This is a genomic window from Escherichia sp. E4736 (assembly GCF_005781225.1).
Lineage (GTDB): Bacteria > Pseudomonadota > Gammaproteobacteria > Enterobacterales > Enterobacteriaceae > Escherichia.
In genome coordinates this window covers 1-57,311 of record NZ_VATT01000002.1, presented here as the reverse complement: position 1 = coordinate 57,311, position 57,311 = coordinate 1, and the positions used below count along the sequence as shown (strand labels likewise).

Genomic DNA, 57,311 nt, shown 5'->3' with positions numbered 1-57,311 from the left:
CCGGCGATATCCCGATGTTTGCTGTTGGGTTTATCACTGCCTTCGTAGTGGCGCTGATAGCGATTAAAACCTTCCTGCAATTAATTAAGCGGATTTCGTTTATCCCATTCGCCATTTATCGCTTTATTGTGGCGGCTGCGGTGTACGTCGTGTTCTTTTGATGTGAAGAATAGTGTCGGATGCCTGGAATTGTCCACGATTGCGTAGATTGCGTAGGCCGGATAAGGCGTTTACGCCGCATCCGGCAATCAACGCCTGATGCGACGCTTGCGCGTCTTATCTGGCCTACAACCGTCGTTGACATGTAGCCGGATAAGGCGTTCACGTCGCATCCGGCAAAATTCCCAACACTCACTCAGGCTTTGGGCAACGTTGTTCCTTCCAGCTGGCTACCGCCGCAATCCGCCGTCGGGTTAGCTCTTCACGAATCTCTACACCTTTAAATCCTGCTTCAACGACGGCTTTTGTCGGCACTGACTGCGCCACTTCCCAGGCTTCGCGCAACCAGCGGCCTTGCGGGTAGTCCGCCGATTCAAAACCGGTTCTGCCGCGCACGTCTGCTTCGCTGGTCAGCGCCAGTTGCTCTACACGTTGCGGCTTACGCCAGGCGTCAATGGAATCAAACAATTTAACAATGGTTTTCGGGTTCAGCATGGGGAAGGTGTGGATGAGATCGTGAAACTCAGCCACCAGTTTGGCTAAATCGCGAATTTCATTTGGCACGCGCAGACGCTGACATAGTTGTTCCACCAACTTAACACCTGCCGGGCCATGTCCATGATGACGTGGCCAAAGTTCTGGCGGCGTCAGTCCTTTACCGAGATCGTGGCATAACGTTGCGAAACGGACATCGACCTGCGGACTTAGCATCGCCGCCATGGAGAGCGTCATTAAGGTATGAATCCCGGTGTCGATTTCCGGATGCCATTTGGCGGGGGCCGGAACACCGAACAGGGCGTCAATTTCCGGGAATAAAACGCGCAGTGCGCCGCAATCGCGTAGCACCTGGAAGAACACTTGTGGATTGCGGGTGGTGAGGGCGCTTTCCGTCTCTTTCCACACCCGTTCAGGCGTAAGATGTTCCAGTTCGCCCGCGTGGGTCATCTCGCGCATCAGCGCCAGGGTTTCATCAGCAATACGAAAACTGAGGTGGGCATAACGCGCAGCAAAACGCGCCACGCGCAGCACGCGTAGCGGATCCTCGCCAAAAGCGGGGGAAACATGGCGTAACAGACGATTTTGCAGATCGCCCAGACCGTTGTACGGGTCGATAATCTCGCCGTCATCGTCCTGGGCCAGCGCATTAATGGTCAGATCGCGACGCTTAAGATCATCTTCCAGCGTGACATCCGGTGCGGCATAGCAGGTAAAACCGGTGTAACCGGAGCCGGATTTCCGTTCGGTACGTGCCAGCGCATACTCTTCATGCGTCTGCGGATGCAGAAAAACAGGAAAATCGCGGCCTACCTGCTGGTAGCCCGCGTCGAGCATCTCCTGTGGCGTACTGCCGACCACCACCCAATCTCTGTCTTTGACCGGTAGCCCTAACAATGCATCCCGTACCGCACCACCGACCAGATAAATCTTCACGCCATCTTCCCTTCGTCAAATACACAATTCCTAATAATAAGACAGTGCAACGAAGAAGGCGATTTAGTTCATCCAGCGATCTTTGCGTTTGCGCGTTGGGATCAGGTGCGGTAATACCAGTCCGAGCAGCAAGCCAAGACCCAGTACACCGCCGCCATACATAAACCATTGCATGATGATGGTGCGCTGTTTGTCATCTAACTGCACGCTGGCGGCATCGACCTTTTTCTGAGCGACAATCAGTTCGTTTTTCAGCTTCTGATTTTCTTCTTTTAACCCGTTGATCACGCTGTCGCTCTGCGCCACTTTTTGCTGCATTTCAGCAGTGCGCTGATTCCAGGTGTTATCAATATTGGTGAGCTTATCGGTCAGCGTTTTGACCTGATTTTCCAGCACCGGTACACGAGTGCGCAGGCTTGGCTCGGTATTAAGTTCTTTTAACGGGATCCAGGCGGTACGGCCGGAGCTGTCTTTCACCTGGGCATAATTGGTGTTGGCGTCAGTTTGTAATAAGGTTACTTCCTCGCCCGCGTTAACTGTGCCCACGAGGCGATAATTATCCCCCGGACCACTGCGGACCCAAGTGTTCAGTTCGTCAGAAACATAGCGCTTTTCTTCGGCGTGCGAGACGGCAGTGGCGCTAAGTGCAAGTATAGTTAATCCGATCAGGCGTAATTTTGGCATCAGGCTGTCGTTATTGTCTGGGAAAAGTGGAACGATAGTAGTGGCATCAGTGTCGCTACGCAAAGCATTCGCTATCAATCGGAATCCTCTGTGTCAGGTCTTGCCACAGCTTCAATCTTTTACGCCCGTCAAATTGCCCGTTGCATGGCAATTTGGCGCAAAATACTATCTACTGACAAAAAAGATCGCATTAAGTTCGCCGTTCATCGTCACTAATGTGACATAACCGGATAAGTAAAGGCCATGGCTCAGGAAATCGAATTAAAGTTTATTGTTAATCACAGTGCCGTTGAGGCGTTGCGTGACCATCTCAATACGCTGGGCGGCGAGCACCATGACCCCGTGCAGTTGCTGAATATTTACTACGAAACGTCGGATAACTGGCTGCGTGGGCACGATATGGGCTTGCGTATTCGTGGCGAAAATGGTCGCTATGAAATGACGATGAAAGTCGCCGGGCGAGTGACTGGCGGTTTACACCAGCGCCCGGAATATAATGTGGCGTTGAGCGAACCAACGCTCGACCTGGCGCAGTTTCCGACGGAAGTCTGGCCGAACGGCGTGTTACCTGCCGATCTCGCTTCCCGCGTACAACCGCTGTTCAGCACCGATTTTTATCGCGAAAAATGGCTGGTGGAGATCGATGGCAGTCAGATTGAAATCGCACTCGATCAGGGCGAGGTGAAAGCCGGAGAATTTGCTGAACCTATCTGCGAGCTGGAACTGGAACTACTTAGCGGCGAAACGCGCGCGGTGCTGAAACTGGCAAACCAACTGGTATCGCAAACTGGTTTACGCCAGGGCAGCCTGAGCAAGGCGGCGCGTGGCTATCATCTGGCGCAGGGAAATCCCGCGCGTGAAATCAAACCCACCACCATTTTGCATGTTGCGGCAAAAGCCGATGTGGAACAGGGGCTGGAAGCGGCGCTCGAGCTGGCGTTAGCACAATGGCAGTACCATGAAGAGTTGTGGATACGCGGCAACGAGGCGGCGAAAGAGCAGGTTCTGGCAGCAATCGGCCTGCTTCGCCATACTCTGATGCTGTTCGGCGGTATCGTGCCGCGTAAAGCGAGCACTCACTTACGTGATCTGTTGACTCAATGCGAGGCGACCATTGCTTCTGCGGTTTCTGCTGTGACGGCGGTCTATTCTACCGAAACGGCAATGGCGAAACTGGCGTTGACCGAATGGCTGGTAAGCAAAGCCTGGCAGCCGTTTTTAGATGCCAAAGCGCAGGGCAAAATCAGCGATTCCTTCAAACGCTTTGCCGATATCCATCTTTCCCGCCATGCCGCTGAACTGAAAAGCGTTTTTTGCCAGCCGTTGGGCGATCGCTACCGTGACCAGTTGCCACGCCTGACACGTGACATTGACTCAATACTGTTGCTGGCGGGTTACTACGATCCTGTCGTCGCGCAAGCCTGGCTGGAGAACTGGCAGGGGCTGCATCACGCTATTGCGACCGGGCAACGCATTGAAATTGAACATTTCCGTAATGAAGCAAACAATCAGGAACCGTTCTGGTTGCACAGCGGAAAACGTTAATCAGGCAAGGATAAAATCGCTTATGAAGCTGCTCTCTTCACCGTTACAGCAGTACTGGCAGACCGTTGTTGAGCGGCTGCCAGCGCCTTTAGCCGAGGAATCACTTAGCGCACAGGCGAAGTCAGTACTTACTTTTAGTGATTTTGTGCAGGACAGTGTAATTGCGCATCCAGAGTGGCTGACGGAGCTGGAAAACGAGCCGCCACAAGCCGATGAATGGCAGTATTACGGCGAGTGGTTACAGGAGGCGCTCAGTAACGTGAGTGACGAGGCTGGGTTAATGCGTGAACTGCGGCTGTTCCGGCGGCGCATTATGGTACGTATCGCCTGGGCGCAAACGCTGGCACTGGTTACTGAAGAGAGCATATTGCAGCAGCTCAGCCATCTGGCGGAGACGCTGATTGTTGCGGCGCGTGACTGGCTGTATGACGCCTGCTGCCGTGAGTGGGGAACGCCGTGCAATGCGCAGGGCGAAGCGCAACCGCTGCTGATTTTAGGCATGGGTAAGCTGGGCGGTGGGGAACTGAATTTCTCCTCAGATATCGATCTGATTTTTGCCTGGCCTGAACATGGTTGTACGCAGGGCGGACGCCGGGAACTGGATAATGCTCAGTTCTTTACCCGTATGGGGCAGCGGTTGATTAAAGTGCTGGATCAACCAACGCAAGATGGCTTTGTCTATCGCGTAGATATGCGGCTGCGTCCGTTTGGCGAAAGTGGCCCGCTGGTGCTGAGCTTTGTGGCGCTGGAAGATTATTACCAGGAGCAGGGGCGTGACTGGGAGCGTTACGCGATGGTCAAGGCGCGGATTATGGGCGATAGCGACGGCGCTTATGCTAACGAATTGCGTTCGATGCTGCGCCCGTTTGTTTTTCGTCGTTACATCGATTTCAGTGTGATTCAGTCTCTGCGCAACATGAAAGGGATGATTGCCCGTGAAGTGCGTCGCCGCGGTTTGACCGACAACATTAAACTGGGCGCGGGCGGTATTCGCGAAATTGAATTTATCGTCCAGGTGTTCCAGCTTATTCGCGGCGGGCGCGAACCGTCGCTGCAATCGCGCTCTTTACTGCCAACGCTCAGCGCCATTGCCGCGCTGCATCTGCTTTCTGAGAATGATGCCGAACAATTGCGAGTGGCGTATCTGTTTCTGCGGCGCCTGGAAAACCTGCTGCAAAGCATTAATGACGAACAAACCCAGACGCTTCCTTCTGATGAGCTTAACCGTGCGCGGCTGGCGTGGGGGATGGAGTTCGCTGACTGGCAGCAACTGACCGGAGCGCTGGGCGGACATATGGCTAATGTGCGTCGGGTATTTAACGATCTGATTGGTGACGACGAAAGCGAAACCCAGGAAGAGACTCTGTCGGAGCAGTGGCGTGAGCTGTGGCAGGATGCATTGCAGGAAGATGACACCACGCCAGTGCTGGCGCATCTTAGAGAAGATGATCGCAAACAGGTGCTGACGCTGATTGCCGATTTCCGCAAAGAGCTGGATAAGCGCACTATTGGGCCGCGCGGACGTCAGGTGCTCGACCATCTCATGCCGCATTTGTTAAGTGACGTATGCGCGCGTGAAGACGCTGCTGTCACGCTGTCGCGCATCACCGCCTTGCTGGTGGGGATTGTTACCCGCACCACCTATTTAGAATTGCTCAGTGAATTCCCCGCGGCGCTTAAGCATTTGATTTCTCTGTGTGCCGCATCGCCGATGATTGCCAGTCAACTGGCGCGCTATCCATTATTGCTGGATGAACTGCTCGATCCGAACACCCTCTACCAGCCGACAGCGACGGATGCCTATCGCGACGAATTGCGCCAGTATTTGCTGCGCGTGCCAGAAGATGACGAAGAACAACAGCTTGAGGCGTTGCGTCAGTTCAAACAGGCGCAGCTGTTACGCATCGCCGCAGCGGATATTGCCGGTACGCTACCGGTAATGAAAGTGAGCGATCACTTAACCTGGTTGGCAGAAGCCATGATAGATGCCGTCGTTCAGCAGGCATGGGTTCAAATGGTCGCCCGTTACGGAAAACCGACCCACCTGAACGAACGTGAAGGTCGAGGCTTTGCGGTGGTTGGCTACGGTAAGCTGGGCGGTTGGGAGTTAGGCTACAGTTCCGATCTTGACCTGATCTTCCTCCATGATTGCCCGATGGATGTAATGACGGACGGCGAGCGGGAAATCGACGGGCGGCAGTTTTACCTGCGTCTGGCGCAACGCATTATGCACTTGTTCAGCACGCGCACGTCTTCCGGTATTTTGTACGAAGTGGATGCACGGCTACGCCCGTCCGGGGCGGCGGGAATGCTGGTTACTTCCGCAGAAGCGTTTGCCGATTATCAGAGAAACGAGGCCTGGACGTGGGAACATCAGGCGCTGGTACGTGCTCGCGTGGTATATGGTGATCCACAATTGACCGCTCAATTTGACGCAGTACGCCGGGAGATTATGACGCTGCCGCGTGAAGGCAAAACTTTACAGACAGAAGTGCGGGAAATGCGCGAGAAAATGCGCGCCCATCTCGGCAATAAACATCGCGATCGCTTTGATATCAAAGCCGATGAAGGCGGAATTACCGATATCGAATTTATTACCCAATATCTGGTGTTGCGCTACGCCCATGAAAAACCGAAGTTAACGCGCTGGTCAGACAACGTGCGCATTCTGGAACTACTGGCGCAAAACGACATTATGGAAGAGCAGGAAGCGATGGCCCTGACCCGTGCTTACACTACGCTGCGCGATGAACTTCATCATCTGGCATTACAAGAGTTGCCGGGCCATGTGCCGGAGGATTACTTCACCGCAGAGCGTGAACTGGTGCGGGCAAGCTGGCAGAAGTGGCTGGTGGAGGAATGAAATATGGTATTATCGCGCGCAAATTTTGAATCTCTCAGGAGACAGGAATGAAAGTAACGCTGCCAGAGTTTGAACGTGCAGGAGTGATGGTGGTTGGTGATGTAATGCTGGATCGTTACTGGTACGGTCCCACCAGCCGTATCTCGCCGGAAGCGCCAGTACCCGTGGTTAAAGTGAATACCATCGAAGAACGTCCGGGCGGCGCGGCCAACGTGGCGATGAACATCGCTTCTCTCGGTGCAAACGCACGCCTGGTGGGACTGACAGGTATTGATGATGCGGCGCGCGCGCTCAGTAAATCGCTGGCGGACGTGAACGTAAAATGCGACTTCGTTTCTGTGCCGACGCATCCGACCATCACCAAACTGCGGGTGCTTTCTCGTAACCAACAGTTGATCCGCCTGGATTTCGAAGAAGGTTTCGAAGCTGTTGATCCGCAGCCGCTGCATGAGCGGATTAATCAGGCTCTCGGTACGATTGGCGCGCTGGTGCTTTCTGACTATGCGAAAGGTGCGTTGGCAAGCGTACAGCAGATGATCCAACTGGCGCGTAAAGCGGGCGTTCCGGTGTTGATTGATCCAAAAGGCACCGATTTTGAACGCTACCGCGGCGCTACGCTTTTAACGCCTAATCTCTCGGAATTTGAAGCTGTTGTTGGTAAATGTAAAACCGAAGAAGAGATTGTTGAACGCGGCATGAAACTGATTGCCGACTACGAACTCTCTGCGCTGCTGGTAACCCGTTCCGAGCAGGGGATGACGCTGCTGCAACCGGGTAAAGAGCCGCTGCATATGCCAACTCAGGCGCAAGAAGTCTATGACGTTACCGGTGCAGGCGACACGGTGATTGGCGTGCTTGCGGCAACGCTGGCGGCTGGTAATTCGCTGGAAGAAGCCTGCTTCTTTGCCAATGCGGCGGCTGGTGTGGTGGTCGGCAAACTGGGGACATCCACGGTTTCGCCGATCGAGCTGGAAAACGCAGTACGTGGACGTGCAGACACTGGTTTTGGCGTGATGACCGAAGATGAGCTGAAGCTGGCTGTAGCGGCGGCGCGTAAACGTGGCGAAAAAGTAGTGATGACCAACGGCGTCTTCGACATTCTCCACGCCGGGCATGTCTCTTATCTGGCAAATGCCCGCAAGCTGGGTGACCGCTTGATTGTCGCCGTGAACAGCGATGCCTCCACCAAACGCCTGAAAGGGGATTCTCGCCCGGTTAACCCGCTCGAACAGCGTATGATTGTGCTGGGCGCACTGGAAGCGGTCGACTGGGTGGTGTCGTTTGAAGAGGACACGCCGCAGCGCCTGATCGCCGGGATCCTGCCAGATCTGCTGGTAAAAGGAGGCGACTATAAACCAGAAGAGATTGCCGGGAGTAAAGAAGTCTGGGCCAACGGCGGCGAAGTGCTGGTGCTCAACTTTGAAGACGGTTGCTCGACGACCAACATCATCAAGAAGATCCAACAGGATAAAAAAGGCTAACCGGAAAGCGGTTCACAGATCTCGCTTCGTGCCAGGTAGACCTATTGACGCTGTTGTTTTTTCAACCTAGAGTAAAGGGACAAGGGTGAGGGAGGATTTCTCCCCCCTCTGATTGGCTGTTAGTAAGCGTGGAAACTTATCAGTAACAACACAATCAGTATGATGACGAGCTTCATCATAACCCTTTCCTTCTGTAAGGCCCCTTCCTCGGGAGGGGCTTTCCCGTTTCAGCCCCTTGCTGACTCCCCGATTGTTGATTAGCGCCTGACCCCGCGCAACGCTTTCCCTGATACAGATTTCTCTTCCCCGAGTCGACTCGCAAAACGCTGTAACAACCTGATCATTTGCACTTTTTAGCGGAATGCAGATATAAAAAATCCCCGGCTTTTTTGGCCAGGGATGTGTGTTAATGAAACCTTCTTGACGCTGTTGTTTTTTCAACCTAGAGTAAAGGAACAAGGGTGAGGGAGGATTTCTCCCCCCTCTGATTGGCTGTTAATAAGCTGCGAAACTTACGAGTAACAACACAATCAGTATGATGACAAGCTTCATCATAACCCTTTCCTTCTGTAAGGCCCCTTCCTCGGGAGGGGCTTTCCCGTTTCAGCCCCTTACTGACTCCCCGATTGTTGATTAGCGCCGGACCCCGCGCAACGCTTTCCCTGATACAGTTTTCTCTTCCCCGAGCGGTCACGTAAAACGCTGTAACAAACTGATCATTTGCACTTTTTAGTGGAACGCAGGTATAAAAAATCCCCGGCTTTTTGGGCCAGGGATGTTCATAGATGAAAATTTATTCTACGTTTTCTGCGACGGGAGTTGCTGAGGTTAAGGGTGAAGTCAATGCCGCCAGCGAGCCGCCTGAAACGCCAATTTCATTGAGCAAGGAGTCAATCAGCGGTGCCTGTGTGCGGTAAGAAAGGGCGGCAGACAATGCCTGTTCCGCCAGATTTCCGCCACCAACGCTGCCTGATGCCGCATCCCCCGCAGTGCCACCACGGTTCAATCCATCGACCTGAATAATCTTGATGCCGTCGATAGACTTCATCGGTTCAACGGATTTCTCTATTACCGCAGGTAACGACTGTAATAGCGCCAGTTTGAATTTTAGGCTGGTTTGCTCGTCAGAAAGCACATTGATTGCATCGTTCAGCGCACGTTGCGCTTCTGCTTCCGCCAGACCTTTTTTACGCGTAGCTTCGGCTAACTCAACGATCGCTGCCGCCTGCATTTCTGCGGCTTCTTTCTCTGCTTTTGCTCGGACGGTCAGTTCGACCGCTTTGGTTTCTGCGTCTTGCGCTGCGGCAATCAGCGCCACCTGCTTAGCACGATCGGCTTCGGCAGTCTGGCGAGTGGTTTCTACGTTTTGTTGCGCACTTACCGCTTCTGCAAGTGCGAGGTTGGCACGCGCTTCCGCCTGTGATTGTTGTTCTGATTTTGCCGCAATAGCGATCGATTTCGTCTGGTTGGCGATTTCGGTAACCTGCTGCTGTTCGATCTCTTTAATGCGAACTTCACGTTCAGCCTCAACCTTTCTTGAGCGGACGGCCTGTTCGCGGTCGATTTCCGTTTCCTGAATCTGTCGTTCAGCCAGAATTCGCGTCTGCTCTGCTTCACGACGACGTTCAGCTTCAAAAGCCGCAATTTTCGCATTCTGCTCAGCGGTACGGGTTTTAACCTGCTGCTCCTGCTCAAGCGTCATAAACGCTTCTTGCTGTTCAATCTCCAGCTTCCGCGAAAGAGCGTCTCGATTTTTCTCACGCACCGCAACTTCTACATCCTGTTCAACTTCGTTACGCTCGCGACGACGGCGTTCCGTCTCCTGGGTTAGTTTGGTCAAACCTTCGGCGTCAAAAGCGTTGTTCGGGTTAAAATGCTCTTTCGAAGTCTGGTTAAAGTTGGTGAGTGAAACACTTTCTAGTTCCAGTCCGTTTTTCGACAAGTCTTCTGCCACTGTATTTTGTACACCCTGCACGAAGTTCTCGCGGGTATCCTGTAACTCATGCATGGTCATTTGCGCAGCGGTGGCGCGTAGGGCATCGACGAATTTATCCTCGACCAGCATACGTAAATCTTCTGGTGATAGCGTGCGTTGCCCCAACGTCTGGGCCGCAGTGGCGATGCCTTCTACTGACGGTTTTACCCGTACAAAGAAAGCCACTACAACATCAACACGCATACGATCTTTCGTAATCAGGCTATCAATAGTAGAACGGCTGACTTCCAGCTTAAGCGTATTCATATTGATAGGAATGATTTCGTGGAAGATCGGCATTACGATTGCGCCGCCGCTCATTACCACTTTTTGCCCGCCTAACCCGGTACGAACAAATGCCTGCTCGGCAGATGCCCGACGATAAAGTCGCGCGAAAATAATACCGATAATAAACAGAACACATACGGCAACAATCGCCATAAACATCCATGACGGTACTAAGTTAACAATATCATCCATTATTAAATTTCCTTTTGTTTAAATATTTACAATATATTTGGCCAGGGATTTTTTTCTGCTAAATATCGTGTTGCAGAAAGTCGGCAAATAATCAATACCTTGTCACCTTTGGTGAAGTTTTTTCCTTCTTCAGGTTCCAGTAATAAATAGTGTATTTGACCAAATTGATCGGTAAGTTTTCCTTCACAGGGTCTGCCTGATATTGCCTGATGACCGGTAATTAATGCCATGCAGCCAATATATTCTTCTTCTGTAATAGCAGAACTATGATCGCGAGGAATCCAGGGGGCGATCGCCTTGCCGATATAATGCACTGTAATAACAGTGAGCAGTAAACAAACAGGAACCACCAACAGGTTTGAGAGTGGAGCTTTCCAGACCGTCACGCAGGCATGCTGTAGAACGATGCCGATAAGGCCAAAAAAACCAGCCAACAGGCAGAGGATGACGAGGGCTGGTAGCCTTCCAATATTAAGATAATGAAGTGCCTGACTAATATTACCTGTGGTTATGGAATCGTAATGATCAAGATGTGCATCAAGAGCACCGGAGAGCATGTGACCGCAGACAATAGCAATAATTTCTAACAGGCCGATCAAAAGTACAAAGGAAATAGCGAAAAGATAAGGTGTGTTATAGTCGGCAAATAAAATCATCAGTCACTCCATCGTCCATTCAGTGACGCATTGTTTACTATGGTATGATTTCCTTTCTTACATTTATCTTTGCTAATAATAACATGCGTTAGTGAAATTTTAAAAGGGAAAGTCTTTTAACGTTGTAATTATTTTCAATAAAAAGTGTGATCCAAAACAATATATTTACGCACGTTATGTTTAAAGGCACTACACTGATTAAGGAATACTGAAATCAGAAAAAGCATATGGCCTTAAAAGGTATGCGATAACCGGAGGATGCGCTTATGGATCATGGTCTTAATTCTTTAAATAATTTCGATTTCCTGGCGCGTAGTTTTGCCAGAATGAATGCTGAAGGTCGACCGGTCGATATTCTGGCCGTCACTGGTAATATGGATGAAGAACACAGAACCTGGTTTTGCGCTCGTTATGCCTGGTATTGCCAGCAAATGACACAGTCAAGAGAACTGGAACTAGAACATTGAGATTACGGGCCGTCAGGCCCGTTTTTGTGGTGCTTTATTCTGCTTTATCAACTGGCGGGATGGCGGGAGGAGATTGAACTTCTGCTGCCGGATTACTACGAGCTTCCAGTTCACTGATGCGCTGCTCCAGTAACGCCAGTTTCTCACGAGTCCGTAACAGGACCTGCGTCTGCACATCAAATTCTTCGCGGCTTACCAAATCGAGGCGAGTCAGCTGTGCTTGTAGGGTTTGGCGGATTTTTTTCTCCACATCTTCCCCGAACTCCCTGATTCCTTTAGGCATTGATTCGTGAACCTGGCGAGCAATTTGCTCAATTTTTTTCGGGTCAATCATTGTAGTTTCCCTGTACTGATAGGTGTTTGGTGCCATTGTAGTGCGATAAGGGTAAGTCATAAACCAGAATTATGTGAACCTATGCGTTGCTGCCGTTAATCATTAGCGTTATAGTGAATCCGCTTATTCTCAGGGCGGGGCGAAATTCCCCACCGGCGGTAAATCAACTCAGTTGAAAGCCCGCGAGCGCTTTGGGTGCAAACTCAAAGGACAGCAGATCCGGTGTAATTCCGGGGCCGACGGTTAGAGTCCGGATGGGAGAGAGTAACGATTCTGTCGGGCATGGACCCGCTCACGTTATTTTGGCTATATGCCGCCACTCCTAAGACTGCCCTGATTCTGGTAACCATAATTTTAGTGAGGTTTTTTTACCATGAATCAGACGCTACTTTCCTCTTTTGGTACGCCTTTCGAACGTGTTGAAAATGCACTGGCTGCGCTGCGTGAAGGACGCGGTGTGATGGTGCTTGATGATGAAGACCGTGAAAACGAAGGCGATATGATCTTCCCGGCAGAAACCATGACCGTTGAGCAGATGGCTCTGACCATTCGCCACGGTAGCGGTATTGTTTGCTTGTGCATAACCGAAGAACGCCGTAAACAACTCGATCTGCCAATGATGGTCGAAAATAATACCAGCGCCTATGGCACTGGTTTTACCGTGACCATTGAAGCTGCTGAAGGTGTGACTACCGGTGTTTCTGCCGCTGACCGTATCACGACTGTTCGCGCTGCGATTGCTGATGGTGCTAAACCTTCAGACTTGAATCGCCCAGGCCACGTTTTCCCATTGCGCGCACAGGCGGGGGGGGTACTGACTCGTGGCGGTCATACCGAAGCGACTATTGATCTGATGACGCTGGCAGGCTTTAAACCTGCAGGTGTGCTGTGTGAACTGACTAATGACGATGGCACTATGGCCCGCGCGCCAGAGTGCATCGAGTTTGCCAACAAACACAATATGGCGCTGGTCACTATTGAGGATCTGGTTGCATACCGTCAGGCGCATGAGCGCAAAGCTAGCTGAAAATAACTGCTAAAACTGGTGCGATAATCAAAGAAACCGAAGCTGTTGAAGGCTTCGGTTTTATTTTGCCCTTACCCTGCTGAATGTAAATTTCACCGCTTTATCTATGAGTAAATTTCACTAATATCAGACAACCTTTTTCATTATGATCAAAATCATATAAATGTTCCGATATTATGCGACCATATAAATATATCCGAAAATGGATATGTGAAATTTATGCGCTAAATGTTTGGTATTGTTAAATATTAAGGGTAAAAAGGATGTTTATCTCCTGGTACTGGATTGTATTGATTGCGCTGGTTGTGGTGGGGTATTTCCTGCATTTGAAACGTTATTGTCGGGCGTTTCGCCAGGACAGAGACGCACTGCTTGAAGCGAGAAACAAATACTTAAACAGTGCGAGAGAAGAGACAGCAGAAAAGCTGGAGTAGTGCTTCTGCGATGCCTGCAGATGTTGTCCATGTTGGACAACATCTGAAGTTGTTTTCAACCAATTCCCGCCGTTTGTAACAGCACTAAACTAAATCCCATTACTGACATCCCACACAGTACGCCATAGCTGGGATTATTATTGGGATCAATCTCTTTGGCTAACGGCATTAATTCGTCCACGGAGAGCGCCACCATGATTCCTGCAACCGCCGCCATGATTGCCGCCATGACCACCGGGGAAATCATGCTACCAAGGATTAACCACGCCAGAACGCCGCCGAGAATTTCCGCCAGCCCAGAAATCCCCGCCCACAGAATTGCGGTGCGTTTCGACCCCGTTGCCGCGTAAACCGGCCCCGCAACCGCCAGACCTTCAGGAATATTGTGCAAAGCCACGGCCAGTGCGATGCCAAAGCCCAGCTCCAGGTTACTGCTTGCCGTAACAAAGGTGGCAATCCCTTCCGGGAAGTTATGCAGACTGATTCCAAGAGTGAGCAGAATAGCAGTGCGCTTGATTGATTTGGGCAACGGTTGCACCGATTTTTGCATTAAATCCTGCGGATGCGCATGCGGCAACATGCGGTCCAGACCAAAATAGCCCAGCAGACCAAAGATAAACATCCCGTAGCCCAGAACGGGGGACATTCCTTCGGCGGCTAATGCGGCAGGGAGCATCTCCATCAATGAGATAAGCAACATGATCCCCGCCGCAAACCCTAGCGAAAATGCCAGCAGTCGGTTCGAGGGTTTTTGCCCGAGAACGCCGAGAAACGCGCCAATAAATGTGGCTGCCCCCGCCAGTATGGTCAGAATGAGAGGTACTGACATCGACAACTCCTTATAAATCTTCACCTTCAGGCAGATCGTCAAAATAACTGATGATGATCATCATCGTTATCCGGGTTCTTACTCCGCCGAACAAGCGTATTGTGAGGATATCAAAATGACACCTTTAGTTAAGGATATCATCATGTCTTCAACACGTATGCCAGCATTGTTTTTAGGTCACGGTAGTCCGATGAACGTGCTGGAAGATAATTTGTATACCCGCAGCTGGCAGAAGTTGGGGATGACATTGCCACGCCCGCAAGCGATTGTCGTGGTTTCGGCTCACTGGTTTACCCGTGGTACAGGAGTGACTGCGATGGAGACGCCGCCAACGATTCATGACTTTGGCGGCTTTCCGCAGGCGCTGTACGACACCCATTATCCGGCTCCTGGCTCACCGGCTTTGGCTCAGCGATTGGTTGAGCTGTTAGCGCCAGTGCCTGTCACACTGGATAAAGAAGCCTGGGGCTTTGACCACGGCTCGTGGGGCGTACTAATTAAGATGTATCCGCAAGCGGATATCCCGATGGTGCAGTTGAGTATCGACAGTACCAAACCCGCCGCCTGGCACTTTGAGATGGGGCGTAAACTGGCAGCGCTGCGAGATGAAGGAATAATGTTGGTCGCCAGCGGTAACGTGGTGCATAACCTGCGCACGGTGAAATGGCATGGCGATAGTTCCCCCTATCCGTGGGCGACGTCGTTTAATGAGTATGTGAAAGCGAATCTGACGTGGCAAGGACCGGTGGAGCAGCATCCTCTGGTGAATTATCTCGACCATGAAGGTGGCGCGTTATCGAATCCAACATCGGAGCATTACCTGCCGCTATTGTATGTTTTAGGTGCATGGGATGGGCAGGAGCCAATTACCATTCCGGCCGATGGTATAGAAATGGGCAGTTTAAGTATGTTGTCGGTGCAGGTAGGTTAATAGATGAAGAAAACCGAAGCCAATTTCTGGCTTCGGTTTGCATTACCTTACTTTCTCAGCAGCTTGAGTCCCCATGCGCCGCTCATCACTAATAGCAGCAATAAGCAAAGACCAAAAGCCAACATACAGGCCTGAGCCATGTTCATAAAGTGCCACGGCGGTAGCAGATACCAGCCTTCAGATTGCTGATACATCGCCACAAACCACTGCTGCATACTGCTCAGAGTAACGCCATCGGGAACGATTGGCGCATCATAGCCGCAATCCCCGGTAGGTTTGAACCAGTTTGGTGCCCACTGTGCCAGCGGCAGGTTAAAGGGGAAAGTTGGATCGGTAGAGCAACCCTGAACGCCAAACAGTGAATCGGGATCCGGGTTATGCACCGCATGGTGGATATCGTTCAGTTTGAATGAAAACTTCAGCCCCATGATGCTGCCGTAAAATGCCATCACGCAGCCAATTAGCTTAAGGATGATGTTCTTCGGGTTGATCGCCGCAACCAATCCTCCAATAACCATCACAAACATGGCATAGCGAATGTATACACATTGCTCACAGGGGGCCATGTAGAGATAGATCTGGAAGAAAGAGTGCGCCAGGATAATTAACGCGCCCATCGCAACGGTCATTAACAACCACAAAAAGCGTTGCTCCTGCCATCTGACCAGTGTGTCGACTGGTGATGTGCGAAGGTCTTTCCACATTCCCTTAATACCCATAGCCTGTTTCCCTGTTATTTGCTTGCTAACTCACGGATAAGGTCTGCCATCGCGTCGATGGATTTGATACTCTTGGTGTAGATCAAGTACTTACCATTAACGACATAAGCCGGAACACCCTGGATTTTGGCGACTTCATAAGAGGCTTTCCATTTTTCCAGTGTTTCTTGTACCGCTGGCTCTTTCAGTGCAGCTTCAAAATCCGCCTGGCTCATACCAGCAGCATCCAGACCCGTTTTGATAAAGGCAGCGGGATCTTTACCGTCAGACCAGCGTTCTTTTTTGTCGTGATAAGCCGCGTAGTAGGCAAACTTGGCTTTCTTAAACTGAGAGTTAGCATCAAATAAGGAAATACCTGCTGCTTTATCTTTATTGATCAAGACAGCAAAGACTTCGCTCGCCTGTTTACCGTATTCGCCTTTGGTTTCCAGATGGAACGGCGTGAAAGCAACGACATCTTTCACTTTTTCCGATACCGGACCGGTAACCGCTTTGTCGTACTTGTAACAGAACGGGCAGGCGTAGCTGAATACCTTAATCAGCGTTTTGTCGGCATTCGGAATCGGTTTTTCCAGTACCATATAATCCGTGCCTTCGGTAAATGCAGAAGCAGTAAATGAAACCGCCAGAGCCGCAGTAAGCAGTACGCTTTTAAACAGTGATGAGATCCCTAATTTCGACATTTTTATTCCCTTCTTGATTATTTAAACATCTGTTTTGGACGGACTAACAGCGCACGGTAGTGAGTCTGGTTGGGTTTATCAGACATCACGTCGATTTCCACTTTCACTTCTTTGGTTTTGTAGTCGATCTCGTTCAACTTGCCGACGGTCGGCTGACCGACGTCAAACAGATGAATGGAGCCGCCGAAGCCGAACATGGTGTCACGGTCAGCCTGGTATTCGATAATGGAGGTGATTGGGCTATAGAAATCGTAACCACGTTCTTTACCGTATTCCCAAACTTGCTGAACGGTACCTTTCTTCTCATCAATCTTATATTCCACAAAACGGGAATATTTCATGGTTGGTAAGGCAGGTTGTTCCAGATGGCGACCGTCGCCGTTATCAAAGATAGTGAGTGTACCTTTGCTGGAGATCCATGCGGTATGCTGGGTATAGGTAAAGTCGAAGTCTGAGTTTTCACACAGGCCATTTTCGTTACAGGTGATCGGCTTACCGTTAGCGTCAACGGGTTTCAGCAATTTGCTGGCCAATGGTTTTTCCCAGCCTTTCGATGGGGCAAGGATCCATTTCACTTGTTTATCACGACCAATTTTCACAACGCCCTGGTGACGAGAAGAGAGGATAATTGAGTCATCTTTCGCGTCATAGGCGATGGAGTTGACGTGCGCCCAGTTACGACCTGGTCCTACACCCAGCGCGTCGCCAAACGGTGTATCTGGCTCCAGTTTTGCCTGCTGTCCGGCGTGAGCAAGGTCAACGTTGACGCAAACTGCGCCTGCATCCAGTGCACCGAGCAGAGCATCACGTTTCGGATCGAGGATCTTCGTCAGATCCCATACATCGACAACACGACCAGATTTATCGACTTCGAGGATATGGTCACGAATGGTGGTGACGTGTACGCCGTCATCGCGACGGTAGTTACTTTTACCTACGCGCAACAGTACCGTACCATTAGGCGTCTCAATGGATTCATGAGTGGCGTCAGCGAATCCGCGCGGCAGTTTATGATCTTCCAGCACCTGACCCATCATGTCGAACTCGTACCAGTGCTGGCCTTGTACTGCGGTAAAGGTGCCGCGTGGTGTTTCGCGGATACCCATCAGATAACCACGTTTGTTGATATTACGGTCACGGCCATCGTAGAAGGTGTCTTGATCCAGCCACCAGCGGTATTCACCTTCGGTATCGACAATGAAAGTAAAGGGCGCGATATCAAAGGGCAGTGCGCCGGTTGCCGGACCTGCATCGAGGATCCCTGCATTTTTATCTTTCTCACCGTGCCAGTGGAGATCGGAACCTTGTGCAGTAAAGGTGTGGGTATTAACCAGATAGAGGCGATCTTCAAAACCAGGTGCGACTTTAACGACTTTGGTCTGCTGTAGATCAGAGATGGAACGGTTATCCATGTAATTGTTGACGATGGCTGAAGTTTGCACCACGTAATCATCTTTCATGGCCTTGCCGTTTTCTTTCCACTCAACGGTCACTTTGTTGGCAAATTTCTGATAAAGACCAAAAATCGGTACACCATCGTAAGTTTTTAGTGACTCCTGGCCCACGGAATAGCTGATTTCAACGCCTTTTTCGCCCTTCCCGTGGACGGTAACTTTGACGTCAGAAATGACGTGGCTATCTAAGTCAACCAGAGCGGTCAGTGGTGCATTGCCGTAGGGATCGACAATGATTGCACCGAGTTGCCCGGCAGGTGGTGCAGGTTTAAAACCCGCCGCCATTACGCTAGTTGCAGACAACCCCAGGGCTAATGCTACTGTTCCGGCTACTAGTGTTTTTCTATATTTATCAAACATGGATATATCTCCTTATATAACGCAAATATATAATAATGATGAATATCGACTGTTGAGATGGTACTAATAAATTTGTTTTGTGAATAAATAATGTAACTCCAATAAAACATGAGAATGTTTTGCTGCTTTTGAATATGTTGTTATTTGTTGAAACAACTATTTATTTTTAATGGATAGTAGGGTGGCGATATATCAATAACAATGTTCAATATTGCGTAGTGTGATCTCTGCGACATTGTTTTTTAATTATTAAATTAAAATATGAAGAGGTAAATATAAAATATTTAATATATATCAATGTGTTGTGCGGTGATTTATTTACTTACTTTAATTGCAATACCACTTACATATGACGATTTAACATTAAATTGGTTATTAATGTTAAATAAAAGTTGGAGATGTATGGATTTATATATTGATGAAGATTATAAATGATGGATTATGAAAAGTTGCCCCGATTATCGGGGCAATATTAAGCAGTGTTATTCAACAAAAATATGTGGATAAAACCGAGACATATCCTGGGTGATCAACGCACGGTCTTCACGAATGCCAATTCCGGCGGGTTGATCGTTCACCAGCCAGCTACCAATCAGCATATAACTGTCGCCAAATTTTGGTAACGGATGGAATTGCTGAACAATCATGCCTTCTTCGCCATACGGACCTTCTGCTGCTTCAATGGTTTTGCCATTCTCGATAATCGACACGTTTGCGCCTTCACGCGAGAAGATTGGCTTAACCACATATTTTTCCATTTCTGGATAATCATCTTCAGCAAAATAAGCGGGCAACAGGTTCGGATGATTCGGGAACATCTCCCATAGTAGCGGCAGAAGTGCTTTGTTGGAGATAATGCTCTTCCACGCCGGTTCCAGCCAGCGTACGCCAGCATCTTCCAGCTTGGTGGAGAACATCTCGCGCAGCATAAATTCCCATGGATAAAGCTTGAACAGGTTAGCAATCACCTGATCCTGCAAATCCGTGAACTGACCTTTTTCGCCTAAACCAATATCGTCGATGTACAGGAACTCGGTAGCGATTTCAGCTTCCGTCGCGCAGTCCTGCAAATACTGGATGGTGCCACGATCTTCCACCGTGTCACGACAGCAGGTGAGATGCAGCAACTGGAAGCCATACTGTTCACGCAGCTCGACAAAGCGATCGATCAGCTTTTCTTGCAGACTGTTAAACTGGTCGCTGCCTTCCGGCAGGTTGCCCGCGTTAAGCTGATCTTCCAACCAGATCCACTGAAAGAATGCTGCTTCATACAGTGACGTGGGCGTATCAGCGTTATTTTCCAGAAGTTTAGGTTCGCCAGTGCCATCCCACGCCAGATCAAGGCGTGAATAAAGCGACGGCTGGTGCGTCAACCATGACTGACGCACAAAACTCCACGTGTGCTTTGGAATGCGGAATTTGGTCATCAGCTCATCGCTGGAGATCACTTTTTCCACCACTTTCAAACACATCTGGTGCAGTTCGGCGGTGACGTCTTCCAGCTTTTCAACCTGGGCGAGGGTCAACTTGTAGTAAGCATCTTCACACCAGTACGGCTCGCCGTACATGGTGTGAAAATTGAAACCGTATTCGTGGGCTTTTTCACGCCAGTCTGGGCGCTCGGTAATACTGACTCTTTCCATCGGTATCAGCCACCCATTGAACGAGAAGAGGTGCCGGTTGCGCTACGCTGCATAGTGCTTTGTTTGGCAACAGATTCACCAAAACCGCCACGGGTAACGGTAGTGGTGGTCGCCGGTTTTGGTGCCATTGCCGTCTTCGGTACGGTCATGGTGCGGCCTGGCTGGGCTGCGCCATAGTTTTTACCCGTCGCGTCGGTATATTTACCGTAAGCCGGGCTGGCTGGGTTTTTCGAGGAGAACAGCGGCTGCTGTGCAAATCCCGCGCCGCCGCCCATCAGACGTCCCATCATGTAGCCGGCCATCAGCGGCATCCAGAAACTCCCGCTGGATTGCTGGGCCTGCGCCTGGTTTTCAGGTGCCATGCCAGCCTGGGCTGGTGCTTGCTGGCACTGACCTTCACCAAATTCGGCAATACAGTCTTCACGAGTGGCGTATTTCGGCGCAGTACGTTCTGCTTCTTTCAGCGCATTGTTGTACGCGGTGGTACATTCGGCGCTTTTGCCTGGGTTTGCAGCTGAACAGTCGTCAGCATTTTGATAGAGAGACACTGTTTCATCACTCTTTTCACAGCCTGCCAGCATAAAAACAGTAGCAACAGCGAGAGCGACAGGTGTCAGGTGGCGTGCGCTCCAGTTTTTGCGGAACGATGCGTGGCGTATGGATTTTGTCCGTTTCATTTTTGTCTTCCAGGACCAGTGGTAAATACCCATCAGAATAGAGGATGGCTGGTCGAAATTGAAGCGAGAAGGGGGAAGAATACGGCAGATAACCTGTATCTTTACGTTGCCTTACGTTCAGACGGGGCCGAAGCCCCGTCGTCGTCATCAGTTACGGAAAGGGTTATGACCGTTACTGGTGTTAGTGCGTGCGGATGCTTGCTGAACGGCTGGAGCCGGGCTATCAGGTGCATAACCATCAGCAATAGCATTCTGTTCTGGCGTTTGCGGCGCGACGTTTTCCGGGTTAGTGGAAACCGGTTTGCTCAGCGCATTGTTCAGTGCCAGCAGATCCTGCTCGTTCAGCGTACCCAGAGCTGATTTAATATTCAGCTGGTTAATCAGGTAGTTATAACGCGCATTCGCCAGTTCTTGCTTGGCGTTGTACAGCGTAGTGGTCGCATCCAACACGTCAACAATGGTACGCGTACCGACCGAGTAGCCCGCTTCCATCGCGTCTAAAGAGCTTTGGGCGGAAACCACGGCTTGTTTGTAGGCGTTAATGCTACTAATAGATGCATTAATGTTGTTGAAGGAGGAACGCACGGTCTGCACGACGCTACGATGGGCGCTTTCCAGTTGCTCGCTGGCGCCGACAAAGTTGTACTGTGCCTGTTTCACCTGCGAGTTAACCATTCCGCCCTGATAAATCGGCAGCGAGAAGCTCAGGCCCACTTTGTTCTGACCCATATTGCTGTCGTCATATTGGGTACCTGTCGCACCACGGGTTTTTGAACCGCTGTAAGAGGTGTCAGAAATTCCGGTAGAGGCCGTCAAATCCAGAGTCGGTAAGTGACCGTCCTGCGCCTGGCGAATTTGCTCGCGCGCCAGATCCTGGCTCAAACGTGCCTGTAACAGCGACAGGTTGCGTTTTTCGGCTTCTTTCAGCAGCGCGTTAACCGGTTGTGGTTTGTCGGTCTTGAAGTTTTCGACATTCAGCGCCGCCAGTTCCGGATAGTAGTTACCGGTGATCTGACGCAGCTGCTCAACGGCGTTGTCGAGGTTGTTACGTGCGGTCACTTCGTTCGCCAGCACGGTATCGTACTGTGCGCGGGCGTTCTGCACGTCGGTGATCGCCACCAGGCCCACGTTAAAGCGTTGGGTGGTTTGATCTAACTGACGGTAGATTGCCTCTTTTTGTGCCTGAGTATAAGAAAGCACGTCAATGGCATTCAACACGTTGAAATAAGCGGTCGCGGTGTTGAGGATCAAAGTCTGTTGATCGGTCTGATACGTGACGTCCTGAATCCCTGCTGCTTTTTCCTGCAGTGTTAACGCACGCCATTTCGACATATCAAAAATGGATTGAGTTAACTGCAGGGACGCACTGGTCGCGTTAGAGTTGATGCCGTTCGCGTCGCGGTAGCCGTTGCTGTAGGTGTAATCTGCACCTAAACCTAGCTGTGGCAGTAATGGACTGCGTGCTTCATTAATTTTTTCAAAGGCAGCATCACGATCGGCGGCAGACTTACGCAATTCCGGGTTACTAAGGCGTGCTTGCTGATAAACTTGCATCAGGTTCTCGGCCTGGCTCAACGAACTGAACCCAGAAAGGCTCAGGCCGATAAGAATGGGGAGCAATTTCTTCATTTGCATTCCTTGTGGTGAAGCAGTATTTAGCGCGATCAAACTGTAAAATTATTGCGGATTCTAGCAGAAGCCGCTACCGCAAAAGGTTGGCGTTACGTGCCATAGGGCGTTAATGTGCCTCAATTTAACACATGACTGCTCAAACGGCAGTCAAACGTCGCTGAAATTCACATTTTATTCACTATTAGTGCCAGGACATTAGCCATGCTTAAGCCAGACAACCTGCCCGTTACATTTGGCAAAAACGATGTAGAAATTATTGCACGAGAAACACTTTATCGCGGCTTTTTTTCATTAGATCTTTATAGATTTCGTCATCGTTTATTCAACGGGCAAATGAGTCATGAGGTCCGGCGGGAAATTTTTGAACGCGGTCACGCCGCAGTCTTGCTACCCTTTGACCCAGTGCGCGATGAAGTTGTACTGATTGAGCAGATACGAATCGCCGCGTATGACACCAGCGAAACGCCCTGGTTACTGGAAATGGTTGCCGGGATGATTGAAGAAGGTGAGAGTGTGGAAGATGTTGCCCGTCGCGAAGCGATTGAAGAGGCGGGACTAAAAGTGAAACGGACCAAACCGGTGTTAAGTTTCCTGGCAAGCCCAGGCGGCACCAGCGAGCGTTCGTCAATTATGGTGGGCGAAGTGGACGCCACGACCGCAAGCGGTATTCACGGTCTGGCTGATGAAAACGAAGATATTCGCGTTCATGTGGTAAGTCGGGAACAGGCATACCAATGGGTAGAAGAGGGGAAAATCGACAACGCAGCGTCGGTCATCGCTTTGCAATGGCTGCAACTGCATCATCAAGCGTTAAAAAATGAGTGGGCATAAATGAAGCGTTACACACCTGACTTTCCTGAAATGATGCGCCTGTGCGAGATGAACTTTTCACAATTGCGCCGTTTGTTACCGCGCAATGACGCACCCGGTGAAACTGTAAGCTATCAGGTGGCAAACGCACAATATCGGCTAACGATTGTGGAATCGACCCGATACACTACCCTGGTGACTATTGAACAGATTGCGCCAGCGATCAGTTACTGGAGCCTTCCGTCGATGACTGTGCGTCTGTATCATGACGCGATGGTGGCTGAAGTGTGTTCAAGTCAGCAGATTTTTCGCTTCAAAGCGCGGTATGATTATCCTAATAAAAAGTTGCATCAACGCGACGAAAAGCATCAAATTAATCAGTTTTTAGCGGACTGGTTGCGATACTGTTTAGCACATGGAGCGATGGCGATTCCGGTTTATTAGCGTCGTGAAACCTAAGGACACCATTTGGAAAGCCTGTTAACCCTTCCTCTGGCTGGTGAGTCCAGAGTCAGGATTTTACAAATTACCGATACTCACCTGTTTGCGCAAAAGCACGAAGCCCTGTTAGGGGTGAACACCTGGGAAAGTTACCAGGCGGTGCTGGAGGCGATTCGCCCACACCAGCACGAATTCGACCTGATTGTCGCGACAGGTGATTTAGCGCAGGATCAAACGGCTGCGGCCTATCAGCACTTCGCTGAAGGCATCGCAAGTTTTCGTGCGCCCTGCGTCTGGCTGCCGGGCAACCATGATTTCCAGCCTGCGATGTACAGCGCGCTACAGGACGCGGGTATATCTTCAGCGAAACGCGTGTTTATCGGTGAACAGTGGCAAATCCTGTTGCTGGACAGCCAGGTGTTTGGCGTACCGCACGGTGAGCTAAGCGAGTTTCAACTCGAGTGGCTGGAACGTAAACTGGCTGATGCGCCAGAGCGCCATACCTTGCTTTTGCTGCATCATCATCCGTTGCCTGCGGGCTGTAGCTGGCTTGACCAACACAGTCTGCGTAACGCGGGTGAACTGGATAACGTGCTGGTGAAGTTTCCGCACGTCAAATATCTGTTATGCGGCCATATCCATCAGGAACTGGATCTCGACTGGAATGGTCGTCGCCTGCTGGCAACGCCATCGACCTGCGTGCAGTTTAAGCCGCACTGTTCCAACTTCACGCTGGACACTATCGCGCCCGGTTGGCGTACGCTGGAACTCCATGCCGATGGTACGCTGACCACAGAAGTACACCGCCTGGCAGACTCCCGTTTCCAACCAGATACCGCTTCAGAAGGTTACTGATGTCGACGCTTCTTTATTTACACGGTTTCAATAGTTCGCCGCGTTCTGCGAAAGCGAGCTTGTTGAAAAACTGGCTGGCGGAACATCACCCTGACGTTGAGATGATTATTCCGCAGTTACCGCCGTATCCTTCCGATGCGGCAGAACTGCTGGAATCCATTGTCCTGGAACATGGCGGCGATTCGCTGGGTATTGTCGGTTCGTCACTGGGGGGATATTACGCCACCTGGTTGTCGCAATGTTTTATGCTGCCCGCAGTGGTGGTAAACCCGGCGGTGCGCCCGTTTGAACTGCTTACTGACTATCTCGGTCAGAACGAGAACCCCTACACCGGGCAGCAATATGTGCTAGAGTCTCGCCATATTTACGATCTTAAAGTCATGCAGATTGACCCGCTGGAAGCGCCGGATTTGATCTGGCTGCTGCAACAGACGGGAGATGAAGTGCTGGATTACCGCCAGGCGGTGGCGTACTACGCTTCCTGCCGCCAGACTGTTATAGAAGGCGGCAACCACGCATTTACGGGCTTCGAAGATTATTTCAACCCGATCGTCGATTTTCTTGGTCTGCACCATCTCTGACGATCAACTCGAATTACTAACTTAAACCATGACGCAAACTTATAACGCTGATGCCATTGAGGTACTCACCGGGCTTGAGCCGGTTCGCCGCCGTCCGGGGATGTATACCGATACCACTCGCCCTAACCATTTGGGGCAAGAAGTCATTGATAACAGTGTGGATGAAGCACTGGCCGGTCACGCAAAACGCGTGGACGTTATTTTACATGCTGACCAGTCGCTGGAAGTGATTGACGATGGCCGTGGGATGCCGGTGGATATTCACCCGGAAGAAGGTGTTCCGGCGGTAGAACTGATTCTTTGCCGTTTGCACGCGGGCGGTAAATTTTCTAACAAAAACTACCAGTTCTCTGGCGGTCTGCACGGCGTGGGGATCTCGGTGGTTAACGCCCTGTCGAAGCGCGTAGAAGTTAACGTGCGCCGCGATGGTCAGATTTATAACATCGCCTTTGAAAATGGCGAAAAGGTGCAGGATTTGCAGGTTGTTGGTACTTGCGGTAAACGCAACACTGGTACCAGCGTGCACTTCTGGCCGGATGAAACTTTCTTTGACAGCCCGCGCTTCTCTGTTTCCCGTCTTACACATGTGCTGAAAGCCAAAGCGGTACTGTGCCCGGGCGTTGAGATCACTTTTAAAGATGAGATCAACAACACCGAACAACGCTGGTGCTACCAGGACGGTCTGAATGATTACCTGGCGGAAGCGGTAAACGGCCTGCCGACGCTGCCGGAAAAACCGTTTATCGGTAATTTTTCTGGCGATACCGAAGCGGTGGACTGGGCGCTATTGTGGCTTCCTGAAGGTGGCGAACTGCTGACCGAAAGCTACGTCAACCTGATCCCAACGATGCAGGGCGGTACGCACGTTAACGGTCTGCGTCAGGGGCTGCTGGACGCGATGCGTGAGTTTTGCGAATACCGCAACATTCTGCCGCGCGGCGTGAAGCTGTCGGCGGAAGATATCTGGGATCGCTGCGCCTATGTGCTGTCAGTAAAAATGCAGGATCCGCAGTTTGCCGGGCAGACCAAAGAGCGTCTCTCTTCGCGTCAGTGTGCGGCATTCGTTTCGGGCGTGGTGAAAGATGCCTTCACCTTGTGGCTGAACCAGAACGTTCAGGCGGCTGAACTGCTGGCGGAGATGGCGATTTCCAGCGCCCAGCGCCGTATGCGTGCGGCCAAAAAAGTGGTGCGTAAAAAGCTGACCAGCGGCCCGGCACTGCCTGGCAAACTGGCAGACTGTACCGCGCAGGATCTTAACCGTACCGAACTGTTCCTTGTGGAAGGGGACTCTGCAGGCGGATCTGCCAAGCAGGCGCGCGATCGTGAATATCAGGCGATCATGCCGCTGAAAGGTAAGATCCTTAACACTTGGGAAGTTTCTTCCGACGAAGTGCTGGCCTCACAGGAAGTACACGATATTTCGGTAGCGATCGGTATCGATCCTGACAGCGACGATCTTAGCCAACTGCGTTATGGCAAGATCTGTATCCTGGCAGATGCTGATTCCGATGGTCTGCACATTGCCACGTTGCTCTGCGCCTTGTTTGTAAAACACTTCCGTACGCTGGTGAAACATGGTCACGTATATGTAGCGTTACCACCGCTCTACCGCATTGACCTTGGTAAAGAGGTCTATTACGCCTTGACGGAAGAAGAGAAAGAGGGCGTGCTCGAACAATTAAAACGCAAGAAAGGCAAGCCAAATGTCCAGCGTTTTAAAGGTCTGGGTGAAATGAACCCGCTGCAACTACGTGAAACCACGCTCGACCCGAACACTCGCCGTCTGGTGCAGTTGACCATCGACGATGAAGACGATCAGCGTACCGACGCGATGATGGACATGCTGCTGGCGAAGAAACGCTCAGAAGACCGCCGTAACTGGTTGCAAGAGAAAGGTGACATGGCGGAGATTGAGGTCTGATGATCTTCCCGTCAGGAGAATAAAACATAGCCCGGTATACACGCGTATACCGGGCTTTTTTTATCAAAATTCCATTTTCACTGTGAATTGTACTTCACGCGGATCGCCAATCTGATTACCCAGATTATTTGTGGCGATGGAAGAGGTGTAATACGTTTTATCAAACAGGTTTTTGACGTTTAATTGCAGAGTGACTGGATACTGCAATTTCATTTTGTATGCGGCGAAGGCATCAGCAACAAAATAGCTTGGCAGATAATAGTCAGCCCCATTGGTTGCCGAACGACGGCTTACGCCATGTCCGCCACCGCCAAACGTTAGTGTGTTATTGCCAGGCATGTTATGAATGTCATAGGTCAGGAATAGCGAACCGGTATGACGAGGAACATTCGGCAATGGTTTTCCTGCATAATCAGGATCTTCCAGAACCTTAGCATCGGTATAGCCGTAGCTGGCAATGATATTAATGTTTTCTGTTAATGCTCCTGCAAGGTCGACTTCTACCCCTCTTGAACGAACGCGGCCCGCCGTTTTGGCGATGGTTTCATCACCAATACTTTCGGTATACAACACGTTACGTTTATGGATATCAAACAGCGCAATATCTGCGGTTATACCATCGAACAGCTCGAATTTTGCCCCGACTTCGTAAGCATTAGATGATTCCGGTGGAAGATCGCCGATGTAGCTGGCAATTGACGATTGCGGCATAAATGTTTGCGAATAATTCGCAAATAAGGATACCGATGGCGTCAGTTTGTAGACTAACCCCAGTTTGGGCGTCCATTGTTCATCGCGGCTGTCAGTATTGACATTAAAAGGACGGCCTTTACCCGCATATTGCGTGTAATACTGATAGCGGAGCCCGGCGACAGCAATCCAGTTATCTGTCAGATAGAGCGCATCCTGTACATAAGCTGAGTAGCTCTCCTGTTTGATCGTCTGATCGCTGTCCGACGCCGAAACCGTTGTGCATTTGCTGGTATTGCCATAAACAGGGTTGTAGATATTGAAATCTTTAGCGTTTTTACAGCGAATCATATCTGTGCGCAGAAGATCATAATATTCATATGACACCCCACCCAGAATCTCATTATAGAATCCAGCAATATCAACATTCCCTTGCAGATCCGCACGAGTAGAATGCATACGCTGGGTAGATCCCTGAGTTGCATCAACACGCCGTGTCAGCGTTCCTGTCGTTGCATCATACGCGGTAACACGAGCCTGATTATCGCTGTATTTATCCTGGCTGTAGCTGTAATCAAAGCGCGCTGTCCACTGGCTATTGAGATGATATTCTGCGTTGAGTTGCGCCAGATCGGACTGACCATCTGTAATATTAAACGGTTCGTCGAAACGTATTTTTCGATCAACGTTGACGGGCTGTTTCGTCGTAAGGTCGAAAATCGTTCCACGATCGAACGGCGTTTTATAATCCCGATGTGAATAGAGCATGGTTACTGTTGCATTATCACCAAACCAGGTGAGTGATGGGGCAATAAATGTGCTGCGCTCTTTACCGAAATTCCGCCAGTAATCTTCATCTTGCACTTCCCCCGTCAGGCGATATGCCAGCTGAGTACCTTCAATGGGGCCTGTGATATCCAGTTGCCCAGTGCCTCCGCCAAAACTGGAGGAAGTGGCTGAGACAGTACCATGGAATGTTTTTTCCGGGCGCTTTGTCACGACGTTAATCAGTCCGCCAGGATCGAGAATGCCATACAGCGTGGAGGCCGGACCTTTTAGCACTTCCACACGTTCTGTTGCAGCGTTGAAGCTACGAGGAAGTACGGTTCGCAGACCATTGGTCATGATGGAGCCATCCCGGTTAGCACCAAACCCACGACGTACAAAGGCGTCCTGAGTTCCGCCTAATGTATTGGTCTGTACCACGTTACTGACGTTATAAAGCGCCTCATCCAGCGTCGTCGCATTCTGATTTTCCAGAACCTGATCGCTAACCGTATTGACCACCTGCGGGATATCCAGCATCGGCATATCGGTTAATGTCGCCGTGGAGGTGCTCAGGGGTTGATAACCATCGGTCGCCTCAGTTGCGGTATTTGCATCCGCTGTAACAGTGATTGTTTCGCCATCTTTGGTCGTTACAGTGTCGGTTGCATGAATCATCGGTGCTGCAAAGAGCAGTGAAAAGAGCGCCCGACCTTTGATTCCTGAGAATGAAGGTGTGAACTTAGCCATTTAGTCTGTTATCCCAAAAACTCACGGATTGTCGCGAGTGAAAATTGTTTCTTGTTGCTCACTAAGCACTATCCGTTTGTTATTTCGCCATCGGATATGTAATTGAGAATCATTCAATCATGCGGTGATGTAGTAGTAAATGAGAAATAACAAAAAATTGCTACATGTGTTTTTATGAGAGGTTAATGCAATTAAATTGATATTAACCTGTTAATATTTAATGATTTTATTTTTATTTTTAAAAATATTTCACCTGTTGTTTACCTTGTTTTTGTATGGCTTTTAACTTCTTGACTACTACATTTTGTGGCGTCAAACTCTCAAAGGAGAATGAGTTTTATTTTTGTTTGTCTTTGATTAAGTTGGCGTACACGTGGCACATAACGCAAAAGGGCAGGGGCTGATCCTCGACAATGTTTCTGCCGGGTATCACAAGAAAATCATTGTTGATGGTGTTTCTTTCTCCGTTCCCACAGAAAAAATGACCGTTCTGGTTGGGGCAAACGGCTGTGGAAAGTCGACGTTGCTCAGCACCATTGCACGTATCTTGCAACCCATGGGCGGCGCGATATTGCTGGATGGTAAAGCGATTCACGAGCAACCAACGAAAGCGTTATCCCGCAGACTTGGGATCTTGCCGCAGTCGCCATTATTGCCGGAGGGCTTAACCGTTTATGAACTGGTGTCGCGTGGGCGTTTTCCCTGGCAAAATTTCATACGTCAATGGAGCGACGCCGATGAGCAGGCGGTAGAAGAGGCTCTGAAATTAACCGGTACGCAGGAGTTTGCACATTTACCTGTTGAAAAACTCTCTGGTGGGCAGCGCCAGCGTTGCTGGATTGCGATGGTGTTGGCGCAAAAGACGCCTTATATCCTGCTGGATGAACCCACAACCTGGCTTGATTTACGTTATCAGGTTGAAATTCTTGAGTTATTACATGATTTAACGCGTCATCACGGGCGTACTGTCGTCGTGGTGTTGCATGATCTGAATTTTGCCGTGAATTATGGCGATACGCTGATATTTTTACGCCAGGGGAAAGTGGTGCGTGTGTTAAATGAGGGGGAACATTGCACGCCTGAGCTGGTAAAAGCGGTTTTTGACGTTGATGTTCACGCATCAATAAATCCTCTGACGGGGAAACCGTTCTTCATGCCGTTTCGTGGTGTAGAAAAAGTATGATGCGCACGGGGCTGGTTACTGTTTTTTTCCTCGCCTTACTGTTGGTGGGATGCGTGGTATATCCAGGGATTGGTGCCCGATTTATTGCACCACAAACGGTGTTGCAGGCATTTCTTCATTTTGAACCGCAAAACTTCGATCACAACGTGATTGTAAGACTCCGTTTGCCGCGTTTAGCTGCAGCATTGCTCACCGGTGCTTCTCTTGGTGTTGCTGGTGCTTTGTTGCAGGCTGTCATTCGTAACCCATTGGGAGAGCCACATATTTTAGGCTTAAATGCCGGAGCCGCCCTCGCTGTCGTTGCCGCCAGCGCGCTTGGACTGGCCTTTCCGGTTGGACGCCCACTGCTGGCATCTGCGGGAGGCGCGTTATTGTTTCTGTTGATATTGCTGCTTTCCTCCGCAGGGCGTTCAGGGTTAACGCCAATGAAAGTCACCTTATGCGGCGTGGCGCTATCGGCGTTTGTTTCTTCAATAACGGCTGCAATCCTGATTCTTGACGAACAAACGCTGCTGGCGATGCGGACATGGCTAGCAGGTGATTTAGCAGGGCAGGATTGGGCGACGTTGGGTACGTCCGGCTGGTTTTCTCTGGGGGGATTTGTATTAGCCCTTTACCTCGCGCCCTCTCTTAATATGCTGGCTCTGGGCGATCGCATGGCGCAAGGTCTGGGCGTCTCGGTACTACGCACGCGAACATTCACCCTGCTTGCGATCGCGTTGCTCTGTGGCGCAGCCGTATCGATTGCTGGCCCCATTGGCTTTGTCGGCCTGTTGGTACCGCAGATTGTCCGGCGTCTGGTATCAGCGGATCTGCGCGTTCTGCTCCCTCTTTCAGTTTGTATCGGCGCCTTATTGTTATTACTGGCAGATATTATTGCCCGGACGCTTTTCACGCCCCATGAGTTAGCGACCGGTGTCATGACGGCGTTAGTTGGTGCGCCCGTTTTTGTCATTATGGCGACGAGGATGTTCAAATGAGTCGGATAATGAACGTCGGGCTACGCCCACTACGTGTTGGTAAGTTTTCGACGCTGGTACGCCCTAAAAATCTGGTGTTGCTTGGTGGGCTGTTTCTGTTTGCGGTTGGAATACTGATATTCGGTCTGATGCATGGCTCTTTCTCTATCCCGGCATCGGAAGTAGGGCGAGCGTTGTTTGCTCCAGAAAACGTAAGCACAGACGCACGTTATATTGTGCAGGATATTCGCTTGCCGAGAGTCATCATGGCATTGCTATGCGGAGCCATGTTAGGTATGGCGGGGGCAGCGATGCAATCCATTGCGCGTAACGGCCTTGCCGATCCCGGTTTAATCGGCGTCAAAGAAGGATGTAGCGTGGCGGTGCTGTGGCTGATCTTCCAGTTTCCAATGCTGGGAATGTTCTGGCGTCCAGTGGCTGGTCTTGCTGGTGGCTTGTTGGTGGCTTTAATCGTGATTTTTTGTGCGCGCGATATTTCCCGCCCGCGATTTGTTCTGATTGGCATTGGTGTTTCCTGGTTTTTCGCCGCCGGTATCGGTGTATTTATGACCACTGCAGATGTTCGAGATGTACAAACTGCATTGATGTGGTTATCGGGAAGCCTGCATGCAGCTAACTGGATGTTAGTCGGTATTTCAGCCTGTTGGATGTTGCCAGCCGCTCTTTTATTGCTGTTCACCGCCAGGACGGCGGATATCGCTCTGCTTGGTCATCAGGTTGCAACTGGGTTAGGGGTGAATAGTTCTCGTCTGGCGTTGTTACGTGTAGCCGCACCAATAATCCTGACAGCCGTCTGCGTTTCGTGTGTTGGTAACATCGGTTTTGTCGGATTGATAGCACCCCATGTATCACGTTTTATTCTACGTGGCGGGCAGACGACATTACTGCTGGGGAGCGCCGTATCGGGGGCGTTGTTAGTCATCCTGGCGGATAGCATTGGTCGTTTGGCTTTTTTGCCTTTGCAACTGCCTGCCGGAATCATTATTTCATTGATTGGTGGACCATTCTTTTTGCTACTGCTCTGGCAGCGCAGGAACAGTTTTTAACGGGAGTTATATGCGTTTATTTTTTTCTCTGCTGATACTGTTGTCATTTTTTGCCCGCGCGACAGAACCTGTTCAGGTGTTTACCGATGATTTAGGGCGCAAAGTCACAGTGCCCGCACATCCAAAGAGAATTGTCTCTTTACACGATCTTGATATCACTATTCCTCTGATTGAGCTTGGTGTACCTCCTGTCGCCAGCCACGGGCGAACACGGCCTGACGGTAGCCATTTCATTCGATCAGGCGCATTACTGACAGGTATCGACTTCGATAATTCATCGATCGCCTTCATTGGAACAGCCGACATTGATATTGAAGCGATTGTGGCGGCAAAGCCTGACCTGATCATCACAGAACCGACCCGTAATACGCCTATTGAACAACTGGAAAAAATTGCGCCCACGGTGAGCATTGATCATCTCAAAGGGGGCGCGCCAGAAATCTACCACAAGCTGGCAGAACTTACAGGAACGCAGGCGCAGCTGGCGATACTTGAACGCCGCTATCAGGCACAAATCAATGCGCTGAAGGCGACGCTGGACAGCCAAAAAATAACGGTATCGGTGATTCAGGCAAATCAGGGAAAAATTAATGTGATGCATAGCTATCATTCGCTGGGGCGGGTATTACGCGATGCTGGTTTTCGCTTTCCACCGCTGATTGAGAGCATTCCTGAAGGTGGGCGAATGGATGTGAGCGCGGAGCGTTTGCCTGAACTGGATGCCGATTTTGTTTTTGCAACCTGGCGCGGTGACACCGGTGGTAAACCTCAGGATGAGCTGGCAGCAATGGAAAAAGTCATGCCGGGGTGGTGTCAGTTTTTGACGGCCTGTCGTTCAGGGCGCTATGTGTTGATTTCTCGTGAAGAGGCGATTTCTAACTCCTTTGCATCTCTGGGGCTGATGGCTGCGCAGATACAATCACAAATTGCGGGACGACCTCTACCGGAGGCCAAATGATTCAGAAAGACAAAACGCGGGTTGATATTTATGGTGAGCGTTTTCGCACTCGCGCGAGTCAGTTAACGCCTGGGTTAAGAGCTGTCGCCAGCTACATTAATGAGCATCGTGAAGTGGTACTCGAGCAAACGGCGATGGAAATTGCGGCCACGTTGAACACTTCCGATGCCACAGTTATCAGGGCTATACAGGCTCTGGGGTTTGCCGGGCTGCGTGATCTGAAACGCACTCTGGAACAGTGGCTTGGTCCAGCCCTTAGTTCCAGCGAAAAGATGTCTACGACGGTGAGTAACTTGACGAGCGATGTTAACACCGCAATCGACTTTGTTCTTGAAGGGCATTTGTATACCTGTAATGTCCTGTCAGAGCCTGAAAACCGCCACGCGCTTGCGCAAGCGGTAGCGTTGTTGGTGCAGGCACGGCAAGTCGCAATTTTTGGCATTGGCGCTTCGGGGATTCTGGCGGACTATACCGCACGACTATTCAACCGCATAGGCTTGCCTGCCACGGCGCTAAACCGTACGGGTATTGGCCTTGCCGAGCAATTGATCGCGCTTCAGCGAGGTGATGTTCTGATCATGATGGCGCAAAAATCTGCGCATCGGGAAGGGCTGACAACGCTGCGTGAAGCGAGACGGCTGGGGATCCCTGTTATTTTGCTGACAAACGCGCTGGATTCACGTTTTAGCAAAGACGCCAGTATCGTGATTCATGTTCCGCGCGGGGATGAAAAGGGGAAAACGCCACTACATGGTACGGTATTGTTGTGCCTGGAAATGATTGTCTGGTCGGTGGCTTCCGCGATGCCGCAGCGTGCGGTTAAAACCATTAAGCGAATTAACGATTTCCATCGGGGTTTGAAAACGGGAAGAAAGAATGGCTAATCTGACCTGAGGCCGGTAGCAACACCGGCCTCTTTTCAGGAATGTTAAATCCCCGGTTGCAGGATGCGGATATTCATCTCCAGCACATCGCCTTTTACGGCCTCGCTGTACGCTTTCATGTGCGGGGTCTGCAAGTGCGCTTCAAGATGCGCGATGCTTTCCCACTGCTCAATCATCACGATAGAGTCCGGCGCCATAGACTGGAAACTCACGCCAGCAGCGCAATCCACCATCGGCGCATAGCCGTGGCAACCTTCTTCCTTCAGTACGGTTGGAACGATTTTAGCAAACTGATCCAATACCGCCTGACGGTGATGTTGACCAGGACGAGTACGGATTTCTGCGATTACTGTAATCATGGTTAACTCCTTCTAAAGCCAGAGCCCTAGTTAACCAAAAATCTCTACAAGATGCTTGCGATATTCTTCAGTATAGCGGGGAACATCAGGCATTTTTATCACATCATTAGCGATAAATGTCGGCAGCGGTTCCATACCCAGGAATTGGTTTGCTTTATGGAACGGCAGATACACGCCGTCAACGCCAACGCCGTGGAAGAATTGGTCTTTTTCGGTGAAGGCTTCCATTGGTGCGTTCCAGGTCAGGGAAAGCATATATTTTTTGCCCTGTACCAGGCCGCCAGAACCGTATTTTTTCGACGGATCTTTGCGGGTACGACCATCGCTGGCATACAGCGTGCCGTGACCTTCGGTGAACACATCATCGATATATTTCTTCACCGTCCACGGTGCGCCCATCCACCAGCCTGGCATCTGCCAGATCACCACATCAGCCCAGAGAAAGTTTTGTACTTCGGCTTTGACATCGTAGTCGCTGTCGGCGCGAACGATGCGGACATCATGCCCGAGGTCGCGCAGCGTGCCATCCGCGACTTCGGTCAGGGTGTCGTTCAGTTGACCATTGGAGTGGGCGAATTTTTTCGCGCCGTTGATAATCAGGATGTTGCTCATTTTTTTATCCTCAAGGTGAGACGTTTGCCGACTATAGTACGTCACAGAGCGGTGCGGTGAAATTAGCAAAATGTGCAAAGTCTTTTGCGAATTTTGCAAAAATTTGATTTTGCTCTGACTCACCGATGCAGGATAAATATTTTCTGAAAATGACAATACTGATAGCAATTTCTCATAATTCCCCTTGGTACAGGATTAACTTACAGGTTTGGTGCAGATTTTCTGCGAGCTGATAATTATGGCGTTGAAGGTCGAATAAGCAAAAATGAAATTATCAGCGTGTGATGCAGATAATTATAAATAGATTTACTGGAGGGTATCGAAAATCAGAGTTCAGATTGGACTTTTTTAGAGAGTGCTAACATATGTTAAAGCAGAAAATTCAAACAATATTCGAAGCTCTGTTATATATTATCCTTTCTTTTTGGTTGGCAAAAAATTTCTTTGCTTTCAATGAGTATGACTGGATGCTTGAGTCGGGAGACAATATTTGCAATATACCTTCCGTATCAGGCGAAGAACGTATATTACAAGCAGTGATAGCCGCGTTTTTTCTTCTGACGCCACTTATTATTATCATCTTAAGAAAACTCTTTGTGCGGGAAATGTTCGAGTTTTGGCTATATGTATTCTCGCTCGTTATTTGTCTGGTTTGTGGTTGGTGGCTTTTTTGGGGACAGCTTATATTTTGCTATTAAGAATATCTATGAGAGCTGTTTAAACGGCTCTCATAGACATATGCACTACCAGCGCACCTTCGCCTCAAATCCACCTTGTTCCGCATTCCCAAACACAACATTCATGCCATGCAATTTGGCGATTCGCTGGACAATCGACAGCCCAAGCCCGCTGCCGGTAGCGGTTTGTCCAGGGGGGCGGTAGAAACGTTCACCAATTCGCGCCAGTGCCTCTGGCGTCACACCGGGGCCGTTGTCTCTTACGGTGAAATTATCTGCATTCAGAGTGACGTCCACCACGCTGCCCTGTGGACTGTAACGTACTGCGTTATCCAGCAGATTTCGGACCAGTAGACTTAGCAATAGCGGTTGCCCGGTGCGTTTGATGCCGTGGGCATTGAGCGTCAGCCGCACGTCAATTTTTGCCTGCTGCGCCGTGTGGTAAATATCCATCACTGACGATTGCAGGAGGTCTTCAAGCGGGATCTCCGCGACGTCCTGAAGGTTATCCAGTGAGTCGAGCCGCGACAGGGTGAGCAACTGATCAACCAAGCGGGTAGCGCGATCGATCCCCGAATGTAATTGCATTAGTGCTTTTTTCCGTGCCTGTGGATCATCATCGGAAAGCTGTGCGACTTCGGTTTGCACTTTCAGCGCCGTTAATGGGCTGCGCAGTTCGTGAGCTGCATCAGAGGTAAAGCGCCGCTCACGGATCATCATCGCATGTGTACGATCGAACAGTTGATTCAGCGACTCGACCAGTGGACGCACTTCGCTGGGTACACCTGCGGTGTTAAGTGGTTTTTCTGAGTCGGGATCGCGCAAACGTAGCGCAAGCGCCAGTTTGTTCAGCGGCGAGAGTTCACGACCCAGCAGTACCATCATGATGATTAACATAATGGGTAACGCAACGAGCCACGGGATCAATTGCCCGGCGACAATCGCCAGCGCCATGTCTTCACGGTATTCCCATTCCTGACCTACAACAATGCGGTATTTACCATCAGACGACGTCATCCAAACAAAACGCCAGGGATCATCTTCATCTACCAGTTGACCGTTAGTAAATCCTTCACGTTGATAGTGATAGGGAATATCCTCCCCGTTGTCGCCATCGTTGAGCACCATTTTTCCATCGTGGGTAAAGATGGCAAAGGTTAGCGCATCATCATCTACATGACCGTGTTTGAATTTCTTCGGCGCTCTTGCCATACGATCTGCCGCATTGATTTCGTTGAGATCGAGCGTACTTAACCGTTTGGCAAACAGCATTAACTGGGTATCGAACAACTCGTCGACGTTATCCGTTGTTTGCTTCCAGGCGACAAAACTGGAAAGCAGCCAGGTCACCGAGGCCAGAATCAAAAAGATCAGCGTCAGCCTGACTCGCAGACTAAGGCGTTGGGTAAATTTCATTTCTCACCTAATGTGTAGCCTATACCGTGAACGGTACGAATAAAGTCACTGCCGAGTTTGCGCCGCAGATGATGCACATGCACTTCGACGGCATTGCTGGTGACCTCTTCGTCCCAGGTATACAGTTTTTCTTCAATCAGTTTGCGCGGCAGTACCCGACCGGCGTTGCGCATCAGGAGTTCCAGCAGGGCAAATTCTTTTGGTTTTAACGTTAAGGGTTCACCTGCCAGGGTGGTGATACGTTTGCCGGGGTCGAGCATGACGTTGCCGTGGTGTAACTCATTACTGACTTGCCCGTTGCTTCGACGCATCAGGGCTTCCAGCCGGGCGGCGACTTCTATCAGCGCAAAAGGTTTGCACAGATAATCGTCGGCCCCCAGGCGCAAACCTTCTACGCGCTCCGCCAGTGCGTCGCGCGCGGTCAGGATCAGTACCGGCTCACGTTGACCTTTTTCTCGCCATTCGCGCAAAATATCGCGGCCATCCATGCCCGGTAAGGTTAAATCCAGAATTACCGCGTCGTAAGGTGCGCTATAGAGCGCCTCTTTTCCCTGACGACCTTCCGTAAACCAGTCGACGCTAAAACCCATCTTACTCAGACCTGTTTTGATGCCATCGCCAATCAGCATGTCATCTTCTATCAGTAAAATTCGCATCTTTTCATCCCTGCGATAACTGTATTTGTTGCAAGTAAACCGTGTTGTAACGTGCTCTGTACAGCCCTAAATTTTCTTTTTTTTCCTTAAGAAGTTGTTAAGGACTATCTTGTTTAATGCTCGGAAACAGACATTAAAGGGAGTAACAAACATGAAAAAATTCGCAGCAGCAATTGCAGTAATGGCCCTGTGCAGCGCACCGGTAATGGCAGCAGAGCAGGGTGGTTTTTCTGGCCCATCGGCAACACAAAGTCAGACCGGAGGATTCCAGGGGCCGAACGGCAGCGTAACTAACGTAGAAAACGCGAAATCTCTGCGTGACGACACCTGGGTAACCTTGCGCGGGAATATCGTTGAGCGCATCTCTGACGATCTGTACCTGTTCAAAGATGCCAGCGGCACCATCAATGTAGATATCGACCACAAACGCTGGAACGGTGTGACGGTAACGCCGAAAGATACGGTTGAGATTCAGGGCGAAGTGGATAAAGACTGGAACTCTGTTGAAATTGACGTTAAACAGATCCGCAAAGTAAACCCGTAATTTTACCGCTCCCGGGACGCGTTCCCGGGAATAATTTCGCAGGGAGGCAAAATGAAAAACCAGACCTTGAATGTAAGTGTTATCGATTTTCCATCCACCCATGTGGCGATTTTGCCGCATCGCGGTAGTCCTGAGTTGCTCAACTACAGCGTGGCGAAATATATCATGTGGCGCAAAGAGACGGGGCTTTCCCCTGTTAATCAAAGCCAGACCTTTGGCGTCGCCTGGGACGATCCTGCCACCACCTCACCAGATGCGTTTCGCTTTGATATCTGCGGCAGCGTTAACGAACCGATTCCGGAGAATCGTTATGGCGTGAGTAATGGTGAACTTACTTCGGGACGCTATGCCGTTGCCCGCCATGTTGGCAATCCGGATAACATATCTCATACCATCTGGGCCATCATTCGCCGCTGGCTTCCTGAAAGTGGTGAGAAAATGCGTAAAGCACCGCTCCTGTTTCACTACACCAATCTTGCCGAAGGGATGACAGAGCAGCGACTGGAAACGGATGTTTATGTGCCGTTGGTGTGATGGGGAATCTTGTGAGCCAAATGTGTCTTTGTGCTTGATAAGTGGTCGTTAACGAAAAGATTACTGCTCGCAAAAATTCTAAGTACCGCGATGCAGAGCATACCGTTTTGCAGCAGGTCGAGTATCTGGCCCTGGATAATTCGGTCACTGGCTATAACCGCTATCGCGCGGGAGAGGTCGATCTGACCTGGGTTCCGGCGCAGCAAATTCCTGCTATCGAAAAATCGTTGCCAGGCGAGTTGCAGATTATCCCGCGTCTGAACAGCGAATATTACAACTTCAATATGCAGAAAACGCCGTTTGGCGACGTACGTGTGCGGCGGGCGCTATATCTGACGGTCGACAGGCCGTTAATCGCGCAAAAGGTACTCGGGCTGCGAACGCCTGCAACCACGCTGACGCCGCCAGAGGTAGAAGTTTTTAGTGCGACGACGTTCGATGAACTGCAACAGCCAATGAGTGAGCGCGTCGCGATGGCAAAAGCATTGCTGAAACAGGCGGGATACGACGCCTCTCACCCGCTACGCTTTGAACTGTTCTACAACAAATACGATCTGCATGAGAAAACGGCGATAGCCTTGTCTTCCGAATGGAAAAAATGGCTTGGCGCACAGGTGACGCTGCGCACGATGGAGTGGAAAACGTATCTTGATGCCCGGCGTAGCGGTGATTTCATGTTGTCGCGGCAGTCGTGGGATGCGACGTACAATGATGCTTCCACTTTCCTGAACACGCTTAAAAGCGATAGTGAAGAGAACGTCGGTCACTGGAAAAACACGCGGTATGACGCGATATTGAATCAGGCGGCGCAAACCACTGATGCGGGGAAACGTAACGTGCTGTATCAACAGGCCGAGGCCATTATCAACCAGCAGGCTCCGCTCATTCCCATCTACTATCAACCGCTGATCAAACTGCTTAAACCCTACGTTGGCGGTTTCCCGCTGCATAATCCTCAGGATTATGTTTACAGCAAAGAGTTGTATATCAAGGCACATTGATGCCTTTATCGCCGCCGGAGCACGTCCGGCGGCGCTAATGACGCTGATCTCCTGTGACTCGACGCGGCAGATAATGTAGTATCTCCAGCAATATTGCCCCTTTGAAGGCTGGCGAATAAGTTGAGGAATCAGAATTAATGAGCGATATGGCAGAGCGCCTTGCGCTGCATGAGTTTACGGAGAACGCCTACTTAAACTACTCCATGTACGTGATCATGGACCGTGCGTTGCCGTTTATTGGTGATGGTCTGAAACCCGTTCAACGCCGCATTGTGTATGCGATGTCAGAACTGGGCCTGAATGCTACCGCCAAATTTAAAAAGTCGGCTCGTACTGTCGGTGACGTACTGGGTAAATACCATCCGCATGGCGACAGCGCCTGCTATGAAGCGATGGTGCTGATGGCGCAGCCATTCTCTTACCGTTATCCGCTGGTGGACGGGCAGGGGAACTGGGGGGCGCCGGACGATCCGAAATCGTTCGCAGCAATGCGTTACACCGAATCCCGCCTGTCGAAATATTCCGAGCTTTTATTAAGTGAACTGGGGCAAGGAACGGCGGATTGGGTGCCAAACTTCGACGGCACGTTGCAAGAGCCGAAAATGCTCCCTGCCCGCTTGCCGAATATTTTACTTAACGGCACCACTGGCATTGCCGTCGGCATGGCGACGGATATTCCGCCGCACAACCTGCGTGAAGTCGCGCAGGCGGCAATCGCCTTAATTGAGCAGCCCAATACCACGCTCGACCAGTTACTGGATATCGTGCAGGGACCGGACTACCCGACCGAAGCGGAAATCATTACCTCCCGAGCAGAGATCCGCAAAATCTACGAGAACGGTCGCGGTTCTGTGCGTATGCGCGCGGTGTGGAAGAAAGAAGATGGCGCGGTGGTTATCAGCGCACTACCGCATCAGGTTTCTGGCGCGCGCGTACTGGAACAGATTGCTGCGCAAATGCGCAACAAGAAGCTGCCGATGGTTGACGATCTGCGCGATGAATCTGACCACGAGAACCCGACCCGTCTGGTGATCGTACCGCGTTCCAACCGCGTGGATATGGAGCAGGTGATGAATCACCTCTTCGCCACCACCGATCTGGAAAAGAGCTATCGTATTAACCTCAATATGATCGGTCTGGATGGGCGTCCTGCGGTGAAAAATCTGCGGGAAATCCTCTCCGAGTGGCTGGTGTTCCGTCGTGATACCGTACGCCGCCGTCTGAACTATCGTCTGGAGAAAGTCCTCAAGCGCCTGCATATCCTCGAAGGTTTGCTGGTGGCATTTCTCAACATCGACGAAGTGATTGAGATCATTCGTAATGAAGATGAACCGAAACCGGCGCTGATGTCGCGCTTCGGCATTACGGAAACTCAGGCGGAAGCGATTCTCGAACTGAAACTGCGTCACCTCGCCAAACTGGAAGAGATGAAGATTCGCGGTGAGCAGAACGAGCTGGAAAAAGAGCGCGATCAATTGCAGGGCATTCTGGCTTCCGAGCGCAAAATGAATAACCTGCTGAAAAAAGAGCTACAGGCCGATGCCCAAGCTTATGGCGACGATCGCCGTTCGCCGTTGCAGGAACGCGAAGAAGCGAAAGCGATGAGCGAGCATGACATGCTGCCGTCTGAGCCGGTTACCATTGTGTTGTCGCAGATGGGCTGGGTGCGTAGCGCCAAAGGTCATGATATCGACGCTCCTGGTCTGAATTACAAAGCGGGTGACAGTTTCAAAGCTGCGGTGAAAGGCAAGAGTAACCAGCCTGTGGTGTTTGTAGACTCTACCGGACGCAGCTACGCTATCGACCCCATTACGCTGCCCTCAGCGCGTGGTCAGGGCGAACCGCTCACCGGTAAACTGACGTTGCCGCCAGGTGCTACCGTTGATCACATGCTAATGGAAAGCGACGATCAGAAACTGTTGATGGCTTCCGATGCAGGTTACGGATTCGTCTGTACCTTTAACGATCTGGTGGCGCGTAACCGTGCAGGTAAGGCACTGATTACTCTACCAGAAAACGCGCATGTTATGCCGCCAGTGGTGATTCAGGACCCTTCCGATATGTTGCTGGCGATTACTCTGGCTGGACGTATGCTAATGTTCCCAGTCAGTGAGCTCCCGCAACTGTCGAAGGGTAAAGGCAACAAGATCATTAACATCCCGTCGGCAGAAGCCGCTCGTGGCGAGGATGGTCTTGCACATCTGTATGTCCTGCCCCCACAAAGTACGCTGACGATTCATGTCGGGAAACGCAAAATTAAACTGCGCCCGGAAGAGTTACTGAAAGTGACCGGTGAGCGTGGCCGTCGCGGCACCTTGATGCGTGGTTTGCAGCGTATTGACCGTGTCGAGATTGACTCCCCGCGGCGTGCTGACAACGAAGAGTAAAATGCAGGAGAGGGCCGCACCTTCTCCTGTCAAAAAGGTGAACCGGATGAAACGTTGAAGTCGTCATCCGGTGCCGCATTTAGTCTGTATAAACAATAAAAATTCCCTTGAAACCGTTGTTTATTCATGCGTTGCGATTAACAATACGTTTTTCCAGAGAGCGGCTTTTAACAATGCCCTAACCTGATTTCAGGTGACGTACAATGCCAGTCTCTCAGATCTTCAGAGGGTGTTATGCTATATATCTTTCGTCTTATTATTACCATTATTTACAGCATCTTAGTCTGTGTATTCGGCTCCATCTACTGCCTTTTCAGCCCGCGTAATCCGAAGCATGTGGCTACCTTCGGGCATATGTTTGGTCGTCTTGCGCCGCTGTATGGCCTGAAGGTCGAATGTCGCAAACCTGCTGATGCTGAAAGCTATGGCAATGCTATCTATATCGCTAACCACCAGAACAACTATGACATGGTGACGGCATCAAACATCGTGCAGCCGCCGACAGTCACTGTAGGTAAAAAGAGTTTGCTGTGGATCCCCTTCTTTGGGCAGTTGTACTGGTTAACCGGTAACTTATTGATCGACAGAAACAATCGCACTAAAGCGCACGGCACGATCGCCGAAGTGGTGAATCATTTCAAAAAACGCCGTATCTCCATCTGGATGTTTCCGGAAGGAACGCGCAGCCGTGGTCGCGGTCTGCTGCCGTTTAAAACAGGGGCATTTCATGCTGCGATTGCCGCAGGCGTTCCGATTATTCCCGTGTGTGTTTCCACGACTTCGAATAAGATTAATCTTAACCGACTGAATAATGGTTTAGTGATCGTAGAAATGCTGCCGCCAATTGATGTCAGTCAATATGGTAAAGATCAGGTTCGCGAGCTGGCTGCCCATTGTCGTTCGATAATGGAACAAAAAATCGCCGAGCTCGATAAAGAAGTCGCAGAGCGCGAAGCCGCCGGAAAAGTTTAAGTCGGCAATCTGTTTTTTGCGGGAACACTTTCCTGCACGGTATTACTTTAGCCAGTTTTACATGGAGCAAATATGTCACTCAGTCGGCGTCAGTTCATTCAGGCATCGGGGATTGCACTCTGTGCAGGTGCTGTCCCCCTGAAGGCCAGCGCAGCCGGTCAACAGCAACCATTGCCCGTTCCGCCGCTGCTTGAATCTCGCCGTGGGCAACCGCTGTTTATGACCGTACAGCGTGCGCACTGGTCATTTACGCCAGGAACGCGCGCGTCGGTTTGGGGTATCAATGGTCGCTATCTTGGGCCGACTATCCGCGTCTGGAAGGGCGATGATGTTAAGCTGATTTACAGCAACCGACTGACAGAAAATGTCTCAATGACGGTGGCCGGGCTACAGGTGCCAGGCCCACTGATGGGCGGTCCGGCACGCATGATGTCGCCAAACGCTGACTGGGCGCCCGTACTCCCCATTCGCCAGAACGCAGCGACCTTGTGGTATCACGCCAATACCCCCAACCGCACGGCACAGCAGGTCTATAACGGCCTTGCCGGAATGTGGCTGGTGGAAGATGAAGTCAGCAAGTCGCTGCCAATCCCTAACCATTATGGCGTGGATGATTTTCCAGTCATTATCCAGGATAAAAGGCTGGATAACTTTGGCACGCCGGAATACAGCGAGCCAGGAAGCGGCGGCTTTGTTGGCGATACGTTATTGGTCAACGGTGTGCAAAGCCCGTACGTTGAAGTCTCGCGTGGTTGGGTGCGCTTGCGACTGCTGAACGCGTCGAACTCTCGTCGCTATCAACTACAGATGAGCGATGGTCGCCCGTTACATGTGATTTCTGGCGATCAGGGATTCCTGCCTGCGCCAGTGTCGGTGAAGCAACTTTCGCTGGCACCGGGCGAGCGCCGCGAGATTCTGGTGGATATGAGCAACGGTGATGAAGTGTCTATCACCTGTGGCGAAGCGGCGAGCATTGTTGATCGTATTCGTGGCTTCTTTGAGCCATCCAGCATTCTGGTTTCCACGCTGGTGCTAACGCTGCGCCCAACCGGTCTTCTGCCGCTGGTCACAGACAGTCTTCCGATGCGCCTGCTGCCAACCGAAATCATGGCCGGTTCGCCGATTCGCAGCCGTGATATCAGCCTGAGTGATGACCCGGGTATCAATGGAAAGCTGTGGGACGTCAACCGTATTGATGTCACCGCGCAGCAAGGAACGTGGGAGCGCTGGACCGTACGAGCAGATGAACCGCAAGCGTTCCATATTGAAGGCGTGATGTTCCAGATCCGCAACGTTAACGGCGCAATGCCGTTCCCGGAAGACAGAGGCTGGAAAGATACCGTTTGGGTCGACGGACAAGTGGAGCTGCTTGTCTATTTCGGTCAGCCTTCCTGGGCGCACTTCCCGTTCTACTTTAATAGCCAGACGCTGGAAATGGCCGATCGCGGCTCGATAGGGCAGCTGTTGGTCAATCCGATACCGTAATGGACCAATTAAATCTCCCGGCGATATGCAGTCCTCACGGTGAGGAAAGACGTAAACAGACGGGCCTGAATCATTCAGGCCCGTCTGTTTGTCAGGTTGAAAATAACCCAGGCAGCATCAGACTGAGCTGCGGGAAATAACAAATCATTGCCATCACCACAAACAATGCCAGAAACATCGGTAGCAATGGTTTTATTACCTTGTCGATACTGACCTTGCCAATACTGCAACCAACAAACAGAATGGTACCGACAGGAGGTGTGCAAAGACCGATGGTTAAGTTGAAAACCATAATAATGCCGAAGTGAATCGGATCTATCCCCAGATGTTGGGCGATCGGCAGAAAAATAGGTGTAAATATCAGGATCGCTGGTGTGATATCCATAAAGGTGCCAACGATCAACAGAATGATATTAATAATAAGAAGAATGACCCATTTGTTATCCGAAACGCTGGTAATCAATTCGTTGATTAACTCAGGCACATCAGCATTCGTCATGGCCCATGACATCCCCATCGAACAGCCTACCAGTAACAGAACAATTGAACTGGTTACCACCGAATCTAACAGAATATCATTGAGCTTCTTAAGGGTGATTTCCCGGTAAATCATCGCCAGGGATAAACTATAAATTACTGCTATTGCCGATGCTTCTGTGGGCGTAAATACCCCCGCGATAATACCGCCAATAATGATAAAAATAAGCATCAGGCTGGGTATTGATTCACGGAATATTTGCAAAAACTGACGAAAATTGATGCGTTCTGCCACTGGATAATGGTTACGTCGTGCATAAAGAGCCGCCACAAACATTAAAGCAGCAGCGGTGAGAATGCCTGGCAAGTATCCAGCTAAGAACAACGCTGCAACAGAAGTGCCTCCACTGGCGAGGGAATAAACAATCAACACATTGCTCGGTGGGATCATCAGACCAATGGGGGCAGAGGCAATATTCACTGCCGCAGAGAACGCCGGATCATAGCCCTCTTTTTCCTGCAGTGGTGACATAATCCCACCTACCGCGGCGGCTGACGCAACAGCAGAACCTGAAATAGCACCAAACAGCGTGTTTGCAAGGATATTACAATGAGCCAGTGAGCCAGGCAGACGCCCAACTAATGCTTGCGCCAGGTTAACCAGCCGTCGGGCGATGCCTCCGGTATTCATAATGTTTCCGGCTAACACGAAAAAGGGAATGGCTAGTAACGTAAAGCCATCCAGTCCCACTGTCATTTTTTGCGAAATCACAGAAATGGCGGCATCGGGAGGTAAGGCAGTAATAATAGATAACAGTGAAGAAAGGCCAATAGCAAAAGTAATTGGCACACCTATTGCCAGCATGACGGCAAAACTGCCAAATAAAATTAAGACGGGGTAGATATATTCAAAGTCCATACTTCCCTCGTTAATGAGAATTCCGTTTACGATAGTTGTCAATAATATTCATCACTGAATACCAGACCAGAATAAGCCCACTGGCAGGCATAACCCAATAGACCTTATCCATCGGCCATTTTAATACAGGAGAAATTTGTCCAACATGTTGTGCTTTTTCAACAACAATGTTTCCTCCATAGATCATAAAAATAACTGCAAAAACGGTAATAATAATTTGGATAAAACTGTCAAGCGTCAGAACAGATGCCGCAGGAAGTTTCTGAGCCAACAAATCAATCGCCAGATGTTTTTTTAACCCAGCGGTATATACACCGCCAAGTAAAATCATCCACATAAATAAAATCTGGGTAAATTCATCAAGCACGGTGCTGGGAGCGTTAAAAATAAAACGAGCAATAACTTGCCATGTTACGCAGAACACCATAATGGCGAGAATAATACAGCAGCATCCGGCAAGGATCTTATTAAGAATATGAGTGAGTGTGCGCATAAGTCTTCCATGAAAGGGCAGGGATTACCTGCCCATTAGGGTTACATACTTTCTACTTGCTCAAGGTTTTTGGCCGATTGTGCATCTTTCGCTTTAAATTCATCGTATAGCGGTTTTACGCGTTCTTTGAAAGCGGATTTATCAACATCAACCACTGTTGCGTTCATCTCTTTCATTTTGTCGTAGGCTTCTTTTTCAGCGGCAGGCCAGATGACATCTTTCATTTGCATCATTGATTCATCGGCTGCCTTTAATAATGCCGTACGCTCTTTGTCGCCAAGTTTATTCAACACATTGGTGCTAATAATTAACACATCAGGCACCATGGTGTGTTCATCACGTGAATAGACTTTTGCAACCTCGGCGTGACGCATATCAGAATAGACAACGGTATTGTTCTCTCCGCCATCAACAACACCTTGCTGGAGCGCAGTGTAAAGTTCTCCCTGAGCCATCGGTGTGGCGACACCGCCAAGCGCTTTCATCATTGCAATGGCGCTGGGGCTTTGTTGAACCCTAATTTTCATTCCTGCTAAATCTTCAGGTTTTGTAATCGGTTTATTGGAATAAAAACTTCTCGCACCGCCGTCATAATACGTAATACCCACAAAACCTTTGCTTTCTGATGACTTGAGTATTTGTTTACCTAAATCGCTTTGCAGAACGCGATAATAATGCTCACGGTCGCGGAATAAGAAAGGCAGACTGAAAAGACTGTAATCCGGGGCGAAAGATTCCAGTGACGCAGCATTCACTTTCACCATCTGCAATGCGCCAGAGTTCATTAGTTCCAGTGATTCGCGCTCGTTACCCAATGTCGCATTTGGGTAAATACGAATAACTAGTTCACCATTAGAATATTCTTTGGTTTTATCAGCTAAATAGCTTAATGCTTTATGGACAGCATGGCTTTTATCCTGATTATGACTGAGTTTTAATGTTGTTTTTGCCAGTGTGGTATTGGAAATTAATAAACAACTGGTCAACAGCATAAGCGATGCCGTCAGAGGACGAAGTGCTTTCATATCCTGCTCCTGGTTAATATAACAGAAACGATAAATACAGCGCTTTTCTATCGTTAGAATAAAAAGAGATTATTAATTCTCTGTCAGATAATGGAAAATCCCTGCCGGAACGGGAATACCTTCCTGCTGACATTTTTCTTTATAGTGCATTTGTGGATCGTTCGGTGCTAATACTTTTTCAACGCCGGGAACCGGTTTAACGGCATGAAGTTCCGTGACCATTTGCGCCATAGTTTCAGCAAAAACAGGATTGCCGAGCTTTTTCGGATCGATGGCAATAACCAAACTTGCCAGCTTACGCATCTTGTCATAATCGCCATACATGCGAACAATATGGTTACCAAAATTCGCATTCATCAGCACGCCAGTCAGTGCATCTATAGCCAGCGCAATGCCTGAACCTTTGTGCTGACCGAAAGGTAACAGGTTTTCAATTTTATGCGGATCAGTGGTGCCATTACCGTCTTTATCTATCGCCAGTCCTTCACCAATATGTTTTCCGGTTTCCTTTGCATGAAGTATTTTGCCGAAAGCCGTGGCACTGGTCGCCATATCAACAATCATCGGATGGCTGTTTTCCACCGGAAAGCCAAAGGCGATGGGGTTAGTTCCCAAAAAGCGCCCGGCACCGCCATGAGGCGCTACGCAGGTATCGGTTTGCGTCATTACGATAGCAATCAATCCTTGGTTGGTGAGCATCTCTGCAAAATAAGACAACGCGCCACAGTGAGAGGCGTTTTTAACGCTAACAAACCCAAGACCTTCTTCCTGTGCCAGTTTGATGGCGTGCTCTGTGGCGCTAATTAATGCTGAATGCCCCATCCCGTCATCAGAGTCGAGAATGGCCACTGACGGTGATATTTGCTCAATACTAAATTGCGCGGTTTTATTTAACCCTCCGGCAGCAAGGCGAGTGCAATAATGTTCGACACGCATAACACCGTGAGAATGCACACCGGTAATATCGGCATGTACTAAAACATCCGTAACTTGTTGTGCGGTGTTAGTATCCAGCCCGGCAGTATATAATTTGTGGTGTACCAGTGATTTTAAATTTGCTTCACCGACATAAACTGTTGTCATCTTTGTTCCCTTAAAAAGTGATCACACCCTTGACCATATTTTTATTTTCTACAACGTTACGTTGGTAATTTTCGCCAACATTAAAGAAATCAAACTCCTGGTTTTTCATTAAGTTTTCATGAATTTTATTGCTGCGCATCAGTTCAATAACTAACGCGAAATCTTCCCGTGTGGCATTACGACTGCTGAGTAACGTTGTCTCTTTTTTGTGGAAGGTTGGATCGTCAATAACGAGCTCACCGATATACAAACCGATGAAAACAATTTTGCCGCCATGACGAATAAGATTGACATCCTGACTCATCGAGGCTTTATTTCCCGTAGCATCAAGTACGACGCAAGCCAGGTCGCCGCCAAAGGTTTCACGAAGCGCGGCAATAAAATCTTCCTGTGTGGGATCGAAGGCATTAATAGCAAGATTATCCACAACGTGCTGGCGACGTTGACTATCAATATCAGCAACAACAACCTGTGCCCCTTTAGCCTGGGCGATGGATGCGGTAGCCAGACCAATTGGCCCGGCGCCAATCACCAGTACGTTTTGTGCAGCCTTGATCTCAGCCCGACGAACGGCATGTGCCCCAATGGCGAAGCATTCAACCAATGCGCCGGCGCTGTCGCTGACCTCGTCAGGGAGCGGCACAAGGTTGTCTTCACGTACCGCAAGGTACTCACTAAAACCCCCATCCTGATGCACGCCATACAGCGAAACACGTTCACAGCAGTTCGTTTTCTCTTCCCGACAGGCGGCGCACTCGCCACACGGAATGCATGGGATAACGGAATAGCGCTGGCCTGATTGTGCCGTTTGACACTGACTGCCTTGTGAAACTGCTTCGGCGCATATTTCATGACCTAATACACGTGGGTAGCTAAAAAAAGGCTGTCTGCCGGCAAATGCGTGAATATCCGTACCACAGATACCCACGGCTTTAATTTTTAATAGCACTTCGTTATCTGCTGGCACGGGAATATCTTTTTCCACATACTCCATAACGCCAGGCTGCTGACAAATTAATGTTTTCATTTCTGCTCGTCCGATAATAATTGGCTGATTGTGGCCTTGATGCCCTTGTTTTTTATATTTGCAAAGGCAATTTTTATTTCATTTATAAAGGGCTGATGATTGCTTAATTCACCAAATATGGCGCTAAGGTGCAGTAATGCGAGCGCCTGTTGCCATGCGTCTTGTTGTTCCTTTATTAGCGCATGAAATTGTTCACTCATTGGATCAGCGACAGACTGGATTTTCTCAACAGCTTCAATGACATAATGCAACCAACCAGCAACGAGCAGTGACAGAACAGCATTGTTTTGCTTTTGCTGATGCAATTTCAGCCAGGGAGTCAGCGCACGCTGGGGAAGCTTTTGCGAACCGTCCATAGCGATTTGCCCGGTACGATGTGCAACATTACGGTTGCTAAAGCGTTCAATTAACAGGTCGGCGTATTCCTGGACGTCGATATTTAAATCAGGATTAAGTGTTCGGGCTTGTTCATTGATCATCAGATGGCGGGTAATGGAACGAAAATTAGCGTCTTCCATGCATTGCCAGATAAATTCATAGCCTGCCAGTGAGCCGTTATAAGCCAGAAATGAATGGCTACCGTTTAGCATGCGTAACTTCATCTCTTCATAAGGCTGAACATTGCTGACAAACATCGCGCCTGCTTTATCCCATTCCGGTCGCCCATGCACAAAATTATCTTCGATCACCCACTGGCGAAATGATTCGCAGACGATCCCGCAGGGATCGGCATAACCGGTTTTAGTTTCCAGTAAGGCGAATTGCGATTCGGTCATTGCCGGAACAATGCGATCGACCATCGTGCCTGGAAATGAGACATTTTCTTCGATCCACTGAGCCAGGGACTGGTCCAGTTGGCGGGCAAAACCGAGAACGGCATTTCGCGTCAGATGCCCATTGTCAGGCAAGTTATCGCAGGAGAGCACACTAAAAGCGGCAAGTCCGGCTGCTTTACGTTGTTGCAAAGCACAGACGATCAAGCCAATAGCCGACTGAGGCGCATCCGGGTTTTGTAGATCGTGTTTGATTAATCCATTGGTGAGATCAAGTGATCGCGTTTGCGAATCGAGGCAATAGCCTTTCTCGGTGATGGTTAATGAAACGATTTTTACCTGAGGTTCAGTCAATTTCTGGATTGCTGCGGCAATACCGTCCACGGGGGTATGGATACCGCCAGTCACCGAGCGTACAAGGCGTGAGGTAGATTGCGATGCAGACGTTTCCACCACCGAAAACAGCCCATTTTGCGCATTTAAGTTTTCGATCAGTTGAGCATCACCAAACAGGTTGATCTCAAAGATCCCCCAGCGGGTGTTCGAAAGCTGATTAGTAAGATCAGTATAGACAGCCTGGTGTCCGCGATGAAAAGCGCCAAAACCAATATGGACAATATCAGCCTGTAACCCGTCTCGAGGCCAGGTGGTGACCTGATCATGGTGGGCGACAGTGATGCTCTCGTTCCCTGACATTATGTGCTTACTCCTGGTAGTTGGTGTGTTTAGACCAATTTACATAATTCATTAGACCAAAAACAGAGAGATGCATCACGCTTGCAGAGAAAGGTAAAAGTACGGAACAGAACAAGAGGAAGTGATTTGAGATGGATGACAAACGTAAAACTGCCTGATGCGCTACGCTGATCAGGCTGGCGATGATTGTGTAACGTATTTAATTTTAATTTTTTATGCCAGATTAGGTATTCACGCTGCATTCGGCACGAGCAAAGCGCGCTTTATCATCAGTCCGTTGATAATTTATTAGACCAATTAACAAGATAGAGTGTACCAGATGAGGGGGGATGCAGAGCCAGCGTCATTTTTCACGTCAGCTCTGGATAAATGAAGGTTAACGAGCGAAGAAAAAGTCATCAAAGTCGCTAATGGAAGCGTCTTGTTTGAAGATTTTGATCAGTTCATTTTTGCTGTTTTCCAGATGGTTCCAGGACGCTTCTCTGGCAAGCTCTGAATCTTTCTGTTGCAGCGCAAGGACAATAGCCCGGTGATCTTCCAGCCATTGCAGACGCAAAGGCTTTTCGTGCAAATACTTGTAGTTCAGCTTCTTCCAGCGGGGGTTTTCTGTGCGCACTGCCCGCCATAATTCGGCGGCTTGTTTGATCAGCACACGATTTTGCGTTGCTTCGGCAATAAGGCTATGAAATCGGTGATCCAGCTCTTCAAATTTATCACTTTCCGCTGCGATTGCCTTTTCCTGCAAACTAATGATTTTCTTTAATTCTTGTAATTCGTTAAAGCTGATCTGGCTGGCTGCAAAACCGGTAATATTGCTCTCGATCACCTGGCGCGCCTGCAACAGTTCGAACGGGCCAATTTCTGAATAAGGCATTAATGATTTCTGATTGAGCTTATCGGTGGAATCGACAAAGAAGATCCCTGACCCTTGCTTCACATTCAGTACGCCTTTGAGTTCCAGCATAATGATGGCTTCACGAATGGTAGTCCGGCTGGTATTAAACCGCTCGCTCAGTTCACGTTCTGAAGGTAAGCGCTCTCCGGCTTTGAATACGCCTGAATACAGCAACTCTTCAATTTGTAGACCAATATCGTAATAGCGGCGCTTTGTAATAACCTGTTCCATACCTTGCCTTACTGTGGGTGTCCTCGGATAGCCGATCGTCGTGCAACATGACCTGAACGTTGCTGATCGGCATAAATAGTAGCGGCAGTTGCCACGATACCGCTAGCCTTAAATGTGTTTGCCCCGATCGGCAGTGAAAACTTCACCAGGGTATTTCGTCACCGTTTATCAACATCACTTCATTTCCGCGCGTGATACAGCGTATAATCCCCGGTCTTTGATTATTTTTTTACCATTTCTGGAAGCAAAATGAGCTCTATCTCCCTGATCCAACCGGATCGCGACCTGTTCTCCTGGCCGCAGTACTGGGCCGCCTGTTTTGGACCGGCACCGTTTTTGCCGATGTCTCGTGAAGAGATGGATCAACTTGGCTGGGATAGCTGCGACATCATTTTGGTTACTGGCGACGCGTATGTCGATCACCCAAGCTTCGGGATGGCGATTTGCGGTCGTATGCTGGAAGCGCAGGGCTTTCGCGTTGGGATCATCGCCCAGCCGGACTGGAGCAGCAAAGACGATTTCATGCGTCTGGGTAAACCGAATCTGTTTTTCGGCGTTACCGCAGGCAATATGGACTCGATGATCAACCGTTACACTGCCGATCGCCGTTTACGTCATGACGACGCTTACACGCCGGATAACGTCGCAGGTAAGCGTCCGGATCGCGCCACACTGGTTTATACCCAGCGTTGTAAAGAGGCGTGGAAAGATGTGCCGGTGATCCTCGGCGGTATCGAAGCCAGCCTGCGTCGTACCGCACATTATGATTATTGGTCCGATACCGTGCGCCGTTCCGTGCTGGTAGATTCGAAAGCCGACATGCTGATGTTCGGTAACGGTGAGCGTCCGCTGGTGGAAGTGGCGCATCGCTTGGCAATGGGCGAGCCGATTAGTGAAATCCGCGATGTGCGCAATACCGCGATTATCGTGAAAGAGGCGCTGCCAGGCTGGAGCGGCGTGGATTCCACCCGTCTCGATACCCCGGGGAAAATCGACCCGATCCCGCATCCGTATGGCGAAGATTTGCCGTGCGCGGATAACAAACCGGTGGCGCCGAAAAAACAAGAAGCCAAAGCCGTTACCGTGCAGCCACCGCGCCCGAAACCGTGGGAAAAAACCTACGTGTTGCTGCCTTCTTTCGAGAAAGTGAAGGGCGATAAAGTTCTGTACGCTCATGCTTCGCGCATTTTGCACCACGAAACTAACCCAGGCTGCGCCCGGGCATTGATGCAAAAACATGGCGACCGCTATGTGTGGATCAACCCGCCAGCTATTCCTCTTTCTACCGAAGAGATGGACAGCGTCTTTGCGCTGCCGTATAAGCGCGTGCCACATCCGGCTTATGGTAACGCCCGTATTCCGGCTTACGAAATGATTCGTTTCTCGGTCAATATTATGCGCGGCTGCTTTGGCGGCTGCTCTTTCTGCTCTATTACCGAGCATGAAGGGCGCATTATTCAGAGCCGTTCGGAAGATTCGATCATTAATGAGATTGAAGCGATCCGCGACACCGTTCCTGGCTTTACTGGCGTGATTTCCGATCTCGGTGGGCCAACTGCCAACATGTATATGTTGCGCTGCAAATCGCCACGCGCCGAGCAAACTTGTCGCCGTTTGTCGTGCGTTTACCCGGATATTTGTCCGCATATGGACACTAACCACGAACCGACCATCAATCTCTATCGCCGTGCTCGCGATCTCAAAGGTATCAAGAAGATCCTGATCGCTTCCGGCGTGCGTTACGACATTGCCGTGGAAGACCCGCGCTATATCAAAGAGCTGGCGACCCATCACGTAGGTGGTTATCTGAAGATTGCCCCGGAACATACCGAAGAAGGGCCGTTATCGAAGATGATGAAGCCGGGCATGGGCAGTTATGACCGCTTTAAAGAGCTGTTCGATACCTACTCGAAACAGGCAGGTAAAGAGCAGTATCTGATCCCCTATTTCATCTCCGCGCACCCGGGTACGCGTGATGAAGATATGGTGAACCTGGCGCTGTGGCTGAAAAAGCATCGCTTCCGCCTCGACCAGGTACAGAACTTCTACCCATCGCCGCTGGCTAACTCGACCACCATGTATTACACCGGGAAAAACCCGCTGGCGAAGATTGGTTATAAGAGTGAAGACGTCTTCGTACCGAAGGGCGACAAGCAGCGTCGTTTGCATAAAGCGTTGTTGCGTTATCACGATCCGGCAAACTGGCCGTTAATCCGTCAGGCGCTGGAAGCAATGGGTAAAAAGCATCTGATTGGCAGCCGTCGCGATTGCTTAGTGCCTGCGCCAACCATTGAAGAGATGCGCGAAGCTCGCCGTCAGAACCGCAATACCCGTCCAGCGTTGACCAAACATACGCCGATGGCGACCCAGCGTCAGACGCCTGCTACGGCAAAAAAAGCGTCGTCTACGCAATCTCGTCCGGTGAATGCTGGCGCGAAGAAACGCCCTAAAGCAGCGGTCGGACGTTAAAAAAAATCCCCGGTAACAGAATGCTGCCGGGGATTGTTTTATCATTCCGCATACATACGCAAGCAGCGCAGGCAATCGAAATAGTCCTGCGCATCAAGACGCGTATTGGCTCTGTTAGCTTCAGATTTTGCCGCATAGATTTGTGGACGTAATGCTTTCATATCCTGCTCAAGTCGGGTGATTTTGGCATTTAATGTTTGCACATTGCTCGCCAGTTGATTGACCTTTTGCTCATTGACGCACCCATTTAATAAGCCAGTTACCAGAATTAGTGTTCCCACGCTGAAAGTCTTTTTCATTATTTATTTCTCCCTGTTTTTTATTGTTATGATTAATAGTTGATTGATGTTTAGTGGAGTATTACCACCGTGGCGGGTGCGCCCAAATTCCGTCTGGCCATCTTCCGGCATCATCCAGCCGTGTGTTAACTTTTTCTGCCGCTTCTTTCGCTACCTGAATTTCCTGACGTAAAGCGTTGATATCCTGTTGGAGTTGATCGACTTTTATATTTATCAGATGAATATCATTTTCTACATGACTGATTTTTTCATTACTGACGCAGCCTGTGAGTATGAACATTAGAAAAAAGAGTAACAGTTGATTATTCATTTCCAGTTTCCTTTATCTGGTATTAATTATTCCGCTCACCGCTGTAATCTGGCGGCAGTCTTCGCTTCAATCTGTTTAAGTAAACTTCCGCCGCCTGGGCGGATAAAATCGGCAATTTCCCACTTACCCTCACGCCGCTGTAAAACAATTTCTTGCTCTTCGCTGTTGCCATTGGTCAATGCAAAACGAACATAAATACGAGCGGAGTCGGCAGTTTTCTCCAGCACACGAATTTCATCAACGCGTGAAAATAACGACTCTTCGCCAAAACAGATTGGGTTGTCGTAGATAAATTGCCGCTCTAATTGCATATCTTCATCGGAGTTACTGTCAGTCTTGAAGGTAGTTTTATAGAAGGCATTAACAGCCTGGCGATAGGTGTTGGAAACAACCCACGTCCAGGGCCAGCTATAATGAGTGATATGGTCAAACTGACCCTGGCCCAAAATCAGTGCAGTGCTAAATCAGAGATCTTCGTCTTTCCGGAGACTTCGGATGAATTCAGCCGGAGTCATGTCATTTAATGATGAATGTGTCCTTTCATGATTATATTCCCTGCGCCAGCTGTCGAGTTTGTCCTGCGCATCTTCCAGTGACAGGAACCAGTGAATGTTCAGGCATTCATCCCGCAGACTGCCGTTAAATGATTCAATGAACGGGTTATCTGTCGGCTTTCCGGGGCGCGAGAAGTCCAGGGTCACGCCGTGTTCATACGCCCATTTATCCAGACTTTTTGAGATAAACTCGCTGCCGTTATCTGTCTGAATACGTACTGGCAGGCGCTTACCCAGCACCCGCAACCCTTCCATCACACCGACCACATCCTCGCCTTTCAGCGACTTTCCGGCATGGATCGCCAGACACTCCCGACTAAAATTATCGACTACAGTCAGCGCCCGGAAACGCCGTCCGTTAAACAGATTATCCGACACGAAATCCATACTCCAGCACTGATCGATATGCGTCAGGACCGGACGTTGCTGGCGATGTGCTGCACTGACATGTCTGCGGGGGCGCTTTCTGCGCAGGTTGAGGCCTTCCAGACAGTAAATCCGGTGTGTTTTCTTATGGTTAACAAGCCAGCCCTCCCGCCGCAGCTGGATATGAATACGCGGACAACCATACCGTATCCGGGTTTCCGCGATCTCCCGGATACGCTGGGTTATCGCCCGATCGTCACGCCGGCTCTGCCAGTGGTAGACAGTTCTGCTCTGCATCAGCAACCCGCATCCCCGGCGGACACTGATGCGGTATGCTTCCTGCAGGAAATGCACCGCCTGGCGCTTCTGAGCCGGCCTCAGAACTTTTGTTTCAGTACCTCCTGCAACATCTCCTTATCCAGACTCAGATCGGCCACCAGTTTCTTCAGCCGCTGATTTTCATCCTCCAGTTGCCGCAGACGCCGCAGTTCCGTCACGCCCAGACCGGCAAATTTCTTCTTCCAGTTGTAAAAGGTGGCCTCAGAAATACCCATCTTTCTGCAGACTTCCCCTACGCGGGTGCCGGTTTCGGCCTGTTTCAGCGCAAACGCAATCTGTTCTTCGGTATAACGGGTCTTTTTCATGGTAATAAGCCTCTCTGTTAGCAGGAAGAAAGACCGGAGACTTCAGTTTAGACTGGTACTGTTTTCAGGGAGGAGATCA

55 protein-coding genes, 1 pseudogene and 1 riboswitch (1 of these 57 running past the window's edge) are annotated in these 57,311 nt (G+C 50.0%); of the genes and pseudogenes, 26 read left to right on the top strand and 30 right to left on the bottom strand.

Annotated features, from left to right (window positions below):
- Nucleotides 1-161: the final stretch of an undecaprenyl-diphosphate phosphatase gene (gene bacA / locus FEK46_RS01060; RefSeq protein ID WP_001305111.1), read on the top strand. It extends 661 nt beyond the left edge of the window; 161 of the gene's 822 nt are visible here — the last part of the coding sequence; its start codon lies off the left edge, out of view; it ends in the stop codon at nt 159-161.
- Between the two features lie 190 nt (nt 162-351).
- Here bacA and cca read toward each other — a convergent pair whose 3' ends face one another.
- Both cca and FEK46_RS01050 read right to left on the bottom strand, forming a co-directional pair.
- Entirely contained in the window at nt 352-1,590 is a 1,239-nt protein-coding gene (gene cca / locus FEK46_RS01055; RefSeq protein WP_131162533.1) for a fused tRNA nucleotidyltransferase/2',3'-cyclic phosphodiesterase/2' nucleotidase/phosphatase Cca, read from the bottom strand.
- 63 nt (nt 1,591-1,653) lie between these two features.
- Nucleotides 1,654-2,274 (bottom strand): TIGR04211 family SH3 domain-containing protein, encoded by a 621-nt coding sequence (locus FEK46_RS01050; protein ID WP_130210468.1) that lies wholly within the window; start codon nt 2,272-2,274, stop codon nt 1,654-1,656.
- A gap of 243 nt (nt 2,275-2,517) precedes the next feature.
- Between FEK46_RS01050 and ygiF the strand changes: the two genes are divergently transcribed.
- Genes ygiF through hldE form a run of 3 tightly spaced genes read left to right on the top strand, consistent with a single transcriptional unit; the run spans nt 2,518 to nt 8,163 of the window.
- A complete protein-coding gene (gene ygiF / locus FEK46_RS01045) occupies nt 2,518-3,819 on the top strand; it encodes an inorganic triphosphatase (RefSeq protein WP_135559855.1) in 1,302 nt (433 codons plus the stop codon).
- Between the two features lie 22 nt (nt 3,820-3,841).
- Nucleotides 3,842-6,682 carry a bifunctional [glutamate--ammonia ligase]-adenylyl-L-tyrosine phosphorylase/[glutamate--ammonia-ligase] adenylyltransferase gene (gene glnE, locus FEK46_RS01040; protein ID WP_135559854.1) on the top strand — a complete coding sequence of 947 codons (2,841 nt, stop codon included), beginning with the start codon at nt 3,842-3,844 and terminating at the stop codon, nt 6,680-6,682.
- 47 nt (nt 6,683-6,729) lie between these two features.
- Nucleotides 6,730-8,163 carry a bifunctional D-glycero-beta-D-manno-heptose-7-phosphate kinase/D-glycero-beta-D-manno-heptose 1-phosphate adenylyltransferase HldE gene (gene hldE, locus FEK46_RS01035; RefSeq protein ID WP_135559853.1) on the top strand — a complete coding sequence of 478 codons (1,434 nt, stop codon included), beginning with the start codon at nt 6,730-6,732 and terminating at the stop codon, nt 8,161-8,163.
- Nucleotides 8,164-8,282: 119 nt separating this feature from the next.
- Here the strand turns inward: hldE and FEK46_RS01030 are convergent, their stop codons facing one another.
- From FEK46_RS01030 to FEK46_RS01015, 4 genes are all read right to left on the bottom strand, one after another.
- Nucleotides 8,283-8,342 (bottom strand): type I toxin-antitoxin system Ibs family toxin, encoded by a 60-nt coding sequence (locus FEK46_RS01030; protein ID WP_104917541.1) that lies wholly within the window; start codon nt 8,340-8,342, stop codon nt 8,283-8,285.
- 316 nt (nt 8,343-8,658) lie between these two features.
- Entirely contained in the window at nt 8,659-8,718 is a 60-nt protein-coding gene (locus tag FEK46_RS01025) for a type I toxin-antitoxin system Ibs family toxin (protein ID WP_001387081.1), read from the bottom strand.
- A 238-nt stretch (nt 8,719-8,956) separates the two neighbouring features.
- Nucleotides 8,957-10,618 (bottom strand): flotillin family protein, encoded by a 1,662-nt coding sequence (locus FEK46_RS01020; protein ID WP_135559852.1) that lies wholly within the window; start codon nt 10,616-10,618, stop codon nt 8,957-8,959.
- Between the two features lie 26 nt (nt 10,619-10,644).
- Entirely contained in the window at nt 10,645-11,274 is a 630-nt protein-coding gene (locus FEK46_RS01015) for an OB-fold-containig protein (protein WP_130210458.1), read from the bottom strand.
- Between the two features lie 266 nt (nt 11,275-11,540).
- Between FEK46_RS01015 and glgS the strand changes: the two genes are divergently transcribed.
- Nucleotides 11,541-11,741 carry a cell surface composition regulator GlgS gene (gene glgS / locus FEK46_RS01010; protein ID WP_130210460.1) on the top strand — a complete coding sequence of 67 codons (201 nt, stop codon included), beginning with the start codon at nt 11,541-11,543 and terminating at the stop codon, nt 11,739-11,741.
- A gap of 34 nt (nt 11,742-11,775) precedes the next feature.
- Here glgS and ubiK read toward each other — a convergent pair whose 3' ends face one another.
- A complete protein-coding gene (gene ubiK, locus FEK46_RS01005) occupies nt 11,776-12,075 on the bottom strand; it encodes a ubiquinone biosynthesis accessory factor UbiK (protein WP_064529620.1) in 300 nt (99 codons plus the stop codon).
- Nucleotides 12,076-12,196: 121 nt separating this feature from the next.
- Nucleotides 12,197-12,345: riboswitch (FMN riboswitch) on the top strand.
- A 103-nt stretch (nt 12,346-12,448) separates the two neighbouring features.
- Here ubiK and ribB point away from each other — a divergent pair.
- Together ribB and yqiD are read left to right on the top strand one after the other, a co-directional pair.
- Nucleotides 12,449-13,102: a 3,4-dihydroxy-2-butanone-4-phosphate synthase gene (gene ribB, locus FEK46_RS01000; RefSeq protein ID WP_113305203.1), complete on the top strand. Its 654-nt coding sequence runs from the start codon at nt 12,449-12,451 to the stop codon at nt 13,100-13,102.
- A gap of 263 nt (nt 13,103-13,365) precedes the next feature.
- On the top strand, nt 13,366-13,536 hold the full coding sequence (yqiD, locus tag FEK46_RS23365; protein WP_165382779.1) for a protein YqiD: 171 nt from the start codon (nt 13,366-13,368) through the stop codon (nt 13,534-13,536).
- Nucleotides 13,537-13,591: 55 nt separating this feature from the next.
- Here yqiD and zupT read toward each other — a convergent pair whose 3' ends face one another.
- Nucleotides 13,592-14,365: a zinc transporter ZupT gene (gene zupT, locus FEK46_RS00995; RefSeq protein WP_001295627.1), complete on the bottom strand. Its 774-nt coding sequence runs from the start codon at nt 14,363-14,365 to the stop codon at nt 13,592-13,594.
- Between the two features lie 142 nt (nt 14,366-14,507).
- On the opposite strand from zupT, the gene ygiD reads away from it, so the two are divergent.
- The gene (gene ygiD / locus FEK46_RS00990; protein ID WP_167852920.1) at nt 14,508-15,296 is read left to right on the top strand and encodes a 4,5-DOPA dioxygenase extradiol; all 789 of its coding nucleotides are present in this window, start codon (nt 14,508-14,510) and stop codon (nt 15,294-15,296) included.
- A gap of 47 nt (nt 15,297-15,343) precedes the next feature.
- Here the strand turns inward: ygiD and dsbI are convergent, their stop codons facing one another.
- From dsbI to tolC, 6 genes are all read right to left on the bottom strand, one after another.
- Nucleotides 15,344-16,015 carry a protein-disulfide oxidoreductase DsbI gene (gene dsbI, locus FEK46_RS00985; RefSeq protein WP_135495084.1) on the bottom strand — a complete coding sequence of 224 codons (672 nt, stop codon included), beginning with the start codon at nt 16,013-16,015 and terminating at the stop codon, nt 15,344-15,346.
- 14 nt (nt 16,016-16,029) lie between these two features.
- On the bottom strand, nt 16,030-16,698 hold the full coding sequence (locus FEK46_RS00980) for a thiol:disulfide interchange protein DsbA/DsbL (protein WP_000040018.1): 669 nt from the start codon (nt 16,696-16,698) through the stop codon (nt 16,030-16,032).
- 17 nt (nt 16,699-16,715) lie between these two features.
- Nucleotides 16,716-18,512, bottom strand: a complete 1,797-nt coding sequence (locus tag FEK46_RS00975) for an aryl-sulfate sulfotransferase (RefSeq protein ID WP_135407891.1) — start codon at nt 18,510-18,512, stop codon at nt 16,716-16,718.
- A gap of 482 nt (nt 18,513-18,994) precedes the next feature.
- Nucleotides 18,995-20,155, bottom strand: a complete 1,161-nt coding sequence (locus FEK46_RS00970; protein WP_130210363.1) for a glutathionylspermidine synthase family protein — start codon at nt 20,153-20,155, stop codon at nt 18,995-18,997.
- Between the two features lie 5 nt (nt 20,156-20,160).
- Complete coding sequence (locus FEK46_RS00965; protein ID WP_000831534.1) at nt 20,161-20,832, bottom strand: DUF1190 family protein; 672 nt, start codon at nt 20,830-20,832, stop codon at nt 20,161-20,163.
- Between the two features lie 147 nt (nt 20,833-20,979).
- Nucleotides 20,980-22,461 carry an outer membrane channel protein TolC gene (tolC, locus tag FEK46_RS00960; RefSeq protein WP_130210361.1) on the bottom strand — a complete coding sequence of 494 codons (1,482 nt, stop codon included), beginning with the start codon at nt 22,459-22,461 and terminating at the stop codon, nt 20,980-20,982.
- Nucleotides 22,462-22,665: 204 nt separating this feature from the next.
- Between tolC and nudF the strand changes: the two genes are divergently transcribed.
- The 5 genes from nudF to parE are packed head-to-tail and all read left to right on the top strand — an operon-like array spanning nt 22,666 to nt 27,072.
- A complete protein-coding gene (gene nudF / locus FEK46_RS00955) occupies nt 22,666-23,295 on the top strand; it encodes an ADP-ribose diphosphatase (RefSeq protein WP_021564655.1) in 630 nt (209 codons plus the stop codon).
- Nucleotides 23,296-23,718: a DUF1249 family protein gene (locus FEK46_RS00950; protein ID WP_000833390.1), complete on the top strand. Its 423-nt coding sequence runs from the start codon at nt 23,296-23,298 to the stop codon at nt 23,716-23,718.
- A 24-nt stretch (nt 23,719-23,742) separates the two neighbouring features.
- Nucleotides 23,743-24,570, top strand: a complete 828-nt coding sequence (gene cpdA, locus FEK46_RS00945; protein ID WP_130218206.1) for a 3',5'-cyclic-AMP phosphodiesterase — start codon at nt 23,743-23,745, stop codon at nt 24,568-24,570.
- Nucleotides 24,570-25,151 (top strand): esterase YqiA, encoded by a 582-nt coding sequence (yqiA, locus tag FEK46_RS00940; RefSeq protein ID WP_000105733.1) that lies wholly within the window; start codon nt 24,570-24,572, stop codon nt 25,149-25,151. Before cpdA ends, yqiA begins: the two co-directional genes overlap by 1 nt.
- A 28-nt stretch (nt 25,152-25,179) precedes the next feature.
- Nucleotides 25,180-27,072 carry a DNA topoisomerase IV subunit B gene (gene parE, locus FEK46_RS00935; protein WP_130210353.1) on the top strand — a complete coding sequence of 631 codons (1,893 nt, stop codon included), beginning with the start codon at nt 25,180-25,182 and terminating at the stop codon, nt 27,070-27,072.
- A 63-nt stretch (nt 27,073-27,135) separates the two neighbouring features.
- On the opposite strand, the gene FEK46_RS00930 is transcribed toward parE, so the two are convergent.
- Nucleotides 27,136-29,277 carry a TonB-dependent siderophore receptor gene (locus FEK46_RS00930; protein ID WP_135559850.1) on the bottom strand — a complete coding sequence of 714 codons (2,142 nt, stop codon included), beginning with the start codon at nt 29,275-29,277 and terminating at the stop codon, nt 27,136-27,138.
- A 373-nt stretch (nt 29,278-29,650) separates the two neighbouring features.
- Between FEK46_RS00930 and FEK46_RS00925 the strand changes: the two genes are divergently transcribed.
- Genes FEK46_RS00925 through FEK46_RS00905 form a run of 5 tightly spaced genes read left to right on the top strand, consistent with a single transcriptional unit; the run spans nt 29,651 to nt 34,328 of the window.
- Nucleotides 29,651-30,460, top strand: a complete 810-nt coding sequence (locus FEK46_RS00925; protein WP_130261296.1) for an ABC transporter ATP-binding protein — start codon at nt 29,651-29,653, stop codon at nt 30,458-30,460.
- On the top strand, nt 30,457-31,440 hold the full coding sequence (locus FEK46_RS00920) for an iron ABC transporter permease (protein WP_135559849.1): 984 nt from the start codon (nt 30,457-30,459) through the stop codon (nt 31,438-31,440). The genes FEK46_RS00925 and FEK46_RS00920 overlap by 4 nt, the downstream gene beginning before the upstream one ends.
- Before the next feature lie 8 nt (nt 31,441-31,448).
- The gene (locus tag FEK46_RS00915; RefSeq protein ID WP_135559898.1) at nt 31,449-32,486 is read left to right on the top strand and encodes an iron ABC transporter permease; all 1,038 of its coding nucleotides are present in this window, start codon (nt 31,449-31,451) and stop codon (nt 32,484-32,486) included.
- 10 nt (nt 32,487-32,496) lie between these two features.
- Entirely contained in the window at nt 32,497-33,444 is a 948-nt protein-coding gene (locus tag FEK46_RS00910; RefSeq protein ID WP_135559848.1) for an iron-siderophore ABC transporter substrate-binding protein, read from the top strand.
- A complete protein-coding gene (locus FEK46_RS00905) occupies nt 33,441-34,328 on the top strand; it encodes a MurR/RpiR family transcriptional regulator (RefSeq protein WP_000614953.1) in 888 nt (295 codons plus the stop codon). The genes FEK46_RS00910 and FEK46_RS00905 overlap by 4 nt, the downstream gene beginning before the upstream one ends.
- A 44-nt stretch (nt 34,329-34,372) precedes the next feature.
- On the opposite strand, the gene FEK46_RS00900 is transcribed toward FEK46_RS00905, so the two are convergent.
- Nucleotides 34,373-34,687: a putative quinol monooxygenase gene (locus FEK46_RS00900; RefSeq protein WP_000633737.1), complete on the bottom strand. Its 315-nt coding sequence runs from the start codon at nt 34,685-34,687 to the stop codon at nt 34,373-34,375.
- 30 nt (nt 34,688-34,717) lie between these two features.
- Entirely contained in the window at nt 34,718-35,299 is a 582-nt protein-coding gene (gene mdaB / locus FEK46_RS00895) for an NADPH:quinone oxidoreductase MdaB (protein ID WP_000065430.1), read from the bottom strand.
- A 365-nt stretch (nt 35,300-35,664) separates the two neighbouring features.
- On the opposite strand from mdaB, the gene FEK46_RS00890 reads away from it, so the two are divergent.
- Nucleotides 35,665-35,997, top strand: coding sequence for a DUF2645 family protein (locus FEK46_RS00890; protein ID WP_130261292.1), 333 nt, complete (start codon nt 35,665-35,667; stop codon nt 35,995-35,997).
- 45 nt (nt 35,998-36,042) lie between these two features.
- Here the strand turns inward: FEK46_RS00890 and qseC are convergent, their stop codons facing one another.
- The gene (gene qseC / locus FEK46_RS00885) at nt 36,043-37,392 is read right to left on the bottom strand and encodes a quorum sensing histidine kinase QseC (RefSeq protein ID WP_135559847.1); all 1,350 of its coding nucleotides are present in this window, start codon (nt 37,390-37,392) and stop codon (nt 36,043-36,045) included.
- Nucleotides 37,389-38,048: a quorum sensing response regulator transcription factor QseB gene (qseB, locus tag FEK46_RS00880; protein ID WP_130210339.1), complete on the bottom strand. Its 660-nt coding sequence runs from the start codon at nt 38,046-38,048 to the stop codon at nt 37,389-37,391. Before qseB ends, qseC begins: the two co-directional genes overlap by 4 nt.
- Before the next feature lie 151 nt (nt 38,049-38,199).
- On the opposite strand from qseB, the gene ygiW reads away from it, so the two are divergent.
- The 6 genes and pseudogenes from ygiW (at nt 38,200) to ftsP (ending at nt 44,971) form a co-directional block, all read left to right on the top strand.
- Entirely contained in the window at nt 38,200-38,592 is a 393-nt protein-coding gene (ygiW, locus tag FEK46_RS00875) for an OB fold stress tolerance protein YgiW (protein WP_096251400.1), read from the top strand.
- A 51-nt stretch (nt 38,593-38,643) separates the two neighbouring features.
- A complete protein-coding gene (locus tag FEK46_RS00870; RefSeq protein ID WP_135559846.1) occupies nt 38,644-39,126 on the top strand; it encodes a GyrI-like domain-containing protein in 483 nt (160 codons plus the stop codon).
- Between the two features lie 27 nt (nt 39,127-39,153).
- Nucleotides 39,154-40,127 (top strand): annotated as a pseudogene (locus FEK46_RS00865) (ABC transporter substrate-binding protein); the annotation flags it as partial.
- Nucleotides 40,128-40,264: 137 nt separating this feature from the next.
- A complete protein-coding gene (gene parC / locus FEK46_RS00860) occupies nt 40,265-42,514 on the top strand; it encodes a DNA topoisomerase IV subunit A (protein WP_130210335.1) in 2,250 nt (749 codons plus the stop codon).
- 234 nt (nt 42,515-42,748) lie between these two features.
- The gene (gene plsC / locus FEK46_RS00855) at nt 42,749-43,486 is read left to right on the top strand and encodes a 1-acylglycerol-3-phosphate O-acyltransferase (RefSeq protein ID WP_135559845.1); all 738 of its coding nucleotides are present in this window, start codon (nt 42,749-42,751) and stop codon (nt 43,484-43,486) included.
- Between the two features lie 72 nt (nt 43,487-43,558).
- Complete coding sequence (gene ftsP / locus FEK46_RS00850; protein WP_130210333.1) at nt 43,559-44,971, top strand: cell division protein FtsP; 1,413 nt, start codon at nt 43,559-43,561, stop codon at nt 44,969-44,971.
- A 91-nt stretch (nt 44,972-45,062) separates the two neighbouring features.
- Here the strand turns inward: ftsP and FEK46_RS00845 are convergent, their stop codons facing one another.
- The 7 genes from FEK46_RS00845 to FEK46_RS00815 all read right to left on the bottom strand — a co-directional run bounded on the left by FEK46_RS00845 (nt 45,063) and on the right by FEK46_RS00815 (nt 52,590).
- Nucleotides 45,063-46,367 (bottom strand): TRAP transporter large permease subunit, encoded by a 1,305-nt coding sequence (locus tag FEK46_RS00845; RefSeq protein ID WP_130210331.1) that lies wholly within the window; start codon nt 46,365-46,367, stop codon nt 45,063-45,065.
- Nucleotides 46,368-46,377: 10 nt separating this feature from the next.
- Nucleotides 46,378-46,860: a TRAP transporter small permease gene (locus FEK46_RS00840; RefSeq protein ID WP_130210329.1), complete on the bottom strand. Its 483-nt coding sequence runs from the start codon at nt 46,858-46,860 to the stop codon at nt 46,378-46,380.
- Nucleotides 46,861-46,901: 41 nt separating this feature from the next.
- Nucleotides 46,902-47,885: a TRAP transporter substrate-binding protein gene (locus FEK46_RS00835; protein ID WP_130210327.1), complete on the bottom strand. Its 984-nt coding sequence runs from the start codon at nt 47,883-47,885 to the stop codon at nt 46,902-46,904.
- Between the two features lie 72 nt (nt 47,886-47,957).
- Nucleotides 47,958-48,968, bottom strand: coding sequence for an Ldh family oxidoreductase (locus FEK46_RS00830; protein ID WP_135559844.1), 1,011 nt, complete (start codon nt 48,966-48,968; stop codon nt 47,958-47,960).
- Between the two features lie 10 nt (nt 48,969-48,978).
- Entirely contained in the window at nt 48,979-49,995 is a 1,017-nt protein-coding gene (locus tag FEK46_RS00825) for a zinc-binding alcohol dehydrogenase family protein (RefSeq protein WP_135559843.1), read from the bottom strand.
- On the bottom strand, nt 49,992-51,464 hold the full coding sequence (locus FEK46_RS00820; RefSeq protein ID WP_135559842.1) for a mannitol dehydrogenase family protein: 1,473 nt from the start codon (nt 51,462-51,464) through the stop codon (nt 49,992-49,994). Before FEK46_RS00820 ends, FEK46_RS00825 begins: the two co-directional genes overlap by 4 nt.
- 376 nt (nt 51,465-51,840) lie before the next feature.
- Nucleotides 51,841-52,590 (bottom strand): FadR/GntR family transcriptional regulator, encoded by a 750-nt coding sequence (locus FEK46_RS00815; protein WP_130210319.1) that lies wholly within the window; start codon nt 52,588-52,590, stop codon nt 51,841-51,843.
- A gap of 249 nt (nt 52,591-52,839) precedes the next feature.
- On the opposite strand from FEK46_RS00815, the gene FEK46_RS00810 reads away from it, so the two are divergent.
- Nucleotides 52,840-55,059: a YgiQ family radical SAM protein gene (locus FEK46_RS00810; RefSeq protein ID WP_000095187.1), complete on the top strand. Its 2,220-nt coding sequence runs from the start codon at nt 52,840-52,842 to the stop codon at nt 55,057-55,059.
- A 41-nt stretch (nt 55,060-55,100) separates the two neighbouring features.
- Here FEK46_RS00810 and yqhH read toward each other — a convergent pair whose 3' ends face one another.
- The 4 genes from yqhH to FEK46_RS00790 all read right to left on the bottom strand — a co-directional run bounded on the left by yqhH (nt 55,101) and on the right by FEK46_RS00790 (nt 57,232).
- Nucleotides 55,101-55,358, bottom strand: coding sequence for a lipoprotein YqhH (gene yqhH / locus FEK46_RS00805; RefSeq protein WP_130210313.1), 258 nt, complete (start codon nt 55,356-55,358; stop codon nt 55,101-55,103).
- A 61-nt stretch (nt 55,359-55,419) separates the two neighbouring features.
- Nucleotides 55,420-55,668, bottom strand: coding sequence for an LPP leucine zipper domain-containing protein (locus FEK46_RS00800; RefSeq protein WP_130210311.1), 249 nt, complete (start codon nt 55,666-55,668; stop codon nt 55,420-55,422).
- Between the two features lie 35 nt (nt 55,669-55,703).
- Complete coding sequence (locus FEK46_RS00795; RefSeq protein WP_240731108.1) at nt 55,704-56,114, bottom strand: hypothetical protein; 411 nt, start codon at nt 56,112-56,114, stop codon at nt 55,704-55,706.
- A gap of 18 nt (nt 56,115-56,132) precedes the next feature.
- Nucleotides 56,133-57,232 (bottom strand): IS3 family transposase gene (locus FEK46_RS00790; RefSeq protein ID WP_130261386.1). Its coding sequence is split into 2 segments (ribosomal slippage): nt 56,133-56,977 and nt 56,977-57,232, totalling 1,101 coding nucleotides; the frame shifts between segments, so codons are not numbered across the junction.
- Nucleotides 57,233-57,311 lie beyond the last annotated feature (79 nt).

What these genes read in the sequence shown, in the direction of transcription:
- FEK46_RS01050 (WP_130210468.1), bottom strand. Translation starts at nt 2,274, where the DNA reads ATGCCAAAATTACGCCTGATCGGATTAACTATACTTGCACTTAGCGCC.
- ygiF (WP_135559855.1), top strand. Translation starts at nt 2,518, where the DNA reads ATGGCTCAGGAAATCGAATTAAAGTTTATTGTTAATCACAGTGCCGTT.
- glnE (WP_135559854.1), top strand. Translation starts at nt 3,842, where the DNA reads ATGAAGCTGCTCTCTTCACCGTTACAGCAGTACTGGCAGACCGTTGTT.
- hldE (WP_135559853.1), top strand. Translation starts at nt 6,730, where the DNA reads ATGAAAGTAACGCTGCCAGAGTTTGAACGTGCAGGAGTGATGGTGGTT.
- FEK46_RS01020 (WP_135559852.1), bottom strand. Translation starts at nt 10,618, where the DNA reads ATGGATGATATTGTTAACTTAGTACCGTCATGGATGTTTATGGCGATT.
- FEK46_RS01015 (WP_130210458.1), bottom strand. Translation starts at nt 11,274, where the DNA reads ATGATTTTATTTGCCGACTATAACACACCTTATCTTTTCGCTATTTCC.
- glgS (WP_130210460.1), top strand. Translation starts at nt 11,541, where the DNA reads ATGGATCATGGTCTTAATTCTTTAAATAATTTCGATTTCCTGGCGCGT.
- ubiK (WP_064529620.1), bottom strand. Translation starts at nt 12,075, where the DNA reads ATGATTGACCCGAAAAAAATTGAGCAAATTGCTCGCCAGGTTCACGAA.
- ribB (WP_113305203.1), top strand. Translation starts at nt 12,449, where the DNA reads ATGAATCAGACGCTACTTTCCTCTTTTGGTACGCCTTTCGAACGTGTT.
- yqiD (WP_165382779.1), top strand. Translation starts at nt 13,366, where the DNA reads ATGTTTATCTCCTGGTACTGGATTGTATTGATTGCGCTGGTTGTGGTG.
- zupT (WP_001295627.1), bottom strand. Translation starts at nt 14,365, where the DNA reads ATGTCAGTACCTCTCATTCTGACCATACTGGCGGGGGCAGCCACATTT.
- ygiD (WP_167852920.1), top strand. Translation starts at nt 14,508, where the DNA reads ATGTCTTCAACACGTATGCCAGCATTGTTTTTAGGTCACGGTAGTCCG.
- dsbI (WP_135495084.1), bottom strand. Translation starts at nt 16,015, where the DNA reads ATGGGTATTAAGGGAATGTGGAAAGACCTTCGCACATCACCAGTCGAC.
- FEK46_RS00980 (WP_000040018.1), bottom strand. Translation starts at nt 16,698, where the DNA reads ATGTCGAAATTAGGGATCTCATCACTGTTTAAAAGCGTACTGCTTACT.
- FEK46_RS00975 (WP_135407891.1), bottom strand. Translation starts at nt 18,512, where the DNA reads ATGTTTGATAAATATAGAAAAACACTAGTAGCCGGAACAGTAGCATTA.
- FEK46_RS00970 (WP_130210363.1), bottom strand. Translation starts at nt 20,155, where the DNA reads ATGGAAAGAGTCAGTATTACCGAGCGCCCAGACTGGCGTGAAAAAGCC.
- FEK46_RS00965 (WP_000831534.1), bottom strand. Translation starts at nt 20,832, where the DNA reads ATGAAACGGACAAAATCCATACGCCACGCATCGTTCCGCAAAAACTGG.
- tolC (WP_130210361.1), bottom strand. Translation starts at nt 22,461, where the DNA reads ATGAAGAAATTGCTCCCCATTCTTATCGGCCTGAGCCTTTCTGGGTTC.
- nudF (WP_021564655.1), top strand. Translation starts at nt 22,666, where the DNA reads ATGCTTAAGCCAGACAACCTGCCCGTTACATTTGGCAAAAACGATGTA.
- FEK46_RS00950 (WP_000833390.1), top strand. Translation starts at nt 23,296, where the DNA reads ATGAAGCGTTACACACCTGACTTTCCTGAAATGATGCGCCTGTGCGAG.
- yqiA (WP_000105733.1), top strand. Translation starts at nt 24,570, where the DNA reads ATGTCGACGCTTCTTTATTTACACGGTTTCAATAGTTCGCCGCGTTCT.
- parE (WP_130210353.1), top strand. Translation starts at nt 25,180, where the DNA reads ATGACGCAAACTTATAACGCTGATGCCATTGAGGTACTCACCGGGCTT.
- FEK46_RS00930 (WP_135559850.1), bottom strand. Translation starts at nt 29,277, where the DNA reads ATGGCTAAGTTCACACCTTCATTCTCAGGAATCAAAGGTCGGGCGCTC.
- FEK46_RS00920 (WP_135559849.1), top strand. Translation starts at nt 30,457, where the DNA reads ATGATGCGCACGGGGCTGGTTACTGTTTTTTTCCTCGCCTTACTGTTG.
- FEK46_RS00915 (WP_135559898.1), top strand. Translation starts at nt 31,449, where the DNA reads ATGAACGTCGGGCTACGCCCACTACGTGTTGGTAAGTTTTCGACGCTG.
- FEK46_RS00910 (WP_135559848.1), top strand. Translation starts at nt 32,497, where the DNA reads ATGCGTTTATTTTTTTCTCTGCTGATACTGTTGTCATTTTTTGCCCGC.
- FEK46_RS00905 (WP_000614953.1), top strand. Translation starts at nt 33,441, where the DNA reads ATGATTCAGAAAGACAAAACGCGGGTTGATATTTATGGTGAGCGTTTT.
- FEK46_RS00900 (WP_000633737.1), bottom strand. Translation starts at nt 34,687, where the DNA reads ATGATTACAGTAATCGCAGAAATCCGTACTCGTCCTGGTCAACATCAC.
- mdaB (WP_000065430.1), bottom strand. Translation starts at nt 35,299, where the DNA reads ATGAGCAACATCCTGATTATCAACGGCGCGAAAAAATTCGCCCACTCC.
- FEK46_RS00890 (WP_130261292.1), top strand. Translation starts at nt 35,665, where the DNA reads ATGTTAAAGCAGAAAATTCAAACAATATTCGAAGCTCTGTTATATATT.
- qseC (WP_135559847.1), bottom strand. Translation starts at nt 37,392, where the DNA reads ATGAAATTTACCCAACGCCTTAGTCTGCGAGTCAGGCTGACGCTGATC.
- qseB (WP_130210339.1), bottom strand. Translation starts at nt 38,048, where the DNA reads ATGCGAATTTTACTGATAGAAGATGACATGCTGATTGGCGATGGCATC.
- ygiW (WP_096251400.1), top strand. Translation starts at nt 38,200, where the DNA reads ATGAAAAAATTCGCAGCAGCAATTGCAGTAATGGCCCTGTGCAGCGCA.
- FEK46_RS00870 (WP_135559846.1), top strand. Translation starts at nt 38,644, where the DNA reads ATGAAAAACCAGACCTTGAATGTAAGTGTTATCGATTTTCCATCCACC.
- parC (WP_130210335.1), top strand. Translation starts at nt 40,265, where the DNA reads ATGAGCGATATGGCAGAGCGCCTTGCGCTGCATGAGTTTACGGAGAAC.
- plsC (WP_135559845.1), top strand. Translation starts at nt 42,749, where the DNA reads ATGCTATATATCTTTCGTCTTATTATTACCATTATTTACAGCATCTTA.
- ftsP (WP_130210333.1), top strand. Translation starts at nt 43,559, where the DNA reads ATGTCACTCAGTCGGCGTCAGTTCATTCAGGCATCGGGGATTGCACTC.
- FEK46_RS00845 (WP_130210331.1), bottom strand. Translation starts at nt 46,367, where the DNA reads ATGGACTTTGAATATATCTACCCCGTCTTAATTTTATTTGGCAGTTTT.
- FEK46_RS00840 (WP_130210329.1), bottom strand. Translation starts at nt 46,860, where the DNA reads ATGCGCACACTCACTCATATTCTTAATAAGATCCTTGCCGGATGCTGC.
- FEK46_RS00835 (WP_130210327.1), bottom strand. Translation starts at nt 47,885, where the DNA reads ATGAAAGCACTTCGTCCTCTGACGGCATCGCTTATGCTGTTGACCAGT.
- FEK46_RS00830 (WP_135559844.1), bottom strand. Translation starts at nt 48,968, where the DNA reads ATGACAACAGTTTATGTCGGTGAAGCAAATTTAAAATCACTGGTACAC.
- FEK46_RS00825 (WP_135559843.1), bottom strand. Translation starts at nt 49,995, where the DNA reads ATGAAAACATTAATTTGTCAGCAGCCTGGCGTTATGGAGTATGTGGAA.
- FEK46_RS00820 (WP_135559842.1), bottom strand. Translation starts at nt 51,464, where the DNA reads ATGTCAGGGAACGAGAGCATCACTGTCGCCCACCATGATCAGGTCACC.
- FEK46_RS00815 (WP_130210319.1), bottom strand. Translation starts at nt 52,590, where the DNA reads ATGGAACAGGTTATTACAAAGCGCCGCTATTACGATATTGGTCTACAA.
- FEK46_RS00810 (WP_000095187.1), top strand. Translation starts at nt 52,840, where the DNA reads ATGAGCTCTATCTCCCTGATCCAACCGGATCGCGACCTGTTCTCCTGG.
- yqhH (WP_130210313.1), bottom strand. Translation starts at nt 55,358, where the DNA reads ATGAAAAAGACTTTCAGCGTGGGAACACTAATTCTGGTAACTGGCTTA.
- FEK46_RS00800 (WP_130210311.1), bottom strand. Translation starts at nt 55,668, where the DNA reads ATGAATAATCAACTGTTACTCTTTTTTCTAATGTTCATACTCACAGGC.